Source organism: Priestia endophytica DSM 13796 (assembly GCF_900115845.1).
In the GTDB taxonomy this organism is placed as follows: domain Bacteria; phylum Bacillota; class Bacilli; order Bacillales; family Bacillaceae_H; genus Bacillus_I; species Bacillus_I endophytica.
Genome location: NZ_FOXX01000006.1, coordinates 230,687 through 288,357 on the forward strand (window position 1 = coordinate 230,687; position 57,671 = coordinate 288,357).

58 protein-coding genes and 1 other annotated feature (2 of these 59 running past the window's edge) are annotated in these 57,671 nt (G+C 37.0%); of the genes, 47 read left to right on the plus strand and 11 right to left on the minus strand.

Annotated features, from left to right (window positions below; genetic code table 11):
* The 12 genes from BM012_RS13430 to BM012_RS13485 all read left to right on the plus strand — a co-directional run.
* Positions 1 to 1,481: the 3' portion of an ABC transporter substrate-binding protein gene (locus BM012_RS13430; protein WP_061805438.1), read on the plus strand. Its footprint begins 52 nt before the window's first position; 1,481 of the gene's 1,533 nt are visible here — the last part of the coding sequence; its start codon lies off the left edge, out of view; the stop codon is at positions 1,479 to 1,481.
* On the plus strand, positions 1,482 to 2,411 hold the full coding sequence (gene nikB / locus BM012_RS13435) for a nickel ABC transporter permease (protein ID WP_061805439.1): 930 nt from the start codon (positions 1,482 to 1,484) through the stop codon (positions 2,409 to 2,411).
* An 11-nt stretch (positions 2,412 to 2,422) separates the two neighbouring features.
* The gene (locus tag BM012_RS13440) at positions 2,423 to 3,235 is read left to right on the plus strand and encodes an ABC transporter permease (protein WP_061805440.1); all 813 of its coding nucleotides are present in this window, start codon (positions 2,423 to 2,425) and stop codon (positions 3,233 to 3,235) included.
* A gap of 1 nt (position 3,236) precedes the next feature.
* Complete coding sequence (locus BM012_RS13445) at positions 3,237 to 3,950, plus strand: ATP-binding cassette domain-containing protein (RefSeq protein WP_061805441.1); 714 nt, start codon at positions 3,237 to 3,239, stop codon at positions 3,948 to 3,950.
* Positions 3,941 to 4,717, plus strand: coding sequence for an ABC transporter ATP-binding protein (locus BM012_RS13450; protein ID WP_061805442.1), 777 nt, complete (start codon positions 3,941 to 3,943; stop codon positions 4,715 to 4,717). The genes BM012_RS13445 and BM012_RS13450 overlap by 10 nt, the downstream gene beginning before the upstream one ends.
* Before the next feature lie 163 nt (positions 4,718 to 4,880).
* Positions 4,881 to 5,609, plus strand: coding sequence for a polysaccharide deacetylase family protein (locus BM012_RS13455; protein ID WP_082802630.1), 729 nt, complete (start codon positions 4,881 to 4,883; stop codon positions 5,607 to 5,609).
* A gap of 3 nt (positions 5,610 to 5,612) precedes the next feature.
* Positions 5,613 to 6,194 (plus strand): DedA family protein, encoded by a 582-nt coding sequence (locus BM012_RS13460; RefSeq protein WP_061805443.1) that lies wholly within the window; start codon positions 5,613 to 5,615, stop codon positions 6,192 to 6,194.
* A gap of 4 nt (positions 6,195 to 6,198) precedes the next feature.
* Positions 6,199 to 7,341, plus strand: coding sequence for an MGDG synthase family glycosyltransferase (locus tag BM012_RS13465; protein WP_225985275.1), 1,143 nt, complete (start codon positions 6,199 to 6,201; stop codon positions 7,339 to 7,341).
* Between the two features lie 713 nt (positions 7,342 to 8,054).
* A complete protein-coding gene (locus BM012_RS13470) occupies positions 8,055 to 9,752 on the plus strand; it encodes an NAD-dependent malic enzyme (protein WP_061805445.1) in 1,698 nt (565 codons plus the stop codon).
* A gap of 77 nt (positions 9,753 to 9,829) precedes the next feature.
* On the plus strand, positions 9,830 to 10,786 hold the full coding sequence (locus tag BM012_RS13475) for an AEC family transporter (RefSeq protein WP_061805446.1): 957 nt from the start codon (positions 9,830 to 9,832) through the stop codon (positions 10,784 to 10,786).
* 172 nt (positions 10,787 to 10,958) lie between these two features.
* A complete protein-coding gene (locus tag BM012_RS13480; protein ID WP_172460968.1) occupies positions 10,959 to 11,711 on the plus strand; it encodes a MerR family transcriptional regulator in 753 nt (250 codons plus the stop codon).
* A 5-nt stretch (positions 11,712 to 11,716) separates the two neighbouring features.
* Positions 11,717 to 13,456 (plus strand): ABC transporter ATP-binding protein, encoded by a 1,740-nt coding sequence (locus BM012_RS13485; protein ID WP_061805448.1) that lies wholly within the window; start codon positions 11,717 to 11,719, stop codon positions 13,454 to 13,456.
* Between the two features lie 34 nt (positions 13,457 to 13,490).
* Here the strand turns inward: BM012_RS13485 and fumC are convergent, their stop codons facing one another.
* A complete protein-coding gene (fumC, locus tag BM012_RS13490; protein WP_061805449.1) occupies positions 13,491 to 14,879 on the minus strand; it encodes a class II fumarate hydratase in 1,389 nt (462 codons plus the stop codon).
* A 291-nt stretch (positions 14,880 to 15,170) separates the two neighbouring features.
* Between fumC and nirB the strand changes: the two genes are divergently transcribed.
* Together nirB and nirD are read left to right on the plus strand one after the other, a co-directional pair.
* Positions 15,171 to 17,582: a nitrite reductase large subunit NirB gene (gene nirB / locus BM012_RS13495; RefSeq protein WP_061805450.1), complete on the plus strand. Its 2,412-nt coding sequence runs from the start codon at positions 15,171 to 15,173 to the stop codon at positions 17,580 to 17,582.
* A gap of 13 nt (positions 17,583 to 17,595) precedes the next feature.
* Positions 17,596 to 17,916, plus strand: a complete 321-nt coding sequence (gene nirD / locus BM012_RS13500; protein WP_061805451.1) for a nitrite reductase small subunit NirD — start codon at positions 17,596 to 17,598, stop codon at positions 17,914 to 17,916.
* Positions 17,917 to 17,947: 31 nt separating this feature from the next.
* Here nirD and BM012_RS13505 read toward each other — a convergent pair whose 3' ends face one another.
* On the minus strand, positions 17,948 to 18,370 hold the full coding sequence (locus BM012_RS13505; RefSeq protein ID WP_061805452.1) for a pyridoxamine 5'-phosphate oxidase family protein: 423 nt from the start codon (positions 18,368 to 18,370) through the stop codon (positions 17,948 to 17,950).
* 81 nt (positions 18,371 to 18,451) lie between these two features.
* Positions 18,452 to 19,246, minus strand: a complete 795-nt coding sequence (locus tag BM012_RS13510; protein WP_061805453.1) for an N-acetylmuramoyl-L-alanine amidase — start codon at positions 19,244 to 19,246, stop codon at positions 18,452 to 18,454.
* Between the two features lie 193 nt (positions 19,247 to 19,439).
* Between BM012_RS13510 and BM012_RS13515 the strand changes: the two genes are divergently transcribed.
* The gene (locus tag BM012_RS13515; protein WP_061805454.1) at positions 19,440 to 19,853 is read left to right on the plus strand and encodes a hypothetical protein; all 414 of its coding nucleotides are present in this window, start codon (positions 19,440 to 19,442) and stop codon (positions 19,851 to 19,853) included.
* A 34-nt stretch (positions 19,854 to 19,887) separates the two neighbouring features.
* Here BM012_RS13515 and BM012_RS13520 read toward each other — a convergent pair whose 3' ends face one another.
* A complete protein-coding gene (locus tag BM012_RS13520; protein ID WP_061805455.1) occupies positions 19,888 to 20,490 on the minus strand; it encodes a YhcN/YlaJ family sporulation lipoprotein in 603 nt (200 codons plus the stop codon).
* 260 nt (positions 20,491 to 20,750) lie between these two features.
* On the opposite strand from BM012_RS13520, the gene BM012_RS13525 reads away from it, so the two are divergent.
* Positions 20,751 to 22,124, plus strand: a complete 1,374-nt coding sequence (locus BM012_RS13525; RefSeq protein ID WP_061805456.1) for an aspartate kinase — start codon at positions 20,751 to 20,753, stop codon at positions 22,122 to 22,124.
* A gap of 30 nt (positions 22,125 to 22,154) precedes the next feature.
* Here BM012_RS13525 and BM012_RS25900 read toward each other — a convergent pair whose 3' ends face one another.
* Genes BM012_RS25900 through BM012_RS27080 form a run of 3 tightly spaced genes read right to left on the minus strand, consistent with a single transcriptional unit; the run spans position 22,155 to position 23,651 of the window.
* A complete protein-coding gene (locus BM012_RS25900) occupies positions 22,155 to 22,370 on the minus strand; it encodes a hypothetical protein (RefSeq protein ID WP_161939323.1) in 216 nt (71 codons plus the stop codon).
* Positions 22,371 to 22,392: 22 nt separating this feature from the next.
* Positions 22,393 to 23,091, minus strand: coding sequence for a Mur ligase family protein (locus BM012_RS27075; RefSeq protein ID WP_061805458.1), 699 nt, complete (start codon positions 23,089 to 23,091; stop codon positions 22,393 to 22,395).
* Between the two features lie 11 nt (positions 23,092 to 23,102).
* Entirely contained in the window at positions 23,103 to 23,651 is a 549-nt protein-coding gene (locus BM012_RS27080; RefSeq protein WP_061805459.1) for a Mur ligase domain-containing protein, read from the minus strand.
* Positions 23,652 to 23,909: 258 nt separating this feature from the next.
* Between BM012_RS27080 and BM012_RS13535 the strand changes: the two genes are divergently transcribed.
* The 15 genes from BM012_RS13535 (at position 23,910) to BM012_RS13605 (ending at position 40,370) form a co-directional block, all read left to right on the plus strand.
* On the plus strand, positions 23,910 to 24,473 hold the full coding sequence (locus tag BM012_RS13535; protein WP_061805460.1) for a superoxide dismutase family protein: 564 nt from the start codon (positions 23,910 to 23,912) through the stop codon (positions 24,471 to 24,473).
* A gap of 189 nt (positions 24,474 to 24,662) precedes the next feature.
* Positions 24,663 to 25,415 carry a DeoR/GlpR family DNA-binding transcription regulator gene (locus BM012_RS13540; protein WP_061805461.1) on the plus strand — a complete coding sequence of 251 codons (753 nt, stop codon included), beginning with the start codon at positions 24,663 to 24,665 and terminating at the stop codon, positions 25,413 to 25,415.
* Entirely contained in the window at positions 25,412 to 26,329 is a 918-nt protein-coding gene (gene pfkB / locus BM012_RS13545) for a 1-phosphofructokinase (RefSeq protein WP_061805462.1), read from the plus strand. The genes BM012_RS13540 and pfkB overlap by 4 nt, the downstream gene beginning before the upstream one ends.
* A gap of 12 nt (positions 26,330 to 26,341) precedes the next feature.
* Positions 26,342 to 28,207, plus strand: coding sequence for a PTS fructose transporter subunit IIABC (locus tag BM012_RS13550; protein ID WP_061805463.1), 1,866 nt, complete (start codon positions 26,342 to 26,344; stop codon positions 28,205 to 28,207).
* A gap of 211 nt (positions 28,208 to 28,418) precedes the next feature.
* On the plus strand, positions 28,419 to 29,675 hold the full coding sequence (locus BM012_RS13555) for a dicarboxylate/amino acid:cation symporter (protein WP_061805464.1): 1,257 nt from the start codon (positions 28,419 to 28,421) through the stop codon (positions 29,673 to 29,675).
* Between the two features lie 177 nt (positions 29,676 to 29,852).
* On the plus strand, positions 29,853 to 31,400 hold the full coding sequence (gene pruA, locus BM012_RS13560) for an L-glutamate gamma-semialdehyde dehydrogenase (RefSeq protein WP_061805465.1): 1,548 nt from the start codon (positions 29,853 to 29,855) through the stop codon (positions 31,398 to 31,400).
* A 224-nt stretch (positions 31,401 to 31,624) separates the two neighbouring features.
* Entirely contained in the window at positions 31,625 to 31,768 is a 144-nt protein-coding gene (locus tag BM012_RS26435) for a hypothetical protein (RefSeq protein WP_161939324.1), read from the plus strand.
* A gap of 77 nt (positions 31,769 to 31,845) precedes the next feature.
* Entirely contained in the window at positions 31,846 to 32,796 is a 951-nt protein-coding gene (locus tag BM012_RS13565) for a S8 family peptidase (protein ID WP_061805466.1), read from the plus strand.
* Positions 32,797 to 33,344: 548 nt separating this feature from the next.
* The gene (locus BM012_RS13575) at positions 33,345 to 33,665 is read left to right on the plus strand and encodes a rhodanese-like domain-containing protein (RefSeq protein ID WP_100217220.1); all 321 of its coding nucleotides are present in this window, start codon (positions 33,345 to 33,347) and stop codon (positions 33,663 to 33,665) included.
* 170 nt (positions 33,666 to 33,835) lie between these two features.
* Positions 33,836 to 35,044 (plus strand): polysaccharide deacetylase family protein, encoded by a 1,209-nt coding sequence (locus BM012_RS13580; protein WP_061805468.1) that lies wholly within the window; start codon positions 33,836 to 33,838, stop codon positions 35,042 to 35,044.
* Positions 35,045 to 35,195: 151 nt separating this feature from the next.
* On the plus strand, positions 35,196 to 36,470 hold the full coding sequence (locus tag BM012_RS13585; RefSeq protein WP_061805469.1) for a hypothetical protein: 1,275 nt from the start codon (positions 35,196 to 35,198) through the stop codon (positions 36,468 to 36,470).
* 16 nt (positions 36,471 to 36,486) lie between these two features.
* Positions 36,487 to 37,179, plus strand: a complete 693-nt coding sequence (locus BM012_RS13590; RefSeq protein WP_061805470.1) for a response regulator transcription factor — start codon at positions 36,487 to 36,489, stop codon at positions 37,177 to 37,179.
* The gene (locus BM012_RS13595) at positions 37,176 to 38,546 is read left to right on the plus strand and encodes a sensor histidine kinase (protein ID WP_064505024.1); all 1,371 of its coding nucleotides are present in this window, start codon (positions 37,176 to 37,178) and stop codon (positions 38,544 to 38,546) included. Before BM012_RS13590 ends, BM012_RS13595 begins: the two co-directional genes overlap by 4 nt.
* Positions 38,547 to 38,667: 121 nt before the next feature.
* Complete coding sequence (locus tag BM012_RS13600) at positions 38,668 to 39,195, plus strand: GNAT family N-acetyltransferase (RefSeq protein ID WP_206765251.1); 528 nt, start codon at positions 38,668 to 38,670, stop codon at positions 39,193 to 39,195.
* A gap of 59 nt (positions 39,196 to 39,254) precedes the next feature.
* Positions 39,255 to 40,370 carry an NADH-dependent flavin oxidoreductase gene (locus tag BM012_RS13605; protein WP_061805473.1) on the plus strand — a complete coding sequence of 372 codons (1,116 nt, stop codon included), beginning with the start codon at positions 39,255 to 39,257 and terminating at the stop codon, positions 40,368 to 40,370.
* Between the two features lie 29 nt (positions 40,371 to 40,399).
* Here BM012_RS13605 and brnQ read toward each other — a convergent pair whose 3' ends face one another.
* Entirely contained in the window at positions 40,400 to 41,716 is a 1,317-nt protein-coding gene (brnQ, locus tag BM012_RS13610; RefSeq protein WP_061805474.1) for a branched-chain amino acid transport system II carrier protein, read from the minus strand.
* Between the two features lie 432 nt (positions 41,717 to 42,148).
* Between brnQ and BM012_RS13615 the strand changes: the two genes are divergently transcribed.
* The 6 genes from BM012_RS13615 to BM012_RS27085 are packed head-to-tail and all read left to right on the plus strand — an operon-like array spanning position 42,149 to position 45,471.
* Positions 42,149 to 42,775: a Yip1 family protein gene (locus BM012_RS13615; protein ID WP_061805475.1), complete on the plus strand. Its 627-nt coding sequence runs from the start codon at positions 42,149 to 42,151 to the stop codon at positions 42,773 to 42,775.
* Positions 42,776 to 42,804: 29 nt separating this feature from the next.
* On the plus strand, positions 42,805 to 43,290 hold the full coding sequence (locus BM012_RS13620; RefSeq protein ID WP_061805476.1) for a hypothetical protein: 486 nt from the start codon (positions 42,805 to 42,807) through the stop codon (positions 43,288 to 43,290).
* The gene (locus tag BM012_RS13625; RefSeq protein ID WP_019392248.1) at positions 43,277 to 43,594 is read left to right on the plus strand and encodes a hypothetical protein; all 318 of its coding nucleotides are present in this window, start codon (positions 43,277 to 43,279) and stop codon (positions 43,592 to 43,594) included. The genes BM012_RS13620 and BM012_RS13625 overlap by 14 nt, the downstream gene beginning before the upstream one ends.
* 2 nt (positions 43,595 to 43,596) lie before the next feature.
* Entirely contained in the window at positions 43,597 to 44,868 is a 1,272-nt protein-coding gene (locus tag BM012_RS13630; RefSeq protein WP_061805477.1) for a glutathionylspermidine synthase family protein, read from the plus strand.
* Between the two features lies 1 nt (position 44,869).
* Positions 44,870 to 45,286, plus strand: coding sequence for a DUF350 domain-containing protein (locus BM012_RS13635; RefSeq protein ID WP_019392250.1), 417 nt, complete (start codon positions 44,870 to 44,872; stop codon positions 45,284 to 45,286).
* A 53-nt stretch (positions 45,287 to 45,339) separates the two neighbouring features.
* A complete protein-coding gene (locus BM012_RS27085; RefSeq protein ID WP_268801490.1) occupies positions 45,340 to 45,471 on the plus strand; it encodes a hypothetical protein in 132 nt (43 codons plus the stop codon).
* A gap of 33 nt (positions 45,472 to 45,504) precedes the next feature.
* Here the strand turns inward: BM012_RS27085 and BM012_RS13640 are convergent, their stop codons facing one another.
* Positions 45,505 to 45,753 carry a hypothetical protein gene (locus tag BM012_RS13640; protein ID WP_061805478.1) on the minus strand — a complete coding sequence of 83 codons (249 nt, stop codon included), beginning with the start codon at positions 45,751 to 45,753 and terminating at the stop codon, positions 45,505 to 45,507.
* Positions 45,754 to 45,869: 116 nt separating this feature from the next.
* Here BM012_RS13640 and BM012_RS13645 point away from each other — a divergent pair, with 116 nt between their 5' ends.
* Positions 45,870 to 46,919 carry an oxidoreductase gene (locus BM012_RS13645; protein ID WP_235606182.1) on the plus strand — a complete coding sequence of 350 codons (1,050 nt, stop codon included), beginning with the start codon at positions 45,870 to 45,872 and terminating at the stop codon, positions 46,917 to 46,919.
* Positions 46,920 to 46,955: 36 nt separating this feature from the next.
* On the opposite strand, the gene BM012_RS13650 is transcribed toward BM012_RS13645, so the two are convergent.
* Positions 46,956 to 47,183 carry a hypothetical protein gene (locus BM012_RS13650; protein WP_061805480.1) on the minus strand — a complete coding sequence of 76 codons (228 nt, stop codon included), beginning with the start codon at positions 47,181 to 47,183 and terminating at the stop codon, positions 46,956 to 46,958.
* 129 nt (positions 47,184 to 47,312) lie between these two features.
* Between BM012_RS13650 and BM012_RS13655 the strand changes: the two genes are divergently transcribed.
* The 5 genes from BM012_RS13655 to BM012_RS13675 all read left to right on the plus strand — a co-directional run bounded on the left by BM012_RS13655 (position 47,313) and on the right by BM012_RS13675 (position 52,422).
* Positions 47,313 to 48,314: an NADP-dependent oxidoreductase gene (locus BM012_RS13655; RefSeq protein WP_061805481.1), complete on the plus strand. Its 1,002-nt coding sequence runs from the start codon at positions 47,313 to 47,315 to the stop codon at positions 48,312 to 48,314.
* A 157-nt stretch (positions 48,315 to 48,471) separates the two neighbouring features.
* Positions 48,472 to 49,797, plus strand: a complete 1,326-nt coding sequence (locus tag BM012_RS13660; protein WP_061805482.1) for a S8 family peptidase — start codon at positions 48,472 to 48,474, stop codon at positions 49,795 to 49,797.
* Between the two features lie 131 nt (positions 49,798 to 49,928).
* Positions 49,929 to 51,002, plus strand: a complete 1,074-nt coding sequence (locus tag BM012_RS13665; RefSeq protein ID WP_061805483.1) for an NAD(P)H-dependent flavin oxidoreductase — start codon at positions 49,929 to 49,931, stop codon at positions 51,000 to 51,002.
* 86 nt (positions 51,003 to 51,088) lie between these two features.
* Entirely contained in the window at positions 51,089 to 51,937 is an 849-nt protein-coding gene (locus BM012_RS13670; protein ID WP_061805484.1) for a class I SAM-dependent methyltransferase, read from the plus strand.
* Between the two features lie 65 nt (positions 51,938 to 52,002).
* Positions 52,003 to 52,422 (plus strand): DUF6843 domain-containing protein, encoded by a 420-nt coding sequence (locus BM012_RS13675; protein ID WP_061805485.1) that lies wholly within the window; start codon positions 52,003 to 52,005, stop codon positions 52,420 to 52,422.
* Positions 52,423 to 52,432: 10 nt separating this feature from the next.
* On the opposite strand, the gene BM012_RS13680 is transcribed toward BM012_RS13675, so the two are convergent.
* Positions 52,433 to 52,627, minus strand: coding sequence for a hypothetical protein (locus BM012_RS13680; protein WP_019392260.1), 195 nt, complete (start codon positions 52,625 to 52,627; stop codon positions 52,433 to 52,435).
* Positions 52,628 to 53,015: 388 nt separating this feature from the next.
* On the opposite strand from BM012_RS13680, the gene BM012_RS13685 reads away from it, so the two are divergent.
* The 4 genes from BM012_RS13685 to asnB all read left to right on the plus strand — a co-directional run.
* Positions 53,016 to 54,221 carry a C40 family peptidase gene (locus BM012_RS13685; RefSeq protein WP_061805486.1) on the plus strand — a complete coding sequence of 402 codons (1,206 nt, stop codon included), beginning with the start codon at positions 53,016 to 53,018 and terminating at the stop codon, positions 54,219 to 54,221.
* A 142-nt stretch (positions 54,222 to 54,363) separates the two neighbouring features.
* Positions 54,364 to 54,669, plus strand: a complete 306-nt coding sequence (locus tag BM012_RS13690) for an MTH1187 family thiamine-binding protein (RefSeq protein ID WP_061805487.1) — start codon at positions 54,364 to 54,366, stop codon at positions 54,667 to 54,669.
* 174 nt (positions 54,670 to 54,843) lie between these two features.
* Positions 54,844 to 55,082: a binding site (T-box leader), on the plus strand.
* A gap of 228 nt (positions 55,083 to 55,310) precedes the next feature.
* Complete coding sequence (locus BM012_RS13695) at positions 55,311 to 56,387, plus strand: bifunctional 3-deoxy-7-phosphoheptulonate synthase/chorismate mutase (RefSeq protein WP_061805488.1); 1,077 nt, start codon at positions 55,311 to 55,313, stop codon at positions 56,385 to 56,387.
* 291 nt (positions 56,388 to 56,678) lie between these two features.
* Positions 56,679 to 57,671, plus strand: the 5' portion of a protein-coding gene (asnB, locus tag BM012_RS13700) for an asparagine synthase (glutamine-hydrolyzing) (RefSeq protein WP_061805489.1). It continues 900 nt past the right edge of the window; 993 of the gene's 1,893 nt are visible here — the first part of the coding sequence; the start codon lies at positions 56,679 to 56,681; its stop codon lies beyond the right edge, outside the window.

Sequence of the window (57,671 nt, forward strand, 5' to 3'; positions counted from 1 at the left end):
TTTTAGCTATAGCAGGCTGTTCAGAAGGACAAGATAGGGCAGAGTCAGACTCGAAAAAATTATCCTTTGCTTTCCCATGGAGTCCAAAGAGCCTTGATCCACACGGTAGCGATAGCTGGGAAGTCATGCGATCTGGTGTAGGTGAAACACTTGTAAAACTAAACGAAGACTTAAAATCAGAACCTTGGTTAGCAAGCAGCTGGGAAAGAAAAAATCGTAAAACGTGGATACTCACATTAAGGAAAAATGTAAGCTTTCATAATGGAGAGAAAATGAGCGCTGAAAGTGTAAAAAAATCGCTTCTACGTTCAAATGAAAAAGACTCAAAGGTTAAAGATTTATTAAACTTGGAAACTATTCATGTTATCGATAATCACAAAATTGAGATTGTTACAAAACAACCAAACGAAGCTTTAATTTCACATCTAGCGGATCCATCTACAATTATTGCAGACGTCTCTACATTAGATGAAAAAGAGGAATATCCTGCCCTTACGGGAGCTTTTCAATTTGAGGAATTTAACAAAGACGAATCGCTGATTATGAAGAGAAATGAGGGCTATTGGGGACAGAAAGCAAGGGTTGAGGAGATTGATATAAAATTCATATCAGATGGAAATACGAGACTTATGGCTTTACAATCAGGAGACGTTGACGGTGCTGTTGATATTTCAACAGATCAAATTAGCGTACTGAAAAACAGCGGGAATATAAACGTCTTAACTGCTCCTTCACTTCGAACTCATATGATGATGTTCAATATGAACTCAGCTCGCGTAACAAATCCTTCGGTTCGACAAGCAATTGATAAAGTCTTGCCGAGAGAAGAGATCTTAACGGCTATTATGAAAAATGAAGGAACGAATGGAAATGGCCCATTTCCAGAAGTATTGTCTTTTGGAAAAGTAAAGCAGAGACAAGAAAATCAGTCTTTTGATTCTTTAATGAAACAAGGAGGTTATACGAAAGAGGAAGGAGTATGGACTAAGGGTGGAGAGCCTTTGCAACTAACAATGCTGACTTTCCCTCAACGACCAGAGTTGACGGTAATGGCTGAAACGATTCAAAGTTCACTATTAAAAGAAGGGATAAAAGTAAAGGTAAGAAGTGTGGAAAATATTGATGAAGTTCTTGCGGAGGATCATTGGGACTTATCCATGTATAGCATGCTGACAGCACATACGGGAGATGCTCAATATTTCTTAAACTTGTTTTATAATTCTAAGAGCCTAGCAAATGTAAGTCATTATAATTCAGCTGAGGTGGACAAACTGTTGACAGAATTAAATCAAACTTCTGGAGAAAAAGAGCGTGAAGAAATCGCAATAAAAATCGGTAATCAAATTAATAAAGATATTCCTCAATCTTTTATCGTTTATCCAAATACCGTATTTGGAGTGAATGAAAAGGTGAAAAACTTTGAGCCAAGTCCAATCGAGTATTACTATATTACTCCAAACGTTGATGTGAGCCCATCTTAAATGATTCGCTTTATCGTTGAACGCGTTGTACAGCTTGTTCTTGTCGTTTTTCTTATGTCAACATTCACATTTTTATTGCTTAGGCTAGCCCCGGGAGATCCTGCACGCATTATGTTAACAGCTCATAACGTCCCTGCATCACAGGAAGCGTTAGATAGCGTAAGAGCAGAGCTTGGTTTAACAAACACACTCCCCGTTCAGTATGTGTATTGGATAAAAGACGTATTTACAGGACAGTGGGGAGTGTCCTATATGTCAAAACAGCCTGTACTTGAAGAAATTGTGAGAAGAATTCCAGCCACATTTGAACTAGCACTAGGCGGTTTAGGGGTTATGCTTTTTATGACTTTTCTTTTGGGAATGTCAACAGCCCTCCGTTCACAAGGAATAGTGAATCGTTTTGGGAAGGGACTTGCGCTTGTTGGCTCATCTCTTCCATCATTTTGGCTCGGATTTTTACTTATATATATTTGTTCTGTAAAGTATCAGTTGCTTCCTTCAATGGGAAGAGGGAGCTTAGAGAATTTAGTATTGCCAGCTATCACACTTGGTTTTGGACTTGGAACAGTGTATGCCCGTGTATTCCGAGAGCATTTGCTTGATGTTTTACAAAAGCCTTTTGTGAAAGCAGCAAGAGCAAGAGGACAGTCTGAGTTTTCCCTTTTAACAGGTGAAGTATTGAAACATGCTATATTACCAATGATTACGATGACAGGGACGAGCTTTGCTTTTATGCTTGGCGGGAGTATCATTGTTGAAACGGTTTTTTCTTGGCCTGGATTAGGTCGTTACATCATTGATGCGATTAATATGAGAGACTATCCTATTATTCAAGGGTATGTTATTTTTACGACTTTCTTATTTGTGCTAATTCATATTTTAATAGATATATTGTGTAGTTTTGTTGACCCTCGGTTACGGGCCAACTAGGAGGAAAAAGAATGACACATCAGTTTTATAAAAAATATAGCCGAGGAATGAAAGGTGTAAGTTTTCTTATCGTTCTTTTACTTGTGGGACTGTTAGCGCCTCTTTTGGCACCGCATAATCCTTTAGATACGAATTTGGCTCAGCGGTTACATCCGCCAAGTTCTACTTATCCATTTGGAACAGATCATGTGGGAAGATGCATACTGTCTCGTATTTTGTATGGAATGAGAATAAGTGTTGGAGGAGCTTTCCTCATTATGATTAATACGATTCTTATTAGCCTTCCAATTGGTCTTTTAGCAGGATACAAAAGTAGAAAGGGCACCTTTTTTCTGCGCATTATGGATGGTTTTCTGGCTGTGCCTGATATTGTTCTTACTATTGCTATTGTTGGTGTGCTAGGGCAAGGGTTTATAAATATGATGATTGCAGTTGTAATTGTTCGGTGGGCAAACTATGTGCGCATTGTGCGTAGTTTTGTTTTAAATATTTGTGAGGAAGATTACATAAAAGGAGCAAGAATGGCTGGAAATACGCACTTTCAAGTGATTGTAAGATATATTGTTCCATCTATTTTTACTCCACTTACTGTTTTTATTTCTCTTGATATGGGCAAGATCGTGCTTTTAATGGCAGGGTTATCTTTTCTTGGATTAGGTGTACAACCACCAACGCCTGAGTGGGGAGTTATGCTTCATGATGGAGCTTCTTATTTTCAAAGTGCTCCACACGTTATGCTGTTTCCAGGGCTCTTTGTTTTACTTTTTGTATTAGTATGTCAGCTTATAAGTGAAGATTTAAAAAAGAATAGTGGTGAACGTTAAATTGAAAAATGACGCGTTGTTGCAGGTAGAGAATTTAGAAATCTCCACAATTATAAAAGAGAAGAAGGTCCCTCTCATAAAAGGAGCTTCATTTCATATTCACAAAGGGGAAATTGTTGCTTTAGTAGGAGAGAGCGGTTGTGGAAAAAGCCTAACAGCTCATGCCTTAGTAGGCCTGCTTGAGAAGAACTGTCAAGTGACAGGAGGAGCCATTTATTATAAAAGTAAACGTTTAGATGAAAGGGATAAAAAAGATTTTCAGCGAATAAGGGGCCATGAAGTAGGCCTGCTTATCCAAGAATCTTTGAATGGTTTGAACCCGCTTCATACTGTGAAAAAACATATAAAAAGAACGCTTAAAAAGCATAGAGATTTACCAAAGGATAAAAAGCATATTTATGAGCTCTTACAAAGTGTTGGATTTAAAGATCCAGGCTATATTTTATCTTCCTATCCTTTTGAACTTAGCGGTGGTATGCGTCAGCGCGTCCTCCTCTCGATGATGCTTAGTTTAAAACCATCTCTTCTTATTGCAGATGAACCAACAACAGCTCTTGACACAATCAATAAAGAGAAAGTAATGCAGTTGCTAAAAAAACTTCAAAAACAATATGGGTTAACCGTTTTGCTTATTTCTCATGATCAAGAGAGTGTGGCAAGAATTGCAGATCGAGTCATTAGAATGAAGAAAGGAGGAAAGATAGTATGTTCTTAAAACTAGAGTCGGTTACAAAAGAATACCAAACACAAAGACGCTTTCGTTCCTCCTCTATAACCGCCGTGGATACGGTAAGTTTGAATATAAAAAAAGGAGAGCGGATAGGATTAGTCGGGGAGAGTGGAAGTGGAAAAAGTACATTAGCAAAACTCATTACAAAATTTGAGAGCATTACAAAAGGTGAAATTTTTATAAATGGATATTCTGTACATAATGGTGATTTGAGCGAGCTTGAGTTATATAAAAAAGTTCAGCTCGTTTTTCAAGACTCCTCTTTTTCCCTCTCTCCGAGGATGCCTGTTAAAGCTCTTATAGAAGAGCCATTGCGAAATTTCTTTAAGTTGAATAAGGAAGAAAGAGAGAAGAAATGCTTTTCGTTGATTCAAAAAGTAGGTCTTGATGAAACATTCTTAGAAAGATATCCAGGAGAGTTAAGCGGAGGGCAGAAACAGCGAGTATGTATTGCAAGAGCAATAGCTGTAGAGCCTGAGCTTATTATATTTGATGAAAGTCTCGCAAGCCTTGATCAACCGGCTCAAATGTCTATCATTCATATGCTTCTTGACTTACAAAAAGAAAAAGGTTTAGCATACTTATTTATTACCCATGATTTAGCATCAGCCAAAAAGCTTTGTGAAGGGATTGCTGTGATGTACAAAGGTAAAATTGTTGAAGTCGTAAAAGACTGGAAAACGGATCCATTTACACATCCTTATGCAAAACTCCTTTTTCATAAAAATGAAGTAAAAACCATCTTTTTATAGATGGTTTTATTTTTTACCATAAAAAGTAATCGAAAAGAACGATAATTAACGCTATAATACAAAGAAAAATGAAAATCAGCTTGATTATTCTATATTTTTGAAACGCTTTAAGGTTTCAATCGTTATAATAGAGGAGAAAAAGCGAAAGGAAAGAGGGGAGACCTTGTTTATTGTAGAACTATTATTTGTTGCAATTATCTTGTTTCTTATTTACAGTATTTTGCCAACGCTTTTCATTCGTTTGTCTTCTCTTCGTATTGTTAAGAAAGGCGTAGGAGAAAAAAAGATTTCTCTCACTTTTGATGATGGTCCACATCCTCAATATACGAAGAACCTTCTTGATTTATTGAAAAGGCACAATGTAAAAGCAACTTTTTTTGTTGTAGGAGAGCATGCTTTAAAGCACCCGCACTTATTGAGAAGAATGGTTATTGAAGGCCATGAAATAGGGATTCATCACTACAAGCACAAAAGTGGATGGTTTTTAACACCCGGAAAATTGAAAAAGGAACTCAAAATGTGCCAAGAGGCGATCGAGCATATTACAGGAAGAGAAGTGAGATATTATAGACCGCCATGGGGCCATTTTAATATATGTACACTAGCATTAGCAAAAACATATCAAATTATTATGTGGTCTGTAATCTTGCAAGATTGGAAAATCGAAAAGGGAGAAAGCACTCTCTCAAAACGCTTAATCGAAGGGCTTTGCGATGGTCATATTTATCTTTTACACGATAATGGTTCCACATTTGGAGCCGAAGAACAGGCTCCTCGTATTATGATTGAGCAGCTTTCTTTGTTTTTAGATGAAATGCACAAAAGAAATTTCACATGTGTAAGCTTACAAGACCTTATAGTAGGGAAGAAACACTATAGAATAGGACATTAAAAAATGAATGTAGATCAAATTACTGAGTATTTACTAACATATGGATATTGGATCATTTTACTTGTGTTATTTTGCGGAATTGTTGGAATACCAGCGCCAGAAGAGACGTTTCTTGTCTTTATAGGTATGCTTATTGCCAAACATCAGCTTTCATTTTATGGGAGCATTGGAAGTGCTTTTGCAGGAACATTAGTTGGAATGCTCTGTGCTTATTTTATAGGAAGAAAAGTTGGTAGTCCGTTTGTAAAGAAGTTTGGTAAATACATTAAGATCACAGAGGAGAATAGGGAAGAAACATATAGGAATTTTAAACGTCATGGAAAGCTGTCAACGTTGTTATGTTTGTTCATCCCAGGTTTTCGTCAAATAACGCCGTACGTAGCTGGAATCACAGGGTTTCCAGTTCTTTCATACCTGCTTTTTGCAACACTTGGGAGTGGCTTATGGGTTGTGTTGTATATTATAGGCGGCTATTTTATTGGAAATCGTATCCCTGTTGAATATGTCTCGTTTTTAGGACTAGCAGCATTGATTGGGTTTATTGTTGTGATCATTGTAAAAAAACGAAAGAAAACAAGTAAATAAGGAGGTGCATTCCTTGAAGAAAGTTCTTTTTTTACCTTTATTTCAAATGCCATCTGGGCATCACCAAGTGGCAGATGCACTTATGTATGAAATTGAAAAAACAACGGAAAATGTAACATGCAAAAAAGTAGATTTCCTAAGCTATTGGAATAAACATATCGAGAAATTGGTGGAATCTAGTTATTTGAAAATGATCCATGCTTTTCCTAATATGTATGACTGGGTTTATCGTAATTTTATGTACAACCAATTTACAAACAAGCAAGTTTCTTTACTAAATCGCATTTATAGTTTGCGTTTTGAGGAAAAAATGCTCCAGCTAATTCAAGAAGAGCAGCCTGATTCTATTGTTTGCACACACTGTTTTCCTTCTGCTATTTTAAGTCGCTTAAAGCAGCGCAAGGCCATCAATATTCCTGTTGTGAATGTATATACGGATTTTTTTATCAACAGTATTTGGGGTGGGGCTGAAATTGACTACCATTTAGTGAACGATATGCAGATGAAGCAAGAGCTTATCCAACGTTTCGCTATTCCTGCTTCACATATTTTTATAACAGGAATTCCTGTAAACGGGAAAATTGGAGGGAAATGCAGCTCTTCTAGAAAAATGAAAAAGCAGATTTTAGTTGCAGGAGGAAGTATTGGATTAGGGAAAATGAATGATTACCTCCAGCAAATTAAACATTCAAGCAATTATCACTATACTGTTTTATGCGGGAAAAATGAAAAGCTGTACGAAGAATTGAAGAGATGGAACATACCGCATATTGAACCAAAGGCCTTTATTTCTTCACGTGAGGAAATGAACGAATTATATGCAAGATCAGATGCACTTGTGACAAAGCCAGGAGGAATTACAATTAGTGAAGCATTAAAGCTAGGGTTGCCTATTTTTATTCATTCTTCACTTCCAGGTCAAGAGCGTATCAATTTAAAACGAATTATTGATAAAGGGCTTGCTGTAATGCTTCATGAAGACCAAGGATTTGAAGAGCAGCTTTCACTTGTTCTAGAAGATAAATGGAAAAGAAGAAGTCTTATTAAACGAATGGAAGATATGGTAAACAAACGCGAAAAAATTGCATATGAAATTATTGTAGATATCGCTGTTAAAACCTCGTTGCTTCATGTACGTCATGTTTAATAAGGAAAGTTTGTAAGTAACTTTTTCAATTGAGCTGTTAAAAGAAGGTAAGGTGATAATATGAAAAGCTATTATTTCTTTCTCTTTTTTGAGTTATTCACCTTCATCTTTTAAGGTCTTCATTGAAGAAAAAGCGTTCTTTCTAACCCTTTTTAATCTTCTGTTTTAGATAATATTAGGGTTAAAAGTCTCCTTTAAAAAGGATAATATGGTCTTTTAGGACAAGATTTAAGAAAAATGAATGATATGGAGAAGAAAAATTCTTCGGAAGTATTTTTCCGTAATTTGTAAATGTTATGCTTAAAAATAGCAAAAACCCTCTTTTGATAGAGGGTTTTTTTTATTTACAAATTTATTGAGAAAGAAATAAAAGCCTGATGCTTTGAAGGGTAAAGAAATCTAACCCTTTAAAGAGGAAAAAATACGAAAATAAAAGACACATTAAAATAATTTATGTTATTTAAAAAAGAGATTGATTTTTCATAATTTAATTTACTTACTTAATATGTAGATGCTTGTTTTCGAAAAAACAGGGGTATATAATAGCCTACTGTAGGACATAAGTCAATGGACGATTAATTAAAAAATGTGTACAAATTAGAAACAAATAGCTTTATGGTAAAGATAAAATACCAATACACAATTAGGGGTACTATAATGTGTGAGTATTTGTCTTACACCTTGTGCACGAGAACATTAAAGGAGCGGATTTTATGCGTCACTTACACGTATCTTCTGATGCGATTGAAACAACTTTAAGAGGAAAAGACGTACTAGCAATGCCAATGCTTAATAAAGGTGTGGCATTTACTGAAGAGGAAAGAAAAGAACTTGGACTTGAAGGTCTTCTTCCTCCAACAATTTTAACACTTGATGAGCAAGTAAAACGCGCTTACGAGCAGTTTAAAGCTCAGCCGGATAACTTACGTAAAAATGTTTCTTTAAATGATTTGCATAATCGTAATGAAGTGTTATTTTACAGACTTTTAACAGATCATCTTAGTGAAATGCTTCCAGTTGTGTACACGCCAACTGTGGGACAAGCCATTCAAGAATATAGCCATGAATACCGCCGTCCTGGTGGGGTATATCTTTCAATTGATAATCCAGAAGGTATTGAGCAAGCGTTCAAGAACACTGGAAAATCACCTGAAGATATTGATTTAATGGTTATTACGGACTCTGAAAGTATTCTTGGAATTGGTGACTGGGGTGTTGGTGGAATTAACATCGCCATTGGTAAATTAGCTGTTTATACAGCAGCTGCTGGTATTGATCCAAGCCGTGTGTTACCAGTTGTTCTTGATGTTGGTACAAACAACAAAGAACTTTTAGAAGATCCACTTTATATTGGAAATCGTCATGAACGTATTCGTGGGGACCGCTATAACGAATTTGTGGATACGTTCATTGAAAAAGCATTAGAACAGTTTCCAAATGCGCTTCTTCATTGGGAAGACTTTGGTAATGTGAATGCTCGCCATATTATTGAAAAATATGGAAAGGAAATTTTAACGTTTAATGATGATATTCAGGGTACAGGAGCTGTTACACTTGCCGCTGTATTCTCAGCTGTTCAAGTAACAAAAACACCGATTAGCGAACATCGCGTTGTTATCTTTGGACCAGGAACAGCAGGTATCGGGGTTGCTGATCAAATTCGTGATGCAATGGTTCTTGATGGAATTTCTAAAAAAGAAGCACATGCACGCTTCTGGCCAATTGACTATCGTGGTCTTTTAACTGACGACATGGATGATTTATTAGGTTTCCAAGAACCTTATGCACGTAAGGCATCAGAAGTTGAAGGGTTTGCACGTGATGAAGAAGGTAAAATTTCACTATTAGAAGTCGTTAAACAAGTGAAGCCAACGATCTTAATTGGAACATCTGGTCAAGCAGGTGCGTTCACAGAAGAAATCGTAAAAGAGATGGCAAAACATGTAGAACGTCCAGCAATTTTACCGATGTCTAACCCAACAAAACTTGCTGAAGCTGTTCCGGAAGATTTACTAAACTGGACAGATGGAAAAGCACTAATTGCAACAGGTAGTCCGTTTGATCCTGTAACATACAAAGACGTAACATATGAGATTGGACAATCCAACAACGCATTTGTATTCCCAGGATTAGGACTAGGTTCAATTGTAGTGAAAGCAAAAGTTATTACAGACAGTATGTTTGCAGCCTGTGCTGATGCTGTAGCAAAAATGGTAGATAGTTCTAAACCTGGTGCATCACTACTTCCAAGCATAAAACAACTTCGTGAGGTTTCCGTATCAGTAGCTATCGAAGTTGCAAAAGCAGCAATTGAAGACGGTGTTGCTGAAGAAGTACCAGAAGATGTAGAAAAAGCGGTAAATGCTGCAATTTGGAATCCTGTTTACCGTACAATCAAAGCAACTAAATAAGCATTAACAGAGAGTGAGGTTTGAGTTTTTCCACTCAGGCTTCTCTCTTTGCTGTTTTATTTTAAGGAGGATTTTTCATGGGAATTGAGCATATTCTTGTTATTTTAGCCCCCATCTTTTTCGTTATTGCTTTAGGCTATTTAGCAGGATACTTTAAAAAATACAATATGGAAACATCAAAGGGGCTTAACACATTTGTTACAAAATTTGCGTTACCTGCCCATTTATTTGTAGGGGTTGTAACAACGTCAAAACAACAGTTTATTGAAAAATGGCCATTTGTTGTAACTATGTTTTTGGGTATTGTTGGTTTTTATATTATTTTACTTATTGTTTCTCGTTATGCCTTTAAAATGGATTTAACAGGAGCATCAATGATTTCATTGAACTCTGCTCAACCAACGTTTGCTTTTATGGGGATTCCTGTACTAGGAAGTTTATTTGGAGCAGACGCAGTAGCAATTCCAATTGCGATTACAGGGATTGTTGTAAATGCACTTTTAGATCCACTTTCTATTATTTTCGGTACAATTGGACAACGTGGAGATAATAAAGATGAAAAAAGCGAGAGTTTGTGGAAGGTTACTATTAAATCGGTTCTTCATGGTTTATCAGAACCGCTTGCATGTGTTCCGCTTATCGGGATTGTCATTGTATTAATTGGTATTCCAATTCCTGAACTTTTCAATGATATGTTAAACCAAATTGGTACAACAACATCTGGTGTAGCATTGTTCGCTGTTGGGGTAACAATTGGAGTTCGTAAAATTAGTTTCAGCGTTGTGTCATTTGCAATTGCATTATTAAAAGTTGCTGTACAACCACTTGTAATGTTAGGAATTGCTACAATGATTGGTCTTTCAGCAGACGATACAGTAAAAGCAATGTTACTTGTTGCTTTTCCAGGTTCTGCAGTTGCAGCACTAATTGCAACGCGATTTGAAAAACGCGAAGCAGAAACAGCTTCAGCTTTCGTTATTAGTGCTATCCTTTCGTTAATTACGTTACCAATTCTTATTACATGGTTAATGTAACAAAATATACTTCATAATGGAAGGCATTTTTGAACATTAAGGAAAAAAGAACTCTACTTAAAAAGTAGAGTTCTTTTTTTTTGAAGTTTTTTTCTATAATAGAGGAAAAAAGTCTTGCATCTTACGTAACGTAACGTTTTAAGATAGAGAAGGAAAGGAATGATGGAAGGTGATGAAATATAGCATTGGTCAGTTTGCAAAGAAAACGGGTGTTACGGTAAGAACACTGCGTTACTATGAAGAACTCGGTTTATTAATTCCGGAATGTACCAAAACCAATCGGCGTTTTTATGATGATTCTCATCTTAGCTCTCTACAAAAAATTATTTCATTGAAGTATATCGGTCTTTCGCTTGAAAAAATTAAGAAGTATCTTAATGAAGAAGTATGGGACCTGCGGCAAAGTCTTCTGTTTCAACGTCAAATCATGGAGAAGGAAAGAGAGAAACTTACAAATATTATTAAAGCGCTCGATAATGCGCTTGCGATTTCTAAAGAACAAAAAGAACTAAGTCCTTCTATATATGTGGCTATTATTGATAGTTTTCAAACGGAAGAAAAAAGTAAGAAAGCATTGAAGCAAATTTTGCCGGAAGATACAATTGATCGTATTTTTAACATTTCAGATGAAGAGCAAATTTTGTTGAATCAAAAATGGGTTAACATTTTTGTAGAACTAACAGATCTTTATAAGGAAGGAATAGAACCCCGTTCGCTTCTTGTTCAAAAATGTATTGGAAAAGTATATGATTTGCTCGTATCTTTTGTAGGAGAAGACTTATCTTTAATAACAGAAATAAAAGAAGAAGATTTACCGCAAGACTTATTGAAACTTCCTTCACCTTTTTCAGAAGAACAGCAAAAATGGATGGATGAAGCTTTTGAGCACCACTTTACTTTAATAGAAAAGAAAGAGAAAGGATAAGGAGTATGGAGAAGGAAAATACAAAAGCAAATTTAGCCTCATTTTGGCAGTTACTAAAGAGCATAAAGCTTCCTAAAGCTATTATGATAACGGCATTAACGTTAAGTTTATTAGAAACAGGGGCTGCTCTTATTGTTCCACTTTTTACAAAAAATTTAGTAGATAAAGCAGCTTCATCTGCTCTTGAGACATCTGTCATTGTTATACTCATTCTTGCCTTTATGTTACAAGCTATTTCAGGTGGTATTTCCTCCTATATGATTATGTACGTAGGGGAAATTGTAGTCTCTCGCTTACGAAGTAACCTTTGGCGGAAAGTTCTTTTTTTAGAAGTTCCTTACTTTGATAAACATCAATCAGGCGAAACAATGAGTAGAATTACGCAAGATACAAATACAATTAAGACCCTTGTGACTCAGCATCTTGTTTCATTCTTAACAGGTATTGTCTCAATTGTTGGATCTGTTCTTATTTTGCTTTTCATCGACTGGAAAATGACGCTTGTTATGATATTAGCGGTTCCTTTCTCGCTACTTCTTATGATCCCGCTAGGACGAAAAATGTACAGAATTTCAAAAGCGACTCAAGACGAACTTGCTTCATTTTCAGGAGAGCTTGGGCGTGTGCTTGGTGAAATCCGTCTTGTGAAAATGTATAGTGCAGAAAATGTAGAGGTTGAAAAAGGAGAGGAAGGAATTAAAAAGCTGTTCCGCTTTGGATTAAAAGAAGCGCGAATTCAGTCTGTGCTTCATCCCTTTATGACGCTTATTATGATGTTGGTAATTGTGGTTCTTATTGGATACGGGGGAGTAAGGGTTGCTTCTGGAACCCTTACAGCAGGATCTCTTGTTGCGATTATTATTTACATGTTCCAGATTATCGTTCCATTTAGTCAGATGGCAACATCTTTTTCTGCTCTTCAAAAAGCACTTGGGGCGACAGAGAGAATTGGAGAAATGCTGAACTTACGAACGGAAGAAAAACAGGAAGGAAGAAATTTAGAAGAAGCACTTAAAGATATTAAGCTTAAGGATATTTCTTTTTCTTATAACGATGAAACCCCTATCTTAAGAGATATGAACCTTCGCATTCCAAAAGGAAAAACAACGGCTTTTGTTGGTCCAAGTGGTGGAGGGAAAACCACGCTATTTTCGCTGCTAGAGCGATTTTATAAGCCAACTTCGGGAAGTATTACAATAGGAGAAGAAAATATTGATAGCTTTACGCTTTCTTCTTGGAGAAAAGCGATTAGCTATGTTTCACAAGAAAGTCCTATCATGTCAGGAACAATTCGAGAGAATATTTGTTATGGAGTAGGAAGAGAAGTGAGCGATGAAGAAGTAAAAGAAGCTGCTAAACTTGCTAATGCAAAAGAGTTTATTGATAATCTTTCAGATGGGTTTCATACAGAGGTAGGAGAAAGAGGAATAAAGCTTTCAGGAGGACAGCGCCAGCGCATAGCTATTGCAAGAGCTCTTATTAGAGACCCGAAAATTTTGTTTCTTGATGAAGCAACGTCTAACTTAGACAGCTCTTCAGAACATCTCGTGCAACAAGCTTTAAATCGTTTAATGAAAGGACGAACAACACTTATTATTGCTCATAGACTCTCCACTGTTGTTCATGCGGACCAACTTGTTGTAATCGAAAAAGGAGAAATATCAGGTGTTGGGACACACGAAGAGCTTTTGAAGAACCACGACCTTTATCAAAAGCTTGTGCAGCAACAGCAAACTGAAAGATAAAAAACGTGCGGCATAGAAACCGCACGTTTTTTATTTAAACGGAAGGGCTAATCATGTTTTCAGGTTTTACAACTTTGTCAAATTGCTCTTCTGTAAGCAGATCTAATTTTAGAGCCGCTTCTTTTAATGTTAATCCTTCTTGATGAGCATATTTAGCAATTTTAGCCGCATTTTCATATCCAATATGAGGATTTAAGGCTGTTACAAGCATAAGTGAATTTTGAACATTTTCTTGGATTTTTTCCAAGTTTGGTTCAATTCCTACAGCACATTTATCATTGAATGCTTTCATTGAATCGGCAAGAATTCTTGCTGACTGAAGGAAGTTATAAATGATTACCGGTTTAAAGACGTTAAGTTCAAAGTTTCCTTGACTTGCTGCAAATCCGATTGTTGCATCATTTCCCATTACTTGAGAAACAACCATCGTCATTGCTTCACTTTGTGTTGGGTTCACTTTTCCTGGCATAATAGAGCTTCCCGGTTCATTAGCAGGAATCGTAATCTCCCCAATTCCGCAGCGAGGACCACTTGCTAACCAGCGTACATCATTAGCAATTTTCATTAAATCTGCTGCAAGAGCTTTTAAGGCACCGTGTGCGTATACAACTTCGTCATGACTTGTCAAGGCATGAAATTTATTCTGAGCAGAAGTGAACGTTTTACCAGTGATTTTACTAATTTCAGCTGCTACACGATCTCCAAATTCAGGGTGTGCATTAATGCCTGTACCAACAGCTGTGCCGCCAATAGCAAGCTCTTTTAGGTAGCTGATGCTCTCTTCTACCATTTTTTCACTTTTTTCAAGCATGCGGTACCATCCACTAATTTCTTGACCAAGTGTAAGTGGAGTTGCATCTTGAAGGTGTGTACGACCAATTTTAATAATGGAATCAAACTGCTCTGATTTTTGTTGGAACGTTTCTTTTAACGTGCGTAATGAAGGAAGAAGATGATCTTCAACCGCAATTACACCTGCAACATGAAGAGCCGTTGGAAACGTGTCATTTGAGCTTTGAGACATGTTAACATCATCATTTGGATGAAGACGCTCTTCGCTTCCTGTTTCTTGTAAAATTTGATTTCCTCTGTTCGCGATTACTTCATTTGTATTCATATTTGACTGTGTGCCGCTTCCTGTTTGCCAAACAACAAGTGGAAAGTGGTCTGTTAACTTTTCTTCAATTACTTCATCCGCAGCTTTTGCAATTGCGTCTGCTTTTTCTTTTGATAATTTTCCTAAGTTATAGTTACTTAGTGCTGCGCTTTTCTTTAAAATAGCAAATGCTTTGATCACTTCAAGAGGCATTTTTTCTGTTCCAATTGGGAAGTTTTCTTTGCTGCGCTGTGTTTGAGCAGCCCATAGTTTGTCTGCTGGTACTTTCATTTCGCCAAGCGTATCTTTTTCAATACGGTATTCCATTGTAGATCCCCCTTGAAATAAATAAAATAGTGGTTGTCTATTCAATATTACCATATTTTTATGATATGGTCACAGCGCTTTCATTTTTCTTTCCCTTATTCTTTTCTTCAAAAAGTGGTTTTCTTCTAGAACGCAGGCCCTCCTTGATAGAAAGCGTTTTCTAAAAGTAATTAAATTATCAGAATTTACAAAAAAACATGTAAGGAAAACTCACAAACTGATTTTAAAAAAGACGTAAGTTTGTAAATATGTAAATACAATACATGTTTTAATTCCAGAGGGGGAACTGTAGTGGAAAAGCAAAAACTCGTTGTAATTGGAAATGGAATGGCTGGTGTTCGAGCTGTAGAAGAGATTTTAAAATTGGACCCTAATCGCTTTTCGATTACGATTTTTGGTAGTGAGCCACATCCAAACTATAACAGAATTATGTTATCAAAAGTCCTTCAAGGGGATACGGAGATTTCAGATATTGTGTTAAATAGTCTAGAGTGGTATGAGGAAAATAACATCACCCTTCATAAAGGTGAAGAAGTAATTAAAATTGATCGTGAAACTAAAACGTTATTCACTAATAAAGGGCGCGAAGAAAGCTATGATAAATTAATCATTGCTACAGGTTCAAACCCGCTTATGATCCCATTCAAAGGAATAGACAAAGAAGGGGTTGTTACATTTAGAGATATAGCAGACTGCGAAAAAATGGTGGATGCATCAAAACAGTACAAGAAAGCAGCTGTTATTGGCGGTGGACTTCTAGGGCTTGAAGCGGCAAGAGGATTGCTCAATCTAGGGATGGAAGTCGATGTTATTCAAAATATGCCGTACGTTATGAATAGACAGCTTGACGAAACAGCTGGAAACTTACTTCAAAAGTCGCTCGGAGAACAGGGGATGAATATTCTTGTTAATCATGATACAGACGAGTTTTTAGGTGAGGAGAGAGTAACGGGAATTCGCTTTAAAGACGGTTCAGAAATAAAGGCGGATTTGATTGTAATGGCGATTGGAATTGTTCCAAATACCTCTCTTGCAAAAGAAAGTGGTTTGACGGTTAACAGAGGAATTGCTGTTGATGACCATCTACAAACGAGCGACCCGAACATTTTCTCAGTTGGAGAGTGTGCTGAGCATAGAGGAATTGCTTACGGTCTTGTTGCACCACTTTACGAACAAGGCAAAGTGTTGGCACATCGCATTCTTGAACATGATTGTGCTCCATATGAAGGTTCTGTTTTGTCCACACAGCTTAAAGTCTCAGGCGTTGACGTATTTTCAGCTGGAGAGTTTATGGAACATGAAGTGGAAAATGCCTATGCCATTAAAATATTTGATGAAGTATCGAATGTTTACAAAAAGCTTCTTGTAAAAGATGAGAAATTAATTGGAGCTGTTCTTTTTGGTGATACAAAGGATGGAAATAAACTTTTCCAAATGATTCAAAAAGGAAGCACTCTTGAAGGATTGAGTCCAACTCTTTTCTCAACAAATAGTGGAAAAGAAGAGAGTCTTGTTGCCTCAATGAGTGATGATGACATTATCTGTGGCTGTAATGGAGTTTCAAAAGGCACCATTTGTAGCGCGATTTCAGAAGGCGGATTAACGAGCGTTGATGAAGTCAAAGATGTCACGACAGCGTGTCGCTCGTGTGGAGGCTGTAAACCACTTGTAGCTGAACTGATTAGTTTAACAGCCGGAAGTGAAGTAGAACAAAAAGAAGCGATTTGTTCATGTACGACTCTTTCTCGTGATGAAGTTGTAGCGGAGATTAAAGAAAAAGGCTTAACACACAGCAAAGAAGTGATGAATGTTCTAGGATGGAAAAATGATGAAGGATGTTCAAAGTGTCGTCCAGCGCTTAACTACTATCTTGGTATGATCGATCCAGAGCAGTATGAAGATGAACGCGAGTCTCGATTTGTAAATGAGCGAATGCATGCCAATATTCAAAAAGATGGAACATTTTCCGTTGTACCGAGAATGTACGGAGGTGTTACAAATCCAAAAGAGCTTCGCAAAATTGCTGATGTGGCAGATAAATATAATATTCCTCTCGTTAAAGTAACAGGTGGGCAGCGATTAGATCTCCTTGGAGCAAAGAAAGAAGATTTACCGAAAATTTGGGAAGAGCTTGATATGCCGTCAGGATATGCATATGGAAAAACGCTTCGCACCGTTAAAACGTGTGTAGGAGAGTCATTTTGTCGCTTTGGTACCCAAGATTCTATGGGGCTTGGCATTAAGTTAGAGAAGAAATTTGAACGACTCCAAACTCCACACAAAGTAAAAATGAGCGTTTCAGCTTGTCCGCGTAACTGTGCAGAGTCAGGGATTAAAGATGTTGGGATTGTAGGAATTGAAGGAGCTTTTGAAATTTATGTTGGTGGAAACGGAGGAACCCATTTAAGAGCAGGAGATTTACTTTGCAAAGTAGCAACAGAAGAAGAAGTGATGGAAATGTCATCAGCCTTTTTACAATATTATCGCGAAAATGCAAATTACTTAGAGAGAACCTCAGCTTTTGTAGAGCGCGTTGGTCTTTCTCACATTAAAGAAGTGCTCGATAACCTGGATACAAGAACAGAGCTTAACATTCGAATGGATAAAGCATTAGCTGTCACAACAGATCCTTGGCGTGAAATTATTGAAAACAAAAATACGAAAAACGAACTCTTTACAAATGTAATGCTTCAAAAAAGCTAAGGGGGAAAAGTAGATGAAAAGCACAGTAAAGTCAAAAGTAGAGATTGGGCATCTTAGCGATTTTCCAAAGCAGCTTGGAAAAACCGTTATTGTAGGGGAAGAAGAGCTTGCCGTTTTTAGACTGTCAGATCAAAAGGTGAGAGCTGTCACAAACAGATGTCCACATAAGAATGGTGTACTTGCTGAAGGGATTGTAAGCGGTGAATTTGTTTTCTGTCCAATGCATGACTGGAAAATATCCCTTCAAGATGGAAAAGTTCAGGCTCCTGATGTAGGGTGTGTGCATACTTACGAAGCTGTTGTAGAAAACGGAAGAGTATATGTCATGGTATAAAAAAGCGCGAGTTCTGTGAACTCGCGCTTTTTTATACCGTCACTGTTTGTGGTTTTTGACCTTTTTCGTTCATAAGGCGAATTTGAGAAGGAGTAATTTTTAAGATGATATAGTTTGGATCATCTTTTCCATCAAACCAGTGCTCAAACTCGTCTTCCCAAAGCTCGTTTTTCATTTTTTGATCCTCATAGATTTCAGCAGTACCTTCAATTTCAACATATGAGTCTCCAAAACCTTTACCATCATAACCTAGTAAAATATGAACGTTTGAGTTTTTTTCGATTTCTTCTGTTTTATGTGTTTCTTTGCTTGTTGGTGTATAAAGTGTTAAATCGTCATTAAAAAATGTCATGTAACGAGAATTTGGTCTGTTTCCTTCAATTGTTGCAAGCGTACCAATCTTATTATTTTCTAATACTTTTGCAATTTTTTCTTTTACATCTTTAACTGTCATAATCATTCCACTCCTTTGTTTTAACTCTTATTCCTATTATTCCATCTTTAAAGAGTTGTTAAACATGAAGAGCGTGTTCAATTACTGAACAATTACGGTAACGATAAAACTTTTAAACTCTTTTTCTTGTAGCTCTTGCACAAATTCATGTGCTTTTTGAAACGATTGAAAGCTTCCAGAAACAACGGAATACTCTTTATTTTCATCTCTTTTCTCAATGAGGATGAAAGTTTCGATACCTGTTTCAAGAAGCTCTTGTTGCCTGATAAGGGCTTCTTTCTCTGTCTTAAAGCTTCCTGTTATAACACGATAGTACATTATCTCAGAAACAGTTGGATGCAGATTGAAAAACGCAGCAATTCCTTGTGCATGCCCTCTAGCAATCATTTTTAGGTAGGTCTTATCTTGGAGAAGTTTTGCGTCTTCTGCATTAGAAATGAAGCCATTCTCAGTAAGAATAGCAGGCATATTAGTTTCTCTTAGTACGAAGATATTAGCTTTTTTTTGTCCTCGGTCAGGGATGGTAATTGTTCTGGTAATAGACCCGTGCAAAACGTCCTGTAATTCTAGACTGTTAGCAGATTTTGTGTAAACGAAATCTTCGTACCCTCTTCTTGTTCTAATACTGCTCGCATTACAATGAATGGAAATGTAAAGATCGGCGTTCCAGTTATTAGCGCTTTTCACCCGATCATATAGAGGGATAAACACATCATGATCACGGCTCATTTTAACTTGCACGTTTTCATAATTAAGAACGAGAATTTCTCGAAGGAATAGGGCTATTGATAGGTTAACCTCTTTTTCAACAATTCCATTTGCTGTAGCTCCTGAATCTGTTCCACCATGGCCAGGATCAATGAATACTTTTAGCATTGTGTCATCTCCTTTCATTGTCTCTTACCGTATCGTATGAAAGAAAAAGAGAGTAAGCGTAGATAAAACAACTAGATTAAGAGAGTTTTTTCACTATTTTTTCTTCTTTTGTTTAAAACAAATAGAAAAAAACGTCTAAAAAAAAGAGTGGACAATATAATAGAAGTAAAAGGAGTGAAAGAGAGGGATAGAGATGGTTTTTGCTGCTTCTTTATACCTGGCGGCGGGCTTTTCATTTCTCATTGGAATGAAAAGAGACGTTAAATTAAAAGTTGGGGGAATTTTTACAGGGCTTTTTCTTCTCTTTTTAAGCGGTGTGTTTTTGATTCGCTATAAAACAGGCTATTATGGCCTTTCAGAACAAGAGTGGCTAAATAAAAGTGGTGTAACAGCATTAGGGGATTGGGTACTTCCTTTTTATTTCATTGGTTCTTTTTTGTTGCTTTTTTTGATTGATTATCGCTTTTTCTATGTGGCTTTTACGAGTAAAGGAGTTTCGAAATGGGGACTGGTTTGTCTAACAAGCCTATTTAACGTACTCTATTTAATTGGATTTGCCATTTGTCTTGCACTTGTTACGGTGAGCCTTTATCCTATTTGGCAATAAAACGCCTCATTCTTAATGAATGAGGCGTAATTGTTTAGCGACCTTCTGGGAAGACGCGACGTACAAGCTCTGAGAACTCTTGTCCAATGCCTTCAACAGGTTTGCCATTTTGAATGTCGTTTACATAACCACCAACGCGTTTTACAAAGTCTGGGTTTGAAGATACGTACACTTCATCGACATTATTGTCCGCTTTTTTCACTACATTGCGCACTTTTTCTTTCATTTTATCTGTCATTTCGCCTTTTTGGTTGTTATCCAATACAGTAGCAACGTAAGCATTCTCGCCTGTTACAATGACATGAGCTGTTTTTACTCCATTAATCTTTTCGATTTTTCCTTTTAAGTTCTGATCAACGCGCATATCGTCGTTATTATTATTATTATTGTTGTCGTTGTCATTGTTATCACGAGCTGTGTTATTGTCATTATTGATTTGGTAAGGACCAGCATCGTTCATATCATAGTTATTCATATTGTTATCTGTTGCATCGTTCATCCCGCGATCATAATCAGCATTGTAGCGAACGTCACGCGCATTATTGTCCATTCCGCCTTGACCTTGTTGGTTGTCGTTTGCTCCACAGCCTGTTGCTAGAAGAAGAACAGCACCAAGAGTAAAAATAGAAAATTTCAAAGTGTTCACTCCTTTGTAGTATTGATACGTTTGTTAATCTGCGTCATAAAGGTGCACATTATACAAAGGATGAAAAAATATATCATAAAAAGCAAAAGAATAATGCTTTTGTACCCTTAATAAATACATTTGTCCTTTGTGAGTGGAATTTTTGAAAGTTTTTTTCAATAAAGGCTTAATTTTTTGAAAATTTGTGCTATGATAGTAACAATATTTTATTTCAGCATTGTAAACAATCTATTGAAGAAGGTGTATGAGGAATGAAAGTAGCAAAATTTGGTGGAAGCTCTGTTGCGAGTGCAGAAAAATTTATGAAAGTTGCGGATATCGTCATGGCGGATCAGGAAAGACGTATTGTGGTAGTTTCTGCTCCTGGAAAACGATTTAAAGACGATATAAAGATGACAGATTTGCTCATTGCTTTAACAAGCCAAATTTTAACGGGAAATTCCTATGCGGAAGAGTTTAAAGCAATTATTGTGCGCTATAAAGAAATTGCAGATGGCTTGAAGCTAAAAAGTTATATTTGTGATGAAATCGCAGAAAATCTTCAAGACATTATTGATACATACAAAGAAGACGCTAATCGTCTGTTAGATAGTGTAAAAGCAAGTGGTGAAGACAATAATGCAAGGCTTATGGCTTTTTATCTCCAAAGCTTAGGTTTAAAAGCGCAATATGTAAATCCAAAAGAAGCGGGCATCTTTGTAACAGACGAGCCAGGAAATGCTCAAGTTCTAGAACAATCGTATAGAGAGCTAGCCAATCTAAGAGAACGAGAAGAAATTCTGGTTATTCCCGGATTTTTTGGCTACTCAGAACAAGGAAATATTGTAACATTCCCGCGGGGGGGTTCTGATATTACGGGTTCCATCGTAGCAGCGGGTGTAAAAGCAACAATGTATGAAAACTTTACAGATGTAGATTCTATTGTGTGTGTCAATCCTACAATTGTAGAAAAGCCAAAAGATATTAAGGAAATTACGTATAGAGAAATGCGCGAGCTATCCTACGCAGGGTTTTCTGTTTTCCATGATGAAGCTCTTCATCCTGTTGTAAGTCAAAAAATCCCTGTTTGTGTAAAAAATACGAACAATCCACAAGCGCCAGGGACGTTAATTGTAGCAGAGCGTGATTACTCAAAACAACAGGTTGCAGGAATTGCAAGTGATGAAGGATTTTGTAGCATTTATGTTTCAAAATATTTAATGAACAGAGAAATTGGTTTTGGACGTCGACTATTACAAATTTTAGAAGATGAACAGATTTCTTATGAACATACGCCATCTGGCATTGATGATATGTCTATTATTTTGCGGAAATGTCAGCTCACAAATGGAAAAGAAGAAAGAGTGCTTGAACGCATTCAAAAAGAGCTGAATGTTGATGATGTTAAAGTACAGTACGGTTTAGCTTTAATTATGGTAGTAGGAGAAGGGATGACAAGCTCTGTTGGAGTTGCAGCTAAAGCAACAAATGCATTCTCTGAAGCGGGAGTAAACCTTGAACTGATTAACCAAGGTTCTTCAGAAGTAAGCATGATGTTTGGTGTAAAAGAAACAGAACTAGATAAGGCTGTGCAATCTCTGTACCAAGCGTATTTTGAACAACCTGTATCAGCGTTAACTCTATAAAAAAGAGCGGTCAATTTTGACCGCTCTTTTTTATACGAGAACTTTTTGTTCTTTTTTGAAATATTGGTGAATTACATCGTATTCACAGTAAGGAACATTTTCTTTCCCAATGACTTGATAGCCACCAAAACCAAGACCAGTAAGTACAATAAGGTCATCCTTATCCGCAAGTGAAAGGGCTTTATGAATGCCACGTTCGCGATGAAGTTTAACATGAACGGAAGAGGAAGAAGAAAAGCCCTTCATCACATCGTCTACCATGTTTCTTCTATTTATATGGACCAGGATAATCAACAGTAACGACGATTTCATCAGCTTTTCCATCCACAGCTTTTCCAATGAAGGGGCGCTGCTTTGGATCTCTTAGTCCAACGCCTGTTACCATCAAAATCAAACGTTTATGAGGAAGATTTTTAATAGCTTTAACGAGACTTTCTAATGCTTCCGGTGTATGGGCATAATCGAGAATAATTTGATGACTTGGATGATTGGTAAGGAGCTGGAATCTTCCTTCTGGGCCTGTAATAAAGTTTGCTGCTTTTAAAAGATCTTGTATAGATATTTTCATATGAAGACATGCAGAGAAAGCAGCAAGAAAGTTCGCGGTATTATAATCTCCATGAATTGGAGCTTTGACAAGGTAGTTATCTCCGGATACATGCAGTTGAAAGACTGTCCCCGTTTTCTCTACTTTTATGACCTTAGCAAAAACATCTGCCTTTTGTTTCATACTATATGTAATAACTTGTCCTTTAAATAAAGATAAAATGTCTTTGCTCATTCCCTCATCATCTAGATTAACAACAGCTTTCTTAGCACGTGTAAAAAGCTTCAATTTTGCTTTTTTGTATTCTTCAAGGCTGTTATGAAAATCCAGGTGATCTGGCGTTAAATTCGTGTGAACAGCTATATCAAATAAAATACCTTCTACTCGTTTTTGCTCAATAGCGATCGAGGTTACTTCCATTGAAACGGCTTTTAACCCTTTTTGAACAAAGTGAGAAAAAGTTTCATGAAGGTGTCAGGTGCTTCAGGGGTTGTGTGGGTAGTGTGAGTGAAGTTAAGTTCTTTTTCATGATCCCAAATACCAGCTGTTTCAATTGATCCTGTCCTCATCCTAACTCCATTTAAGAGAGAGCGTACATATGCGGTAACCGTTGTTTTTCCGTTTGTTCCTGTTACACCAACAGTTGTTAAAGTTTGGTCAGCATGATGATAGAAGTAGGAAGAGAAAAGGCCCATCGCTTTTTTTGAATCTTCGACGCTTAAAAAGGTAATATGATCATATTGATAAGAAAAATGGCGTAAGATTTCTTCATCTTCTCTAACAATTAACGAAGCTCCGTTATCTATCGCTCCTTTAATAAAAAGATGCCCATCGCAGTTTGTGCCACGTAGGCAGAAAAACGTTGTGTTTTTTCGTGCGTTTCGAGAATCATAGGAAATAGAAGAAACGGTTCCTTCTAAAGGTCCATAAAGTCTTTGAAATGGTAGGCTATCTTTGTGATTATGAAAAGTAATTTTCATCTAGATTCGCTCCCTCTTATTGTGGTGTCTCTAAAAAAGTATGTGATTATGCTGTTTACGGTCATGAGATATTCCGTTTCCTATTAAGCTAACGGCGTAAAAACGTATTTGGATTCTATATTTCAAAAAAGATAGTTTCCACTTTCCCGAAAACACTGTTTATGAAACCGGTTTACTTCAACGAAAAAATAGTAAAAAGGTTTAAAAAAAGTTGATTTGATGCAAACTGAACGTGACAACAGAAAAAGGAGTTTTTCCATGAATAAAAGCATTTACGTTTTTTTGTTGAGTATCCTTTTCTTAACAGCGTGCAGTGGAGCAAATACAGAAACACAGCACCAAAATTCTATAGAAGTAAGCGAAAAAGCCGAAGATATGTATAAAACAAAGCTGAAAGACATTGATGGAAATACAATTGGAACAGCCACATTAACTGAAGGTAAAAGCGGGGTTACAATTCACTTGAAAGCGAAGAACTTACCATCAGGTGTACATGGATTTCATATTCATGAAAAAGGGGAATGTAAAGGAGCTGGATTTGAATCTGCTGGAGGTCATTTTAATCCATATAATAAAGAACACGGGTTAGACAATCCGAAGGGCCCGCATGCAGGAGATTTGCCGAATATTGAAGTTGACCAAAACGGCAAGGTAGATGTGAAAGTTGTAGCTCCTCTTGTTACATTAGAAGAAGGAAAGGAGAACTCTCTGTTTGATGAAGATGGGAGTGCTCTTATGATTCATGAGAAAGCAGATGATAACAAAACAAACCCTGCCGGAGATGCAGGAAGTAGAATTGCATGTGGAGTTATTCAAAAATAAACGATAGGGTGCAGTTTGCCTGCACTCTTTTTCTTATGTAAAAAAGTATAACAACCTACTGTGAAAGATTATGAACGTTTATTTGAGGAATTTTGGAGGTTTTTGATAGAAAATGATTGATTTTGAAAGGTGTTCATGTTAAATTAAGTTATGCAAAAGATGAAAGCGTTTGAAAGAGGCGATGTCTTCATGCTAACTCAAGAACGACATGAGTTAATTTTAAATCTCTTAGAAGAAAAAGACACAATTAAAATTAGTGAACTGATTCATATAACGGGCGCTTCTGAGTCTACAATAAGACGGGATCTCAGTCAGCTTGAAGAAGAAAACGTACTCAAACGCATACATGGAGGGGCAACCCTTTCTCGCAAAAAAACGTTTGAGATGAGCGTTGCTGAAAAATCCGCTCGAAACATTGAAGAAAAACGAAAGATCGCTCACTATGCGGCAAGCCTAATTGAATCTGGCGACTGTGTTTTTTTAGATGCAGGAACAACCACATATGAAATGATTCCGTTTTTAAATGATAAAGATATTACAGTAGTTACGAACGGATTACCCCATGTAGCTCACTTAGTACAAAATGAAATTGTTCTTTTTGTCATTGGGGGAGCTGTGAAACATAAAACAGGGGCCCTAATCGGAGTTAACGCGCTTGAAAGTCTAAAGCAGTATAGGTTTGATAAAGCATTTATTGGGGCAAACGGTGTTGATGCTGTTTATGGATATACAACACCAGATCCAGAGGAAGCAATGGTTAAACGATGTGCTATAGATCTTGCGAAAGAAAGCTTTATCTTGGCAGATGAGACAAAAATCTCAGAAGTGAGTTTTGCTAAAATTGCGGATTTAAAGCAAGCCGTTGTCATTACAAATGAACTAGAAGATGAACAAAAAGCTCTATTAAAAGAAAAAACAGATATAAAGGTTGTGACAACATGATTTATACGTGTACATTAAATCCTTCCGTTGACTATGTTGTTCATGTGAAGGAATTTGACTTAGGTGGATTAAATCGAACTTCATTTGATACAAAACATCCAGGTGGAAAAGGAATTAACGTTTCGCGTGTCTTGCATCGTCTTGGATTAGAAAGTACAGCACTTGGTTATACAGGTGGATTCACAGGCCAGTACATTAAAGATATTCTTGAACACGAAGGCACAAAAACTGCATTTGTGGAAGTTAATGAAGATACACGCATTAATATTAAGCTTAAGGCAGATGAAGAAACAGAAATTAATGGACAAGGTCCAACGCTAACAGAAGAGAATCTGCAGGCATTGTATCAACAATTCTCTTCATTAGAAGAAGGAGACTTTGTTGTTTTAGCAGGAAGCATTCCAAGTTCTGCACCGAAAGATATTTACGTGACGCTAACAAAGCTAGCTCGTGAAAAGGGCGCGCGCGTTGTTGTAGATACAAGCGGAAAAGATTTATTAGATATCGTAAAAGAAGGACCATTTTTCATTAAACCAAATCATCACGAACTTGGTGAACTTTTTGATGTTAGCATTCAAACAGCTGAAGAAGCTGTACCATATGCAAGAAAACTAATGGACATGGGAGCTGAGAACGTTATTGTTTCAATGGCTGGACAAGGTTCTTTACTTGTTACAAAAGATAATGTCTACAGAGCTAATGTTCCAAAAGGCGAACTAAAAAATTCGGTTGGTGCAGGCGATTCTCTTGTAGCCGGTTTCTTAGCTAGTTATGTGAAAGACGGAGATTTTGCAAAAGCATTACAAGTTGGAGCAGCTACAGGAAGTGCAACAGCATTTTCAATTGAACTTTGTACGAAAGACCATATGGAATCGTTACTACCGCAGATTCATGTTACAGGTATGGATGAGTAAGGGGGAAACAAAATGAAGATTACAGATTTACTAAAAAAAGATACGATTATTTTATCGCTTCAGAGTACAGAAAAAGCTAATGTAATTGATGAACTAGTTAGCAAACTTGATGAAGCAGGACGTTTATCAAGTCGAGAAGGATTCAAAGAGGCAATTTTAGCTCGTGAAGCACAAAGTACAACTGGAATTGGCGAAGGCATTGCTATTCCACATGCAAAAACAAGTGCTGTTGATACGCCTGCAATTGCTTTTGGTGTATCAAAGCAAGGTGTAGATTATGAGTCACTTGATGGCCAAAATGCACATTTGTTTTTCATGATTGCGGCAACAGAAGGAGCCAATAATGCTCACCTTGAGACATTATCAAGACTTTCTTCTTTTCTAATGGATGCGAATTTCCGTGAAACGCTTCTTCATGCATCTTCAGAAGACGAAGTGATTGCAGCAATTGATGCAAAAGAAAGAGAAGAAGAAGGCGAAGAAGAAGTTGAACAACCTTCAGAAGGATTAATTTTAGCTGTTACAGCCTGTCCGACAGGAATTGCCCATACGTACATGGCAGCTGATAGCTTAAAAGCAAAAGCTAAAGAATTAAATATGAATGTTAAAGTTGAAACAAACGGCTCAACAGGTGTGAAAAATGCGCTTACTGCTGAAGATATTGAAAACGCAGCAGGAATTATCGTTGCAGCTGATAAGCAAGTTGAAATGGAACGCTTTAAAGGCAAGAAAATTATCCAAGTTCCTGTAGCTCGTGCCATTCGTGAACCACAGATGCTTTTAGAAAAAGCATCTAGAGGTGAAGGAAGTACGTATCAAGGTAATGGTGGCAGTGATAAAAGCGAAGAATCGGGTTCAACTGAAAAGAAAGGAAATGCTTTTTATAAGCATTTAATGAATGGAATTTCAAATATGCTTCCGTTTGTTGTAGGTGGCGGACTTCTTATTGCTATTTCTTTCTTATTTGGTATTGATCAAGATGGTGGAATTAACAACCCATTCGCAAAAGTTTTAAATCAAATTGGAGCTGAAAACGCATTCCAACTATTAGTTCCTGTTTTAGCAGGTTATATCGCAATGAGTATTGCAGATCGTCCTGGTCTAGCTCCAGGTATGGTTGGTGGATACTTAGCTTTCACCGCAAACGCTGGATTTTTAGGTGGACTTATTGCAGGTTTCTTAGCAGGTTATGTTGTACTAGGGATTAAACGTGCTTTAAAAGGTTTACCACAGTCATTAGAAGGATTAAAACCTGTTCTTCTTTATCCGTTTTTAGGAATGTTAATTACGGGTCTTATCATGGTCTACGTAATCAACGGTCCTGTTGAAGCAATTAATACAGGCCTTCAAAACTGGTTAGGCGGTTTTGGTACAGGAAGCTTAGTTTTCCTTGGCATTCTGTTGGGTGGAATGATGGCAATTGACATGGGTGGCCCAATCAACAAAGCAGCATTTGCCTTTGGTATTGCAATGATTGATGCTGGAAACTATGCTCCACATGCAGCTGTTATGGCTGGTGGAATGGTACCACCACTTGGTTTAGCTCTTGCAACAACAATTTTCCGTAAAAAGTTTACACAACAAGAACGTAATACAGGGAAAACATGTTATGTTATGGGCTTAACGTTCATTACAGAAGGAGCAATCCCGTTTGCAGCAGCAGATCCACTTCGTGTTATTCCAGCTGCAGTTGTTGGTGCAGCAACTGCTGGTGCTTTAACAATGGCGTTTCATATTAAGCTTCTTGCGCCACACGGTGGAATCATCGTCTTCCCATTTGTGCAGGGAAGCGCACTTCTATATCTATTAGCAGTTGTAATCGGAGCGATTGTAACAGCGTTACTTGTAGGAGTATTAAAGAAAACAAAGAGTGAATAAAATTGAGCCGTTCTTCCTTTAGGAAGAACGGCTTTTTTGATAGAAAATGGCGTTTAATGACTATTTTTGTATATTCCCGTTTATTCTATGTGATATAGTAAAAATAGCACGTAATATGATAGAATGTGCGGAAAGTGAGGAAGGATAATTAAACGAATATTTCTGAATATTAAAAAATTTAATTGTTTTAAAAGTGAAGGGAGGAATAGAGATGAAATCTAACTTAACCGTAAAAATTATTGTAGCTTTAGTTTTAGGGGCAATTGTAGGGATTTCCTTACATATGATCTCTCCAGTTGCTTTTGATGGAGTCAACAAGTATCTGTTTGTTCCATTAGGTCAGATTTTCCTAAAGCTTATACAAATGTTGGTTGTCCCAATTGTTCTTTTTTCCATTATTTTAGGAGTAGCTGGGCTTGGTGACCCTAAAAAGATTGGTATTATTGGAACGAAGACAATTGCTTTCTTTCTTATTACAACTGCTTTAGCTATTACAATAGGGATTACTCTTGCGTCTATCATTCAGCCTGGTAAATTAATGGATGTTGATGCTTCATCAAGTCCAGGATTTGAGGCTGAAAAAACACCAGGCTTTGTTGACACTCTTTTGAACATTATTCCATCAAACCCTATTGCTGCTATGAGTAGTGGTGAAATGTTGCAAATTATCTTTTTTGCTGTATTTATTGGGGTAGGGCTTGCTGTACTAGGGGGAAAAACAGCAGGTATTTTAAAAATAGTAGAGCAAGGAAACGAACTTATGATGTACTTAGTAAACGTTGTAATGAAGTTTGCTCCATACGGTACATTTGGTTTAATCGCGACAGCTTCAGGCTTACAAGGATGGGAAGCAATCAGATCAATGGGTCTTTATATGAGTATTGTATTAATTGCTTTAGCTCTTCATTTCTTCGTTGTCTATGGAGGAGCAGTCGCACTTTTAGGAAAGTACAATCCGTTTACATTTTTCAAAAAGTTTTTCCCAGCAGCAACAGTCGCATTTAGCTTATCAAGCAGTAACGCCGTTTTACCACTTAGTATGAAAACGGCACAAAACGAATTGAAAGTTCCAAAAGCAATCAGTGGTTTTGTACAGCCCCTTGGTGCAACAATTAATATGGATGGAACAGCTATTATGCAAGGGGTTGCGACTATTTTTATTGCTCAAGTTTACGATGTGAATCTAACGTTGTCACAGCTTGTTATGGTTGTGTTAACAGCTGTACTTGCAAGCATCGGAACAGCAGGAGTTCCTGGCGTAGGTTTAATCATGTTAGCGATGGTATTAGAATCTGTTGGTTTGCCTGTCGCGGGGATTGGATTGATTATTGGGGTAGATCGTCTTCTTGATATGGTGAGAACGGCTGTTAATATTACAGGAGACGCAGCATGTGCGATGTACATTACAAAGTCTGAAGAACAAAAAGGACGCTTACACTTAGATGAGTCACTTGATATGAAAAATTAATTTTAACAAATAGACTTCCAATTATAATTGGAAGTCTATTTGTTTTTTTACAGAAAACGGATTTGAGACAAACAAGCATTTTTTTGTTAGAAAGATATATGTTTAATTATAGGCTAGGAGGTTATATGAGTTTATAAGGATGAAAAGAATTCAATAAATAGCAAAGGGGTAGATGAGATGATTAAGGAATATTCGCATGAGCCATTTACTGATTTTTTAATTGAGAAAAACTATCGAGAGATGGAACAAGCTCTTGAACATATAAAAAGCTACTTAGGGAAAAAACATAGCTTATTAATTGATGGAAAAAATGTTGAAACAGATGAAGAGATTACTTCTATTAACCCTGCTAACAAAGAGGAAGTAGTAGGCTACGTTTCAAAAGCAAGTAAAGAGCACGCAGAGGACGCGATGAAGGCTGCTCACCATGCTTTTGAAAGTTGGCGCTTGTGGGACGCAGAAGCGCGAGCAGAGCTTTTATTTAGAGCAGCAGCTATTACACGTCGGCGAAAAAAAGAATTAACAGCTCTCCTTATTAAAGAGGGCGGAAAACCGTGGAAAGAAGCAGATGCAGATATTGCAGAAGGCATTGATTTTATGGAGTATTATGGTCGAGAAATGATTCGTTTAAAAGACGGAGCTCCCGTAAAAAGCAGAGATGGAGAGAAAAATAAATATATTTATACAAGTATGGGGGTAACAGTTGTTATACCTCCATGGAATTTTGCTTTTGCAATCATGGTTGGTACAACAGTTGCTCCTATTGTGACAGGAAATACGGTTGTCCTAAAACCAGCTTCAAACACTCCTGTTATTGCTCGGGCTTTTATTGATATTCTGCAGGAAGCAGGGATACCGAAAGGCGTTGTCAACTTTTGCCCTGGAAGCGGTAGTGAAGTAGGTGATTATTTAGTGGACCATCCGTTAACACATCTTATTAGTTTTACAGGATCTCGTGAAGTTGGAACGAGAATTTATAATAGAGCTTCACAAGTAAGAGAAGGACAAAAATGGCTGAAGCGATCCATTATTGAAATGGGAGGCAAAGATACAGTTGTCGTAGATAAAAATGCAGATCTAGAGGCAGCAGCAGAAGAAATTTTTGTTTCGGCTTTTGGTTTTTCAGGACAAAAATGTTCTGCTGGTTCCAGAGCGGTTATCCATGAGGATGTATACGATAGGGTAGTCGAACGAGTTGTGAAAATTGCAGAAACCAAAAAAGTAGGAGACCCCGTAGATGGAAAAACATACATGGGACCTGTTATTGACCAAAGTTCATTTGATAAAATTATGGATTATATTGAAATTGGAAAAGAAGAAGGACGTCTTGTATATGGAGGAAAAAGCGATGATTCAAAAGGATTTTTCATTGATCCAACAATCTTTGCAGACGTTGATCCAAAAGCACGGATTATGCAGGAAGAGATATTTGGTCCTGTTTTAGCCTTTTCAAAAGGAGGAGACTTTAAAGAGCTTATTGAAATAGCAAATAATACAGAGTATGGATTAACAGGAGCCGTTTTTTCAAATAACCGCGAGCATCTGGAGTATGCAAAAGGTCACTTTCATGTTGGAAATCTATATTTCAACCGAAATTGCACAGGAGCAATTGTTGGATATCACCCATTTGGCGGCTTTAACATGTCTGGCACAGATTCTAAAGCAGGAGGTCCAGATTATCTTCCTTTACACATGCTTCCTAAAACAATTAGTGAAATGCTCTAAGAGATGAATAAATAAAAGCGAATGTAATCTTAGCATTCGCTTTTATTTATTGAAAAATTATACTTGTTTGAATTATCAGTATATGTTAAAATTTTAATAAGACGCACATTTTATTTCTAACATTATATTCAATTCTTTATAGAACAAAGCGCCCCGAGCAGTCATTAATCATAAAGCTGTTTGTGGGTGCTTTTTTATAAGAAGGGGGGAGATATTGTGCTAGCGTGGTTAGAGCAGTTTCTGCAGCTGTTCGCACTAGTCGCTACGACTTTTACCACGATAACAATCGGCGTAAAAAACATGAAAAGTATGAAAGATATCAAAAAGAAACCAAAACGAAAGAGGCGATTTTTGTAGAGCATCTTTAGAGAAGTTAAGGAAATAAGAGTGTGCGTCCCATCTCATTGTAAAGTATAAAAAATCATTTGGAAAAGGGGAGAAAAAGATGGCTAAAGTCGGCTTAATTCCTTTTAAAGTACAGGAAGTTCGTGAATCATCAAATGAGGTACCACCAGGGGTGCGACTTATTGATGCACCGCTTGTATGGCAACAAGGATATAGAGGGGAAGAAGTTATTGTTGCTGTTCTTGATACAGGATGCGAAGTAGATCATCCTGACTTAAAAGACCAAATTGTTGATGTTTATAACTTTACAGAAGATGATACAAAAGAGAATGTAAAAGACTATAACGGCCACGGTACGCATGTTGCAGGAACGATTGCTGCTATGGAAAACGATATGGGCGTTGTAGGTGTAGCACCAAAAGCAGGGTTGCTTGTTCTTAAAGTTCTCGATAAACAAGGGATGGGGCAAACAGACTGGATTATAAAAGCTATTCAATATGCAACAGAGTGGAGAGGAAAACAAGGAGAAAAAGTAAGTATTATTTCAATGTCTCTAGGTGGATCACAAGATGATCCAGCTCTTCATAAAGCTGTTCAAGAAGCTGTTGCAGCAAACATTTTAGTTGTTTGTGCAGCGGGAAATGAAGGCGATGGAAACGATCAAACAGATGAGTATGCGTATCCAGGGGCATATGAGGAAGTGGTTCAAGTCGGATCTGTGAATTTACGCGGTCAGCTTTCAGAATTTAGCAATACAAATGACAAAATTGATTTAGTAGCTCCAGGAGAGGAAATTTTGTCAACATATCTGAAAGGGAAATTTGCCGTATTAAGTGGAACATCAATGGCCACTCCGCACGTTGCAGGAGCAGCAGCGCTTTTAGCAAACAAATGGAAACAAGATTACGGCAAAGATATCACAGAGCCGGAGCTTTATGAACGTCTTATTTCTCACACTGTTTCACTTGGAAATGACCGGAGCGGAGAAGGACACGGACTTTTGAAGATGCATAAGACGCTCGAAGAAGTCGCCTCAACGAGAGAAGAATAAAAAAAGCCTAAACTTTTGTTTAGGCTTTCTTTATGATTTTTAACGTATTGAAAAGGGCTGTATTCTTAGGAAGAAACTCAATTCCTTTATGCTTGCTGGTAAGCATAATCTACATAAAGAGCTAGGAGGCTAGCTGTCTCATTTTGAAGAAGAGTAAAATTAGCATAGGCTTCTATTTTACTGTTTTTTTCGCTATGAAAAAAGGGACTTTTTCATCCACTTTTGTCATACTTCTTTATTATAGGCTGCTTCAAGAAAATTTTTTTGAATGGGAAGAGGAATCCCTTAGCTATTCTCTGCCACTTATGTTTGGCAACTCCCTAGACGTTCGCGATATATTGAGTTAACCATTTTTCTTATCAAGATAATAACGTTTTCTTCCCTTATTTTTGAGGTACACTAAACATCTTGTTTTTTTAAAAGTTAATGAATATTTTAGAAAATTTATAGAATTTTGTTTAATTCAGTTTTTCTTTTTGATTTTTGCTTTTTCATGTAGTAGGATTAAGTTTGTAAAATAAGGGTGAGTAGGTGGCATTGTGCTTCTAATGAGTGTTATAGGTCTTATAGGTTGTTTAGTTTTTTTTCTTGTTTATCAGCGCTACATCCCTGTTGTGGGCGTCAAAAAGGTAACTTCATGTCAGGAAGTGGAGAGTGCTATCTTAATTGACGTTCGCGATTTTCACGAAGTTAAAACAAAGCCGTGTGAAGATGCACTGCATATTCCATTGCCGTATTTGAAAAGGCAATACGGTGATATTCCGAAGAATGAAGTTGTTATTATCGTATCTGATGCTGTCTTAAAAAATTTAACCGTTAGACAGCTAAGTCGTAAAGGCGTTAGGGTAAAAGGATACTGGTGTTTATAAACAATTTGTACTAAGGAATGATTTAAAAAAGACTTGTCTATTGGCAAGTCTTTTTTATAATGTGCCATTGAGGTAAACTTGTAACTCTTTTGTTACCATTTGTCGAAGTAACCAATTTATACTAGAATAATAAACTAATTTTCGACAATATTTGGGGGTTATTTGTAAGAATGAAGCAAAAAGAAGGTAACAAAAAAGGATGGAGCAATAGCGTTAAGAAAATCGCAATTGGTGCAGCTGTTGTACTCATAAGCCTTGGTGGAGTAGCGGCAGTGGAGAAGGCTCAAAGCAGCACTGATAAGAGTTCAATGGAGAAAAGCGTAGACTCACCGGAAGAGAAAATGAAAACGGAAGCAATTCAGCAAGAAGAAAAGAAAGAGCAAGCTTCTATACATAAGAACGAAGAGCAAGAAGAGTCGAATCAAGCATCCCAAGAGAAAGAAAATCAAGCTGAAAACTCAGTAGAGCCAAATCAATCTATAGAAGAAGCAGCTAAACAACAGAATAAAAGTATACCAGACATGAAGGCGGAAGAAGTAAAAGAAAAAGAGAAAGAAAAAGTACAAAAAGAAAAAAAATCACAAGAGACAGAAGAGAAGAAAGAAACAAAACCAAAAGTGGATGAGGAAGAGAAAGCAGACAAAGAAAATAAAGAAGAGAAGAAACAAGAGAATGTGTCTTCTTCACCTGACAATAAACAAGAACAAGCATCTTCTCAGCAGAGTCAAAATCAAACGACCCCTTCTACACCTGAATTGCCAACAGCTCCCTCAAGAGAAGAGAATCAAGAAGAGAAAGTCGTTTATCTAACATTTGACGATGGTCCTAGTACACATACCCAAGAAATTCTCCAAATCCTTGATGCACATAATGCTAAGGGAACGTTTTTTATGCTTGGACCTAATATGAAGCGTTTCCCTGAAGCAACGAAAGCAATTGTAGAAGGAGGCCATGAGCCTGCTTTACATGGAGTAAGTCATGATGCTCAACAAATCTATCAATCTAAAGATACGGTTGTTGGGGAGATGAAAGAAGCACAGGATGATCTTTATAATTTAACAGGCGTGCGCACAAACCTTATTCGTACTCCTTATGGAAGCGTTCCATATATGAAGCCTGAGTATTTAGCAGCTGTGCACCAAAACGGATTTGAACTGTGGGATTGGAATATTGATAGTCTAGATTGGAAATACAAAGATGCTCGTTATGTGAACGGTGTTATTCATGATATTGAAACGAAATCTTTTAAAGAACCAGTAATTCTACTACATGACAAACAAACAACGGCTCAACATTTGAATGACCTATTAGACTACTTAAGTGCTCATGGCTATAAAATGAAGCCACTTGACGATACGCTACCAGTTGTTCATTTTTAAAAAATGGTGTTATTGTGAAGGCTTTTCCTTTTTAGGACAAGCCTTCTGTTTTTTGTGGAAGGTGAATTAGATTTTAAAATTTGTTATGATAGCAAAGGCAACTTATGAAAGTGATATAAGCATGTACATTGCAGATTAGAGGAGTTATATGATGAAAAGCGTTTTGCTGCTTTTAGTTCTTCTATTAACAGTTTTACTAGGTGGATGTGGTCTAAATTTACAACCACCAAGCTCGTTAATGAAAAGCCCAAAAGTCGAAAAAAACGAGCAAGCATTGAAAGAACAAATAAAGAAAGATTCTTTATATCGGACACGCCCCTTTTTACTTACTCCAAAACATTCCGAAGAGAAACGTTCTATTTATATCGAAGATTTTGATGGAGATGGGGAGAAAAATGAAGCAGTTTTCTTCTACAAGAATGAAAAAAAACCTTTTGAAATCAAGATGGTTTTCTATCAAAAGAAGGAGCAATGGGAAAAGGTTGCAACTAAAACAATTCAAAATTATGGGGAGATTACAGATCTGTCTCCTATTCAAGTAAAAGGACAGAAGGCAATGCTTTTGGCTGCTGGATTTGGATATGATGGTATAAGTGAGAAAAAAATGCACATCTATAGATTTTCCGATTCAAAAATAGACGATATTTTTCAAACCCCTTATACTCGCACTATTGCAGCAGATTTCGATGAAGATGGAAGCAGCGAAATTATAACGCTTAGCCTCCAAAAGGGAAAAGAGTTTACAGCTCGCCTTTTTAAAGCAGACGATGGGGTTTTTGTGGAGAAGTCCTCTCTTAAACTTGATTCATCTATTAATGGCATTGAGCAAATGAAAGCTGGTTATTATACAAAAGGGAAAAAAGGAGTTTTCATTGATGTGGGAGTCGGGGCCCATTCTGCTTCAACATATGTTCTTGGATACGAGGAAGGCAAGCTTGTTATGAAGCTTGATGCAAAGAATGAAGATGCCATCAAGTCTATGATTGTTTATAGTGAGGATGTTAATGAGAATGGGATTATTGAGATAGGGAAGACGGTTGTGCCAAAAGGATGGGAAAAAGAGCCTTTTGCATCACTACCGTGGTTTGTATATTACTATGAACTAAAAGAAGATGGCTCGTTAAAAAAAGTTGCGGAACATTATCCAAACTATGAACAAGGGTATGAGCTTACATTTCCAAAAGAGTGGTTCGGCCTTATCACAATCGCTCGTTCTACAAATGAACACAAGCTTACGATTGAGCGAGTTAAAGACGGTAAAAATCTTTTCACTCTCTATCGTTTTACAAATAAAGAGTGGGAAAGCCAAAGTAAGAGCTATATTGAAATTGAGAATACACTAAAGCATGTCTATGCAATGAAAGCAGAAGAAGAAAGAAAGTATGGTTCTCTCTTTCATCTTTTATCAGAAAATATTAGAGACTAAGTAAGGTGACAAAGCTATGGGGAAAATTTTAGTATTAGAAGACGAAAGTGCAATTCGCAGTTTTATTGTTTTAAATTTAAAAAAAGCGGGTTATGACGTTACGGAAGCTCATACTGGAGAACAAGCGCTAGAACTTATGGAAAGCTCTTCTTTTGATATTGCTTTATTAGACGTGATGCTACCCGGAATTGATGGGTTTTCCGTATGCGAGCGAATTCGACAAAAAAATGAGCTTGTGGGAATTATTATGCTTACAGCTCGAACGCAGGACGAAGATAAAGTAGAAGGATTAACAATTGGAGCAGACGATTATATTACAAAACCGTTTAGTCCAAGCGAGCTAACGGCGAGAATTCACTCTCTTTTGCGAAGACTTGGTCGCATTCAAAAACGAGATCAAGACATTGTAAAGTCAGGGCCGTTTGAACTTTACCTTGTTAATGAGGTGTTGAAAAAAAGAGGAGAAGAAATCGATTTAACGCCAACGGAATTTTGTTTGATGCAGGAATTTATGAGCGCCCCAAAGGAATTATTTTCACGTCATGAGCTGTTGGATCGCGTATGGGGAGAGGAGTACATAGGAGATCCTAAAGTGGTTGATGTTAATATTAGAAGATTGAGACGAAAAATTGAAGATAATCCTTCACGCCCTACTTATATTGAAACAGTTTGGGGAAGAGGATATTACTGGAAAGGCGAGGGAGAATGAGGCGGCGAATTCTTCTCTATTTCATGTCGGTTATTCTTCTCATTGTGATCCTTTTTCAAGCTATCTTTACTTTTGCTATTTATCATTATTATTATGGAAACATTGAAGAAACGATCCGTCAGCATGCTCAAACAAGCCGTTCTTTTTTTGATCAGTATCACCCGCTCTATACATTCGATTTAAAAGAGTATAGCAGTGAAATTATTCATTCATTTCAGATGCCTGGTACAAACCTTCTCCTTTTAAATAGCAGAGGAGAAGTTGTTCAATCTTCATCTGGATTGGCAGTAGAGAAGAAAGTTAACATTCCGACGTTTTTAAAAGAAGGGGGCACTTTAAAAGATATTGTCTATTCTCCGCTAGGCGAGAAAGTCATGACCTTTTATCAACCGCTCTTTCATCAAGATCAAGTGATTGGTTATCTTTGTTATGAAACATCGTTAACAGATATTGATAAAATGATTTTACGTTTTACCATCATAACGCTTGTTCTCAATTTGATTATTGCATCCGCAGCTTTTATCTTAAGCTGGAGATTATCAAATTCTTTTTTAAAACCTATTCAGCATATCATTTCTATTTCCTCGAAAATGGCAAAAGGTCAATTTCAAAATCGTATTGAGACAAAAAGCCCGGACGAACTTGGTCATCTTGCCCTAACTTTAAATTATATGGCAGATGAAATTCAAGAAAACGAGCGTTTGAAGAATGAGTTCATATCTTCGATTTCTCATGAGTTAAGAACCCCGCTTACAGGAATTAAAGGATGGGCTGAAACGTTGAAAGATCCCGACTATCTTTCTAAGGATGAAATTGCGCAAGGCATGGGAATTATCTCTTCTGAAACAGACCGGCTTATTCATCTTGTAGAAGATTTGTTAGACTTTTCACGGTTGCAAGCTAATCGAATTACGCTCTTTAAACATACGTTTGACCTTAATGAGCTTTTAGAGGAAATTGTGTTTCACTGGAAGATAAAAGCACAGGAAAAACAAATCTCACTAACTTATAGCGGTGATTGTGCTGTATTTTGGGGAGACGAAAATCGATTAAAGCAAGTGTTCTTAAATATTATTGATAATGCGGTGAAGTATACAGGAACAAAGGGCGAAGTAAAAGTTTCCCTGCAAAAATTTAAAAAAGCTGTAAGTGTGAAAATTTGTGATAATGGACAAGGTATTTCCGAAGAACATATCCCGCATATCTCAAAAACGTTTTATCAAGCAGATATAAAGCATAACGGTGCTGGGATTGGTTTGGCTATTGCCTACAATATTGTGGCTCTTCACGGTGGGAAAATTGATGTGAATAGTGAAGAAGGAATTGGAACAGAAGTAGTTGTTATTCTACCCTTTTTAGAAGCTTAAAAGCTCTCTTTATGTGAGAGCTTTTTTTGTATAAAAAAATTTGTCGTGCAAAAAAGTTTGAATGAGGCTTTTCTTTTAAGGTATCTTATAGAAAAGGCGAGAGGTGAGCGCAGTGGTGTATATGAGAGAAATTACAAGAAAAGATTTAAAGAAAATCGTCAACTGGGCTTCTAGTGAAGAAGAGCTAATGACATGGGCAGGCTCTAGTTTTTCTTATCCTTTAAAAATAGATGAATTAAAAGCGTACATAAAGGGGGCAAATGGGATAGGAAGTGACCGATATATTTTTGTCCTTGTTCAAGATGATGACGTTGTAGGACACATTAGCCTTGCTCACATTGATTATCAAAACCGTTCAGGACGAATTGGAAGGGTTGTTGTTGAAGAAAATAGCCGTGGAAAAGGTTATGGAACATTGATGATGAAGCATATGCTACAGATTGGGTTCGAAGAGCTGAACTTAAACCGCATCAGTCTTGGAGTATATGATTTCAATGTATCTGCTTATAAAACATACGAAAAACTTGGCTTTGTTCAAGAAGGAATTCTGCGCGAGAAGCTCAAAACAACAAACGGCTATTGGAATAGCATTGAAATGAGTATGCTAAGTAAAGAATGGAAGCAACGCAACGGTTTAATTAAAAAGTAAAAAGGGAAAGATAACGAGAAGTAATGGTACCTTAAACTGTTGGTTGGAGGAATGAAAAGATGAATTCTAATTATGAGCATATCTTAGAGCCGTTTACGTTTAAAAGCGGTGTAGAATTAAAAAATAGAGTAATGCTTGCCCCAATGACGAACTATGCTTCTGATGATGAAACAGGCGAAGTAACAGAAGAAGAACTTGCTTATTACAGTAAGCGAACTGGAGGGGTTGGAGCTATCATTACAGCTTGCGCTTACGTAACGAGAGATGGAAAAGGCTTTAAAGGAGAAATCGGATCCCACCAAGACAATCTCGTACCCAGCTTACAAAAGTTAGCAAATACGATTCAACATAGAGGCACAAAAGCTATTTTGCAAATTTTTCACGGGGGACGCATGTGCCCACCAGAGCTGCTAGAAGATAGAACTCCTATTAGTGCAAGTGCTGTTGCTCCCGAACGCGAAGGAAGTGTGACGCCAAGAGAAATGACGGAGGAGGACATTGAACGTGTTATTGAAGGATTTAAGGAATCTGCCAAACGTGCGCTTGAAGCAGGATTTGATGGCGTAGAAATTCACGGAGCTAATACGTATTTGCTTCAGCAATTTTTCTCTCCTCATTCCAATCGTCGCCAAGATAAATGGGGTGGCGATGTTTACAATCGAATGAACTTTATTAAAGAAGTCATTAAAGAGGTAAAATCGGTTGTAGAAAATCGTCCTTTTGTGATTGGTTACCGTTTCTCACCTGAAGAAATTGAAAACCCAGGTATTACAATGGAAGATACGTTTAAGCTTATTGACTTTTTAAAAGAACAAAATTTAGACTATCTGCATATTTCGGTTCAAGATTTCTGGGGAGGATCAATACGTGATAAAGAGGATAAGGCTTCTCGAGTTTTACTAGCGAAAGAGCGCATCGGTGACAAGGTGCCGCTTATTGGCGTTGGGTCTTTACATACACCAGCAGATGTTGCAAAAGCTCTAGAAGAAGTGCCGCTCGTTGCACTTGGCAGAGAGTTGATCATGGAACCTCAGTGGATTCAAAAAGTAGAAAAAGGTGAAGAGCAAGATATTCGTACGACACTCAGCAAGAACAGTCAGAAAGAGCTCGTTATTCCTGATGATTTATGGAATGCCATTATGAATACGCCAGGATGGTTTCCTGTTGAAGAATAAAAAAGTCCTTCATACGAAGGACTTTTTTATTAAGAAGATAGCCTTTTCTTTTCTTCTAATGAAAGAGGAGAAGAGAAAAGAAATCCAACTGCTATGCCTAAAAGAGCGGGAACGACCCATCCAACTCCAGCCTCATAGAGCGGAAACAAAGAGAGTACTGCATCAAGTTTCTTGTTTGAAAATACGGTGTTGATCGTTTCAAAAAAGCTAAAGAGACCAGAGAAAACAATTGCATAACGATATACAGATTTTCTATAGCGAAGCGTACGATCAAAAAGACCAAGTACAATCAAAACAACAGCCATTGGGTAAATAAAACCAAGCAAAGGGGAGGATAAAGCCAATATTTGATTCAACCCTAAGTTTGCAATAGCTAAACTGACTATAGTGAGTAAAGTTGCCCACCCTTTGTATGATAAAAAGGGAAAAAGGGCAGAAAAATATTGACTGCATGAAATGATAAGTCCGATAGAAACGCACAAACAAGCTAAGGTAAATAATATACCTAAAAGAAGCGTACCAAATTCTCCAAAAAGGGTAGACATTACGATTGTTAAGACGTCAGTACCGTTATTAGCTGTTCCAATTGAAGAACTTGAACCACCTAAATATGCTAATATAGCGTAAATAGAAGCAAGAAGTGCCCCTGCACCAAGTCCAGCTATCATCATATACTTTGAAACTTTCTTTGGTTCTTGGACTCCCTTTGCTGAAATTGCATTTGCTACAAAAATTCCAAACACAAGCGCAGCTAAAGCGTCCATTGTTTGGTAGCCGTCTAAAAATCCTTTGAAGAATGTATTTGTTTGATAAACTTCTTCTGCTTGTTGAAAATTGCCAAGCGGCGTAATAAGACTTTTTACAAAAATCATCAAAATAAGACCTAATAAAATAGGAGTTAACAGTTTTCCAAAGCGGTCAACAAGCTTTGATGGTGAAAGGCTCAGCCATAGAACAAGTGCAAAAAAGATTATGGTATAGATTCCGAGAAGAAGGGATGAAGAAGGAAGAAACGGCTTCATTCCCATTTCATACGCAATAGTCCCTGCACGAGGAATAGCAAGTCCCGGGCCAATTGAAACGTAAATAACAAGTGGAAAGAAGAAAGCAAAGCTTTTGTGAACACGAGATCCTATCGTTTGGATACTTCCTGTATTAGCAATGGTCATTACTCCTAAAATAGGAAGTCCAACGGCTGTAATAATAAAACCAATTAATGCAATTACCATCTCTTCGCTAGAAGCTCTTCCTAAAAAAGCAGGAAAGATTAGATTACCCGCTCCAAAAAACATGGAAAAAAGCATAAAGCTTAGTAGAAGAAGCTCTTTGTTGCTTAAATTTTTCATGATGTAAGTCCTCTCTTTTTTTCATGTATGTAGTATAACAGCACATAAGAGGACAATCTACAGCACTTTAAAAGTAGTAAAATTCAAAAAACTTATCTCTCCCACTCTATAAAATTCCTCTGTATAAACATGAGTTATTTTCGCTTATTTAATGTGGTAAGTAAGGCTAAAAAAAGCACTACAAAAACAATACCGCTCCACATTAGTGTATCAATTAAAAAATCCATCTTTTATTCACCTCGCGCATTCATTATATCAAAAGAAGCAAAAGTCAGAAAAATGTAGAAAATAGACGTGTAAAAAGAACTAGTAAAGAAGAAAACACGCCTCTTTTTGAAGGAATTCTGAAGCATTTTTTAATGATTGCGATATTCTTTTAAAAATTTTGTTATACTTTATGAGGGAAAAAAGCAAAAATATGGAGGTACAATAATGTTAAGAATGTCAACAAGAGATCAACATCCTTTTCTAGGAATGTTAAAAAGTCCAAAGCAAACGTTAACATCACTTTTTTACGATGCTCGATTTCTCTGGGCCTTCCTCATTTTATGGTTAGGAGGGATAAGTGGAATCACCATTATTAGTCGATTGCAAAACGTGGGAGAAGATACAAGTCTTTTAACTATTTTACTTTCTGTTATTATCGGTGGATTTGTAATGGGAATTTTGGGATGGTTTTTATTTAGTATTTTATATATGTTTTTCGGTTCCTTATTTGGAGGAAGAGGTGATTTTAGTCACATTCAAATTGCAACAGCTTATAGTCTAACACCGCTTGCTACTAATACTATTTTAACCATTATTCCGCTTCTTTTTTTACAGGCGCATTTCTTTCAAGTTCAAAGTAATGCATTATCAACGTTTTCATCAATTACTTTGCTTGTTTTTTCTATTATTGAAGGGGTTGCTCTTTTATGGTCCTTTCTTTTAACAGTAGCGTCAGTTAGTGAAGCACATCGTTTATCTTTTGGAAAAAGTTTTCTGACGGTATTTTTCAGCTGGATAATTGTTTTAGTCATTTTATTCGGTATGCTTCTCACATTTAATACATTGTCCTAATTAAAGTGAAAGGCAAAGGGGGATAAAGCATGTATCATGGAAATCCAGTATTAGAGTATCGGCTTTTAAAAGGGAAGGAAATTGAAGCTCTTTATTTCTATGAGAATATTGAAATTGAGCAAATTATGGCAAGACGAGAGTGTGAATTTTTTGTAAAACAGGGGATAACGTATAAACAAACATCCTCGGCTTTAGAAGGAAGCCTTTTTATCATTTATGTTGAAGAATATGAAAAAGGCGAGATTCTAAATGTTGATCAAGCATCCAGTCACTCTCTTAAACTTGAAATAAGAGAATATGCTCCAGCTCAAGATCATCCCATTTTAAAGGTTGAATATTTTCAGAATCATTTGGATGTTTTTTGCGTAATCGGAAGTGTTTATACATATATTGAAGATGTAGAGTGGGAGCGTGACTCAGCTGAAATTGACGAAGACCGGCGTACATATTCTTTGTATGTTACAAAAGTGACAGATAATCTAAGTCAAAAGGGAGTTTATCATGAAAAAAACTAAAAAGATGATGACAGGTGTAGTTGCTTCACTTTTTACATTTTCAATGACAGCTTGTTCTTCTTCTGATTCACGACCAAAGGAACCTGATACAGACGAGTGTAAAGACTGGGATTGGGACGAAGAAACACAAACATACTATTGTGACGATTCTTCTTCACATAGAAGCGGCTATTTTTATTATGGTGGAAGGTGGTTTTCGAATAAATCAGCTTTGCAGCAAAGCAGCAGCTATAAGTCATATAAGAACAGTTCAAAATTTAAATCTGGCATTGGTAGCGGAACGAAAGGCAGCTTTGGTGGCTAAGTATGGAAGATTTCTCACGTAAAAGAAAGGACTTTTTTAGCCATATTCCTGAGTTTTGGCCTGACCTATATAACGAAGAGTATGCTCTTTATGATGTGAAGGAAGAGAAAAAAGAAACAATCGATGAAATTCGAACAGCAACAGAGCGAATTGGACATTTGTTTTTTAAAACAGTTCCCCTTCTTCAGAACTTAGAAGATGATGTACTGCTTCAGCTTGGTTTTCCAGCTAGTACGCTCTTCTTTCTGAAATCTTCTTCACCTTTAAACGTACCAAGTGTGATCGCTCGGGTAGATCTAATTGTGAAAGAGGGCAAAATTAAACTACTTGAACTAAATGCAGACACCCCCACATTTATTAAAGAAACGTTTTTTGTGAATGGAAAAGTTTGTGAGCATTTTGGGGTTCAGAATCCAAATGAAGGATGTGAAGGAGAGCTAAAAGAAGCAATTGAAGAGGCCGTAAGTCAAAGCTTTAGATGCTTACATAAAAGCGGACCTCCAAATATTGTGTTTACTTCACATGAAGATGATATGGAAGATTTCTATACAACAAAATATCTTCTTGACCTTAGCTCTCTTCCTGCTCACTATGTTTCACTTCAGAACCTTAAAATTGTGATAGAGGATGAAGAAGAGATAGCTAAAGGAATTTACGACTCTTTTTACCAAAAAATAGATGTTTTGTATAGACAAACATATCCTCTAGAACATCTTATTTTAGATAAAGGCGACTCTAATGAGGCTGTTGGAGAAGCTTTGATGAGGCTTGTTAACGAGAACAAACTCTCTATTATTAATCCCTCAGCGGCATTTTTACTTCAGTCAAAAGCTGTGCAAGCACTTATTTGGGGTCTTCATGAAACAAATCATTCTTTTTTTACGAAAGAAGAGCATACCTGGATTTCTACTTACTTTCTACCAACGTATTTAGATTCTGCACCGTTTCGAGAACAAGAGAAAGCTTTTGTACAAAAACCTGCATTTGGACGTGAGGGAGATACAGTAGAAATTTACAGTGAAAAAGGAGAAAACAAAAGTCAAAACCCCTATCACACATATGACGAGTATTTAAGTGTTTATCAGCAGTATGAAAGTCTACCAGTATCTAATATTCAAACTATTGATGGAGTAAAAGAGGCACGCATTATGTACGGGTGTTTTTTAGTGAGCGGAAAGGCGAGCGCAATCGGAATTCGAGCAGGTGGAGAGATTACAGATAACGGAGCTTATTTTTTGCCTGTAGCACAAAATTTGACTAGGGGGAACGTTTAAAATGAAAACGTATTTAACAGCGGAAGGGTTTATTAATTTCTTATCCTATACAGGAACAGGGCTTCTTCTTCTCCTTTTAGGTGTCCTTGTTTTTGAATTAACAACAAAGTTTTCAGATCGTGAATTAATAAGGCAGGGAAATATAGCTGTTGCGCTTAAACTATGGGGGAAAGGTATAGGGCTTGCGATTGTATTATATACGGTTTGGGGACATAGCTTAAGCTTGTTTGATGCATTTATTTGGGGAGTTATCGGTATTCTAACTCAAGTTATATCTTACTGGATTATTGAGTATATTCTAACTCCAAAAACTAACCTTGCTCAGAAAGTAGAAGAAGGAAATGTAGCAATTGGAGTAAGTTTATTTGGTGCTTCTATTGCCGTTGGACTTATTGTAGCTGGAAGCTTAACTTACTAATAGTCATACAACCCCTTTATAGAGAATAGAGTAAGAAAAAAGGAGCGTTCTGAATGAGTCTATTTAACTTCGCTTTTTTAGGAGATGTTTTATTACTAGCAGGAGGCATTTTCATTTTCCTATTTATTCTGTTCTCTTTTACAAGAGGGAAAAAAGCAAAAAGAGAGAAAAGAAGATCAATGTAAGAAGGGCAAACGAACTCGTTTGCCCTTTTTAATTTAGTCTTCGTTTGTTTTTTCTTCTCCCCATTTTCCTCCCTTTTCCATCCAACGTTTATAAGCTTCAAAGAAGCGATTTTCAACTCTGAGGGGGAGCCATAATAAAGTGAGGGAAAGCAAAAAGTAAGCAAAGAGAGAAAAAATCATTCCTCCCTCTTCTGTTAAGAGCGTTGTTGCAAGAGAACCAACAAGTAAACTAAAGGACATGATAAAAAAAAGAACAAGAATATATCTTTTATAAATGGACATTTTTCTTCCTCCTTATTTGTAATAAGTATAGTATGTGTAAAATCATGGATTTTATATGAAAGTTTGGGTATTTTATCACTGGGGAACAGAAACAAAGAGGAATTTAATATAATGGAGTGGTTTTATTGAGAAAGGTTAACGTAGGATTAGTTGGTTTTGGATTTTCTGGAGCAACATTTCATGCCCCCATTTTCAAAGATTTAGAGGAATTCAATGTAAAAAAAGTAATGTCAACAAAACCTGATAAAGTACGCGAAGTCTTTCCGGAAGTAGAAGTTGTCAAAGAACTTGAAAACATTACAGAAGATCCTGAGATTGATGTTGTTGTAATAACAACTCCAAATGATCTTCACTATGAGATGGCAGTGCAAGCGATTCAAGGAAGGAAGCATACAATTGTTGAAAAACCATTTGTTGTATCACGAGAGCAAGCTCGCCATTTAATTGAGCTTTCAGAAGAGTACAGCGTTCTTTTAAGTGTTTACCAAAATAGACGATGGGATAATGACTTTTTAACTGTGCAGTCATTGCTAAATGAGTATAAATTGGGAGAAGTTTACTTTTATGAAGCAACAATGAATCGTTTTAGTCCTTATGTAGAGCAAGAGTGGCGTAATAACAGTAGACATGGAGGAGGGGTGCTGTACGACTTAGGCTCGCATTTAATTGATCAAGCTCTTATATTATTTGGCATGCCTAAATTTGTTTATGGAGACGTCCTACATCAGCGCAAAAAAGCACAAGTAGATGATTATTTTCATTTGATTTTAGGCTATAAAAAGCTCCGCGTTATTTTACATGCGGGCTCAATCGTTAAGAAATCTGGCCCGACTTTCGAAATACACGGAGACAAAGGAAGTTTTACTAAATATGGGCGAGATAATCAATGGGAGTTTCTTCAATCCTTAACAAATATAAATGATCCAAGTTATGGGGAAGATGATATTGAGCAATATGGTAAATTAACTCTTACAGAGGAAAATCAAGATGTAACACATATTATCCCAACTAAAAAAGGGAGCTATGTTTCATACTACAAAAAGATATATGACGCTATTGTCCATAATGAGGAAGTGCCAGTACCAGCAAGTGAGGCGCTAAGAACAATTGAAATTATTGAAGCAGCACAGAGAAGTGCAAGGGAGAAGAAGGCTATATACTTATAAGATAAGCGACGTGCAATTGAAATTGCCGTCGCTTATTTATTTGAGTTCAAAATGAGTCATAAACCAAAAGTCATGTTTAGGATTTCTTTCACCGGCAATAATATGCTGCTCTCCTTCTTCATCAAGCGTTATCCACTGCCCATCTTCTGTTGGATAAACAGGATAAAAGTACCCTTCTTTAAAAAGAAGCTCATTTGGATACGCTTCAACGAAATCAGCTCCTACTTTTTTGGTGATGGACACTTTGCACTGTACAAGTTCCAAAAACATTCCTCCTTTTTCATATACTTATAGTATAGTATTTTTGACTTATAAATACAAAAACTGAGCTTTTTCTTTGTTAGGAAAATGAAAGAAAGGGTACGATATAAAAAAGACAAAAGGAGAGAGACTATGAAAAATGAAAAAATCATGCTAGCAGAAAGACCAAAAGGATTACCAACAAAAGATACGTTTCGTTTCGAAAACGAAGATATAAAAGAGCCTAGCGAAGGAGAAATTCTTCTTAAAACGCTCTACATATCTGTGGATCCTTACATGAGATCAAGAATGAACGATAAGGAGAGCTATGTTCCACCTTTCAAGCTTGATGAACCATTAAATGGTGGCATTATTGCAAGAGTAGAAAAATCACAAAACGATGCGTTCCAAGAAGGGGACATTGTAACGGGAAGACTTCCATGGCAGCGCTATACAACAACCGATGGTGACGGTCTTCAAAAAATTGATGAAAGCATCGCCCCGTTAACAGCTTATCTTGGTGTACTTGGTTTAACTGGTTTAACAGCATACTTTGGGCTTCTTCATATTGGTGAGCCAAAGGAAAATGAAACTGTTGTTGTATCAGGAGCAGCAGGGGCTGTTGGAATGGTCGTTGGTCAAATCGCGAAGCTGAAAGGCGCACGCGTTGTCGGAATTGCAGGTTCAAAGCAAAAAATAGACTACCTCAAAGAAGAGCTAAACTTTGATTACGTTATTAACTATAAAGAAGATAATGTCTTAGCTTCCTTAAAAGAAGCATGCCCAAACGGTGTTGATGTTTATTTTGATAATGTAGGTGGCTCAATTTCGGATGATGTTCTGTCACTCATTAACAAATTTGCCCGTATTCCAATTTGTGGTCAAATTTCTCAGTATAATAAAGAAGAAGCAGAACGTGTTCCTCGCCTCCAGCCTCTCCTTTTAACGAAAAGCGCTCTTATGAAAGGATTTATTGTAGGCGACTATGCAGATGGATTTAAGGAAGCTGTCGAAGAGCTTGGCAAATGGGTAAGAGACGGGAAAGTAAAATACGAGGAGAATATTATCGGAGGATTTGAAAATGTACCTGATGCGTTTTTAGGACTTTTTTCAGGAGATAATCTAGGAAAACAGCTTGTAAAAGTAGATGAATGACATTAAAACCTTGCATGAATTGTGCAAGGTTTTTCACTTTCTATCATTTTTAAGTAGGCAAATATACAAATTATATAACTAGGGACAAAGGCCCTCTCACTTTAATAGTTTCCTCATAGATTAATAGAGACTTGCGAGGTAAAGAGGGGGCCAAAAGATGTTTCACTTTCTAATGACTAAGATGGTTCGCAAGTACACAGCAAAGCTTGATCGAACTACTCGAGATGAAATATTTTCTTTCTACAAAGCATTTAGATGGATGCCGTGCTTTTTACAAAAAAGTTATGAACGACATTTACGCAAAAATAAGAAACTAAATGTTATCTTCTCTTTTCATAAAGAAGTTGAAGATGGGGCGAAAGATATTGAAAGTGTTCTTCTTAAACATAAAAAATGCCGTATGGGAGAAGGCTTTAATGTTAGCAACTATTGCGTAGCAGAGCTAACGCCATATGCGCTTGAAGAAGTGTTAGAAACATGTTCATGCGTAAAAACAGTTCATTTTAATCGGTCGTTTCAAGCTTTACTAGACAAAGCAGTTCCAGCCTCACGTGCTAAAAACGTTATGAAAAGCGGCAAAGTCCTGACAGGGGAAGGGATTAATGTAGCTGTCTTAGATACTGGCGTTTATCCGCACGTTGACTTAGATGGAAGAATAATCGCTTTTAAAGATGTAATTAACAATCGTACAAAACCTTATGATGATAACGGCCATGGTACGCATTGTGCAGGTGACGTTGCCGGAAATGGGCAAGTATCAAACGGGCGTTATAAGGGACCTGCTCCGAAAGCTAATATTATAGGGGTAAAAGTATTAGATCGTGAGGGAAATGGATCTCTTGAAAGTGTTATGAGAGGAATTGAATGGTGTATTTTATATAACAAGCACCATCAGGATGCACCTATTCATGTAATATCTCTTTCACTTGGAAGCAAAGCTATTCGCTACAAGGAAGAAGAGGAAGATCCTGTTGTTTATCTTGTGAATGAGGCTTGGCGAAACGGGATCGTTGTAGTGGCAGCAGCTGGGAATAGCGGCCCAGCGTCATCTACAATTGATTCGCCAGGAGTTAGTAGCACAATTATCACAGTGGGAGCTTCAGATCATCAAAATACGGAAAATACAGTAGAAGACGATACAGTTGCTCCATTTTCTAGTCGCGGGCCAACGGTTTATGGAGTAAAAAAGCCAGATATTTTAGCACCAGGAGTTAATATTGTTTCATTGCGCTCCCCAAATTCCATAATCGATCGTAATGAACCGGAAAATCGAGTTGGTAGTGGGTATTTCTCTTTATCAGGGACTTCTATAGCAACGCCTATTTGTGCCGGTGTTATTGCTCTCATCCTTCAAAGTAATCCATCGTTAACGCCAAACGAAGTTAAAGCTCTTCTTAAAGAAGGAGCAGACCTCTTAAGGGAAGACCAAAATGTTTATGGGTATGGTTTTGTGAATGGGGAAAAAGCAATCGCGGATGCATAATGATTACAATTACTCAGGAGGCATGGCATGCTTCTTGAGTTTTTTTTATACATAGAGGATTTTTTTATAGAGAGACCGAAAGTAGTAGGAAGGGAACATTGCTAAAACTTTTAATAAAAGGAGAGGGGAAAATGATCAACACGGCTCTTACAGAAATATTTCAAATCGAATTTCCAATTATTCAAGCAGGAATGGCCGGTAAGGTTACAAATGCCAAACTTGTCTCCTCTGTTTGTCACGGCGGTGGACTTGGTACGCTTGGGGCAGGGTATATGTCTCCAGAAATGATTCGCTACCACATCGGCGAGATAAGAAAATTAACAACGCGTCCTTTTGCAGTTAATTTACTTATTCAAGATGAAGAATATAATAGAGAAATGTTTGAAGAAGGAAAGAAACGTTTAGCGCCTTATTATAAACAGTTTAATATTAATATGGATGAAGTTGTTCTTCCTTCCTATACGTGGCGTGATCAGCTTAACGTATTGATCGAAGAACAAGTAGAGATTTTCAGCTTTGCTTTTGGAGTGCCAGATGAATCTACTTTAAAATATATTCGCTCTAAAGGAATTAAAACTATTGGAACAGCAACAAGTGTAAAAGAAGCTTGTTTTCTTGAGGAAATTGGTATTGATGCAGTTGTTGCTCAAGGTTTGGAAGCAGGAGGTCATAGAGGCGGCTTTTTTGAAAGCGATCCTCTTGTTGGTTCACTAGCTTTAATTCCCCAAATAGTTGATCATCTTCAAATTCCCGTTATTGCAGCAGGGGGGATTATGGATGGAAGAGGCGTTGTAGCAGCGTTTAGTCTTGGGGCAAGTGGCGTACAGCTTGGAACGGCTTTTTTAAGCACCTTTGAAAGTGAAGCCCATCCGAAGCATAAGGAGGCTCTCTTCTCTTCAACCGAAAGCAGTACAGAATTAACGACCTCTTTTTCTGGAAAATTGGCACGTGGCCTAACAAACAAGCTTATGAAGGAACTTTCAGAAGACGTCTCTTCTATTGCACCATATCCTTTACAGCATTATTTAACAGCGCCCATTCGTCAAAAGGCCACTCTAGTCAACGATGAAAGGTATATGGGAATGTGGGGTGGACAAGGGAGCCGTTACTGTCGTTTGAAGTCTGCACACAGCGTGGTGCGAGATATTATTCGTGAAACGAATGAAACGATTAAACAGCTTTCACGTCATTCTTCCCTATCTTAAAAAGAATGCTTCTAAGCATTCTTTTTTTTGTTCAATTCTCCTTACATTTGCTACTATAAACAAAGAGAGATAGGAGAGTGGATAATGTGTACTTTGGAGTAAATTTAGAAAGCGATTATGTAAAGCTTTGGCAGGATGGAATGAAAAATTGGGAGGATGAGATGCCAAAGCGTATGATAGACGATAAGTTAGAAGAAAAGTTTTGGAATGTGTTCTTAGAAAAAGGAAAACATAAAGAAAAGAAAAAGCCGTTTATAGAAGATATTGTTCGCGAGGTCCTTCTACACGTTAAATCAAGCGACACAGTAGCAGAGATTGGTCCTGGCTGGGGAACATATACCTTTCCTATTGCACAGCACACTAAATCTTTAACATGTGTAGACAGCTCAGCAGCGATGATCTCTTATTTGAAAGAAAGAGCAGAAAAAGAACAGGTCAATAATATGAATTTCATTCACGGGAAATGGGAAGAAAAACGAGTAGAGCAGAATTATGATGTTGTATTTGGATTTAATTGTTTTTATCGTACTCATGATATAGATAAGGCACTTTTGAAAATGAACAATAAGGCAAGCCGTCTAGCTATCGTTGGAATGACAAGCGGTCCTGAACAAAGGCATTACCGGGAAATTGAAAAAAAGCTTGGATATACCATTCGCTATACTCGACGCGATTATATTATGTTGCAAAATGTCTTATACCAGCTTGGAATTGATGCAAACTGTCAGCTGATTGATTTGACTAATACATACTGCTTTAATACATATGAAGAAGCTTTCTCATTTTTAACAAGCAAGATTGTGACAGAAGAACGGGATGAAATGAAATTAGCTTCTATTATTGATAAATATCTCGAAGAAAAAGATGGCCATTTCTATTATGTTCACCCTTTTAAAGCAGCGCTCCTGTATTGGAAACCAGAACAACTCTTTTAATCACTTCGTATAGTTTTTTTATTCGCACAAATACTAAGAGAAATGAAATCAAGGAGTGCGTTATTATGAAAAGGGTATTTCTAGGGACTTTTCTTCTCTTCGTATTATGTGCGTGTAATCAAGATAAGCAATATCCCAATCTATTTTACATAAAAGACGGATATGTTGGATGGGTAGAAGTGGAATATAATAAAGAAGGGGCTTTTCCGACAAGTAAGGAAGGAACCTATAACGTGCTATGGGTTGATGAAAATGGAAAAACTGAAACAGAAGAGCCTCCGCCAGAGCAAGGATGGGCAAACAACCGGTATTATTACTTCGCTGAAAATGGGGATCGGAAAGAGCTTAAACAGAGTGAAAAAATCCATGGGGCAACGACAACGAGAAAAAATAACGAAGAAAAAGCGATTGAATATTTTTTTGTTGGAAGTGAAAAGCAATTTGAGGATCAAAAAGGGGAATATAAAAGAGAAGGAAAACAGTAGCGTCCAGACGTTACTGTTCTTCTTTTTGTAGTTCTTTTTGTGTAGAGGCTATTCGCACCAGTTCTGCTAGTTTTTCGTTTCGCTCTTCATCAAGCTGCTGTTTGCGATTAAGAAATAAGATACCGACAATAAGCCCATATACACAAAGACCATAAAGTAAAATTTTAAATACAAAATAAGCAATACTAAACAAGCTTAAGGCCAAACAACTCATCCTTTCAGGGGGATAATATAAAAAAGTATAGCAAAGAAGAAGAGAGAATGCGAACCTCCCCATCTGTTACAAAAGAACGGGAAGGTTAGAAAAGTGAAACAAAATAATATACTAAATCGTTATAGAAGTTGTAATATGTAATGAAAATTTTAAAAAATATACACGATGACAAAAAAAGATACTTTAATTTTACAAAAAATGGACTTTGTTTTACTTTTTTTAATAAAAAAATCGTTAAAAAGACCGTTGTTTTTTAACGTGTAGGCCAAACGTGTCGAAAAATGTAACTTAATTGTAATATTTAGATTTTACGTTTGTAATAATTGATTGCTAGAATGAGAGGCGGTGAAGAAAAAATTAGTAATGGAGGATAACTTTTATGAAAAAGTTAATATATTCTGTAGTACTTGGTTCGACAATCTCGGCAGCAGTAGCAACAGCGCCAAACAGTGCAGATGCAGCACTAGGTGACGGACTTTTAAAGCAAGGTATGAACAATTCTGACGTAAAAGATTTACAGCAACAGCTGAAAAATAAAGGCTATTTTAAGCTTGGTTATACAACTACATATTTTGGAACAATTACCAAGGATGCATTGAAAAACTTTCAGCGTGCAAATGGCCTAGCAGCGGACGGAATTGCTGGAAAGAATACATATCGTGTATTACTTAACAATTCTACTTCTTCAAGTTCAGGAACAGTTTCATCTAGTACTCTTTTAAAATATGGAATGAGTAGCCCACAAGTTAAGCAGCTTCAGTCTGCCCTAAAACAAAAAGGCTATTTCAACTTTGGTTATACAACAAATTACTATGGTTCAATTACAAGAGATGCTGTTATAAAGTTTCAGCGTGCAAATGGCCTAGCAGCAGACGGAATTGCTGGACCAAAAACATTAGCGAAGCTTAACGGAAGTTCTGTATCAGCGGGTTCTTCATCTTCAAGTTCTGGAGTATCTACAAGCACAACATTAAGACTTGGAATGAGCAGTCCACAAGTACAGAAACTTCAGTCTGCTCTAAAGCAAAAAGGCTACTTCACATATAGTCGTACAACAAACTATTATGGCACAATTACAAGAGATGCTGTTATGAAATTTCAACGTGCGGCAGGTCTTGCAGTAGACGGGATTGCTGGACCAAAAACACTAGCAGCATTGAACGGAAATACGCCTGTTGCTGAGTCTAAGCCATCACAAGGAAGCGGTTCATCATCATCGTCATCACAAACGACACAAAAGATTATTTCTATTGCAAAATCACTTCGCGGAGTTCCATATGTATGGGGAGGAACATCAACAAGCGGATTTGATTGCAGTGGGTTTATTCAGTATGTATTTAATAAAGCTGGTGGACCAAGCCTTCCACGTACAGTTGCGGCTATGTATGACAGAGGTACGTCTGTTTCATCGCCAAAAGTCGGGGATCTTGTATTCTTTGAAACATACAAGCCAGGGGCATCACATGCAGGTATCTATCTAGGAAACAGTCAATTCATTCACGCTGGTTCTTCAACAGGTGTAACAATTTCATCTCTTCACAACACATATTGGGCACCTCGTTACCTTGGTGCTAAAACATATTAATTCTTAAATCCCTGCTAGTAGTTTAGCAGGGATTTTTAATACTTTTTATGCTTTTTCATTGCAACATAATTTTAATCGTAATATGATGAAAAAGCATAAAAAATTTACAGAAAAGTGATGGAAAACAAGGAGGCACGTTTTTATGGCTATTCTAGATGTAACTGTTATTCCAGTAGGCACAAGTACGCCAAGTGTAAGCCAATACGTAGCAGACATTCACAAAGTATTAAAGCGACACGAAGGAAAAGTAAAAGTACAGCTAACACCTATGAGTACACTCATTGAAGGTGATTTAGACGACTTGTTTGAGGTTGTTAAAGAAATGCATGAGCTTCCTTTCTCTAAAGGACTTGACCGCGTATGTACAAATATTCGCATCGACGATCGCCGAGACCTTAAACATACGATGGAACGCAAGATAGAGGCGGTAGAAACAAAAATTCAATAAACAACATTCCTACACAAAATAAAGGTGCCAAGCATATCATAAAATATCACTTTTATTTTTAGCGAAACTTTTTTTAAAAAGCGCTTGACGAATGATAGAAAATGGTTCTATAATACAAATCAAACATATCAAATGTTTTGAAAACAATTGAAATTTAAAAAACCAAATAGATGTTTAAATGCAATGACAGGACAATAGTAGCATTGATCTCCCTGTTCTTCAGAGAGCTGATGGTTGGTGAAAATCAGTACAAAGAACAATGTGAAGTACGCCCCTCGAGCAGCTTTTCAGACATCTTGTACATTACAAGATGAAAGGGAAGTCGGTTTAACCGTTATCTCAATGAAGTGATGAATGTTGAATATGATACATTTATTAAAATAGGGTGGTACCGCGATAAAATCGTCCCTACTGATTATTTAATCAGTAGGGACTTTTTGTATAAAAAAAGATAAAAACTTCTTTTCAGCGGCCTTTTATCATACACTATTTTCGAAATGTTTCAAAAAATTCGACAGTCATAATTAGGGTGGTACCGCGGTAAAATCGTCCCTACTGGCATGGAATCAGTAGGGGCTTTTTTTATAGATTCAAACATCTTTTTTAAAAAAATGAGAACAGTAAACTTAGGAGGAATAAATATGACAAAGCCAACTTTAGAAACATTACGTAAAGGAATCGACGAAATTAACTTAGAGATTTTAGCACTTCTTAATAAACGTGGAGAAATTGCTAAAGAAATTGGAAAATTAAAAGAAATGCAAGGTACAAAGCGTTTTGACCCTGTTCGTGAACGTGAATCTCTAAATGCTATCTTAGCAAAACACGAGGGTCCATTCGAAGCATCAACTATTCAACATATTTTCAAAGAAATCTTCAAAGCAAGCCTTGAACTTCAAGAAGACGATCATAGCAAAGCACTACTTGTATCTCGTAAAAATAAAGTAGAAGATACAATCGTTGACTTGAAAGGTGAAAAAATTGGAGACGGTAACCTTAACTTCATCATGGGACCTTGCGCTGTTGAATCATACGATCAAGTACGAACAGTTGCAGAGGCTATGAAAGCTCAAGGAATTCGCCTTCTTCGCGGTGGAGCATTCAAACCGAGAACCTCCCCATACGACTTCCAAGGTCTTGGCATTGACGGTCTAAAAATCCTTCGTCAAGTAGCAGATGAGCTAGATATGGTAGTTGTTAGTGAAATCGTAAATCCAGCTCATATCGAAATGGCAACAGAATACGTTGACGTGATTCAAATTGGTGCGCGTAACATGCAAAACTTTGAGCTTTTAAAAGCAGCTGGTTCTGTTGATAAAGCGGTTCTTCTAAAACGCGGTCTAGCAGCAACAATCTCTGAATTTGTAAATGCAGCAGAATACGTTATGTCACGTGGAAACACAAACATCATCCTTTGTGAGCGTGGAATCCGCACATACGAAAAAGCAACACGTAATACATTAGATATTTCAGCTGTACCAATCTTAAAGAAAGAAACACACTTACCTGTTGTTGTTGATGTAACACATTCAACTGGTCGTCGTGATCTATTACTTCCATGCGCGAAAGCAGCGATTGCAATTGGTGCAGATGCTGTAATGGCAGAGGTTCATCCAGATCCAGCGGTAGCTTTAAGTGACTCAGCACAGCAAATGGATATTCCAGAATTCCAAGCTTTCATTAAAGAACTAAAAGGTCAACCAGCTCAAACAAAATAAAATAATCATGATTTTACAAAAAAAACCTTTCTTTTTACAAAAAAGTTGTAGAAAGAAAGGTTTTTTTCTCGTTTTGTAACCTTTTTGTAACAAATTTATTATTTTATTTGTTATAGTAATAATGTTATTGTCAATTTATAGCTAAAATTATCCAAAAAAAGACATATTTTGAATGCAACAAACCATAACTATAGAATATACTTAGTTCTTCTTATTTTATAGAAAGAAATAAGGAAAGTGTTTTATATAGAAGTGTTTGGTTTTGAGGAGAAGGAGTAGGGAGGAACCGCTATGTGTGGATTTGTAGGACATATTAAAAAAAATGCGGATTTTGAAAATATAAAAGAAGATGTATTCAAAGGGATGGTGGAAAAGATCTTTCACCGCGGCCCAGATGATGTAGGTATTTATGAAGATCAACATGTCCAGCTCGGTTTTCGCCGCTTAAGTATTCTTGATGTAGAAAAAGCTGGTCAGCCTCTTTCATACGATAACAACCGTTATCAGCTTATATTTAATGGAGAAATTTATAACTATATAGAACTTCGCCAAGAATTACTTGCTAAAGGTTACACGTTCAAAACAGATGGAGACTCTGAAGTTCTTCTCGCTCTTTATTGTGAAGAAGGCAGAAAAATGGTTTCAAAATTAAGAGGAATGTTTGCGTTTTTAATTTGGGATACAAAAACAAAAACGGTTTTTGGTGCGCGTGATCCTTTCGGTATTAAGCCGCTTTATGTTGCTCAAACAGAGAACGAAATCTTTTTAGCATCAGAAACAAAATCGATTAAAGAAGTTGTGCCAGGAGACCATGATTTAAGTGCTCAAGCTCTTCAGCATTATTTAAGTTTTCAATATGTACCAGAGCCTTATACTCTTTTTGATGCAGTGAAAAAAGTAGAGCCTGGGTATTCTTTTTATCAAGATGTAGAGTCTGATAAAGGATTGAAGTTTGAACGTTATTTCAAACCAACTCTACATCCTATTCAAAAGGAAGAAAACGAATGGATTAAAGAGATTCAGCATGTGCTAGAAGACTCAGTGAATATTCATATGCGAAGTGATGTTCCGGTAGGGTCTTTCCTTTCAGGTGGGATTGATTCTTCCTTTGTTGTATCACTTGCTAAACGTTACCATAATAATCTTAAGACTTTCTCTGTTGGCTTCCAAACAGATGGCTATAGCGAGCTTGATGTAGCAGGAGAAACAGCTCAGGCGCTTGGCGTAGAAAATATTCAAAAAGTCATTACAGCAGAGGAGTTCATGGAAGAGCTACCGAAAATT

Bases quoted from the DNA above. Each gene is read 5' to 3' on its own strand.
- nikB (WP_061805439.1), top strand. From the start codon at position 1,482: ATGATTCGCTTTATCGTTGAACGCGTTGTACAGCTTGTTCTTGTCGTT.
- BM012_RS13440 (WP_061805440.1), top strand. From the start codon at position 2,423: ATGACACATCAGTTTTATAAAAAATATAGCCGAGGAATGAAAGGTGTA.
- BM012_RS13450 (WP_061805442.1), top strand. From the start codon at position 3,941: ATGTTCTTAAAACTAGAGTCGGTTACAAAAGAATACCAAACACAAAGA.
- BM012_RS13460 (WP_061805443.1), top strand. From the start codon at position 5,613: ATGAATGTAGATCAAATTACTGAGTATTTACTAACATATGGATATTGG.
- BM012_RS13470 (WP_061805445.1), top strand. From the start codon at position 8,055: ATGCGTCACTTACACGTATCTTCTGATGCGATTGAAACAACTTTAAGA.
- BM012_RS13475 (WP_061805446.1), top strand. From the start codon at position 9,830: ATGGGAATTGAGCATATTCTTGTTATTTTAGCCCCCATCTTTTTCGTT.
- BM012_RS13480 (WP_172460968.1), top strand. From the start codon at position 10,959: ATGAAATATAGCATTGGTCAGTTTGCAAAGAAAACGGGTGTTACGGTA.
- BM012_RS13485 (WP_061805448.1), top strand. From the start codon at position 11,717: ATGGAGAAGGAAAATACAAAAGCAAATTTAGCCTCATTTTGGCAGTTA.
- fumC (WP_061805449.1), bottom strand. From the start codon at position 14,879: ATGGAATACCGTATTGAAAAAGATACGCTTGGCGAAATGAAAGTACCA.
- nirD (WP_061805451.1), top strand. From the start codon at position 17,596: ATGAAAAGCACAGTAAAGTCAAAAGTAGAGATTGGGCATCTTAGCGAT.
- BM012_RS13505 (WP_061805452.1), bottom strand. From the start codon at position 18,370: ATGACAGTTAAAGATGTAAAAGAAAAAATTGCAAAAGTATTAGAAAAT.
- BM012_RS13510 (WP_061805453.1), bottom strand. From the start codon at position 19,246: ATGCTAAAAGTATTCATTGATCCTGGCCATGGTGGAACAGATTCAGGA.
- BM012_RS13515 (WP_061805454.1), top strand. From the start codon at position 19,440: ATGGTTTTTGCTGCTTCTTTATACCTGGCGGCGGGCTTTTCATTTCTC.
- BM012_RS13525 (WP_061805456.1), top strand. From the start codon at position 20,751: ATGAAAGTAGCAAAATTTGGTGGAAGCTCTGTTGCGAGTGCAGAAAAA.
- BM012_RS25900 (WP_161939323.1), bottom strand. From the start codon at position 22,370: ATGAAGGGCTTTTCTTCTTCCTCTTCCGTTCATGTTAAACTTCATCGC.
- BM012_RS27075 (WP_061805458.1), bottom strand. From the start codon at position 23,091: ATGGAAGTAACCTCGATCGCTATTGAGCAAAAACGAGTAGAAGGTATT.
- BM012_RS27080 (WP_061805459.1), bottom strand. From the start codon at position 23,651: ATGAAAATTACTTTTCATAATCACAAAGATAGCCTACCATTTCAAAGA.
- BM012_RS13535 (WP_061805460.1), top strand. From the start codon at position 23,910: ATGAATAAAAGCATTTACGTTTTTTTGTTGAGTATCCTTTTCTTAACA.
- BM012_RS13540 (WP_061805461.1), top strand. From the start codon at position 24,663: ATGCTAACTCAAGAACGACATGAGTTAATTTTAAATCTCTTAGAAGAA.
- pfkB (WP_061805462.1), top strand. From the start codon at position 25,412: ATGATTTATACGTGTACATTAAATCCTTCCGTTGACTATGTTGTTCAT.
- BM012_RS13550 (WP_061805463.1), top strand. From the start codon at position 26,342: ATGAAGATTACAGATTTACTAAAAAAAGATACGATTATTTTATCGCTT.
- BM012_RS13555 (WP_061805464.1), top strand. From the start codon at position 28,419: ATGAAATCTAACTTAACCGTAAAAATTATTGTAGCTTTAGTTTTAGGG.
- pruA (WP_061805465.1), top strand. From the start codon at position 29,853: ATGATTAAGGAATATTCGCATGAGCCATTTACTGATTTTTTAATTGAG.
- BM012_RS13565 (WP_061805466.1), top strand. From the start codon at position 31,846: ATGGCTAAAGTCGGCTTAATTCCTTTTAAAGTACAGGAAGTTCGTGAA.
- BM012_RS13575 (WP_100217220.1), top strand. From the start codon at position 33,345: ATGAGTGTTATAGGTCTTATAGGTTGTTTAGTTTTTTTTCTTGTTTAT.
- BM012_RS13580 (WP_061805468.1), top strand. From the start codon at position 33,836: ATGAAGCAAAAAGAAGGTAACAAAAAAGGATGGAGCAATAGCGTTAAG.
- BM012_RS13585 (WP_061805469.1), top strand. From the start codon at position 35,196: ATGAAAAGCGTTTTGCTGCTTTTAGTTCTTCTATTAACAGTTTTACTA.
- BM012_RS13590 (WP_061805470.1), top strand. From the start codon at position 36,487: ATGGGGAAAATTTTAGTATTAGAAGACGAAAGTGCAATTCGCAGTTTT.
- BM012_RS13595 (WP_064505024.1), top strand. From the start codon at position 37,176: ATGAGGCGGCGAATTCTTCTCTATTTCATGTCGGTTATTCTTCTCATT.
- BM012_RS13600 (WP_206765251.1), top strand. From the start codon at position 38,668: ATGAGAGAAATTACAAGAAAAGATTTAAAGAAAATCGTCAACTGGGCT.
- BM012_RS13605 (WP_061805473.1), top strand. From the start codon at position 39,255: ATGAATTCTAATTATGAGCATATCTTAGAGCCGTTTACGTTTAAAAGC.
- brnQ (WP_061805474.1), bottom strand. From the start codon at position 41,716: ATGAAAAATTTAAGCAACAAAGAGCTTCTTCTACTAAGCTTTATGCTT.
- BM012_RS13615 (WP_061805475.1), top strand. From the start codon at position 42,149: ATGTTAAGAATGTCAACAAGAGATCAACATCCTTTTCTAGGAATGTTA.
- BM012_RS13620 (WP_061805476.1), top strand. From the start codon at position 42,805: ATGTATCATGGAAATCCAGTATTAGAGTATCGGCTTTTAAAAGGGAAG.
- BM012_RS13625 (WP_019392248.1), top strand. From the start codon at position 43,277: ATGAAAAAAACTAAAAAGATGATGACAGGTGTAGTTGCTTCACTTTTT.
- BM012_RS13630 (WP_061805477.1), top strand. From the start codon at position 43,597: ATGGAAGATTTCTCACGTAAAAGAAAGGACTTTTTTAGCCATATTCCT.
- BM012_RS13635 (WP_019392250.1), top strand. From the start codon at position 44,870: ATGAAAACGTATTTAACAGCGGAAGGGTTTATTAATTTCTTATCCTAT.
- BM012_RS27085 (WP_268801490.1), top strand. From the start codon at position 45,340: ATGAGTCTATTTAACTTCGCTTTTTTAGGAGATGTTTTATTACTAGCA.
- BM012_RS13640 (WP_061805478.1), bottom strand. From the start codon at position 45,753: ATGTCCATTTATAAAAGATATATTCTTGTTCTTTTTTTTATCATGTCC.
- BM012_RS13655 (WP_061805481.1), top strand. From the start codon at position 47,313: ATGAAAAATGAAAAAATCATGCTAGCAGAAAGACCAAAAGGATTACCA.
- BM012_RS13660 (WP_061805482.1), top strand. From the start codon at position 48,472: ATGTTTCACTTTCTAATGACTAAGATGGTTCGCAAGTACACAGCAAAG.
- BM012_RS13665 (WP_061805483.1), top strand. From the start codon at position 49,929: ATGATCAACACGGCTCTTACAGAAATATTTCAAATCGAATTTCCAATT.
- BM012_RS13675 (WP_061805485.1), top strand. From the start codon at position 52,003: ATGAAAAGGGTATTTCTAGGGACTTTTCTTCTCTTCGTATTATGTGCG.
- BM012_RS13685 (WP_061805486.1), top strand. From the start codon at position 53,016: ATGAAAAAGTTAATATATTCTGTAGTACTTGGTTCGACAATCTCGGCA.
- BM012_RS13690 (WP_061805487.1), top strand. From the start codon at position 54,364: ATGGCTATTCTAGATGTAACTGTTATTCCAGTAGGCACAAGTACGCCA.
- BM012_RS13695 (WP_061805488.1), top strand. From the start codon at position 55,311: ATGACAAAGCCAACTTTAGAAACATTACGTAAAGGAATCGACGAAATT.